Source organism: Marinococcus luteus, assembly GCF_034497705.1.
Classification (GTDB): domain Bacteria; phylum Bacillota; class Bacilli; order Bacillales; family Marinococcaceae; genus Marinococcus; species Marinococcus luteus_A.
Map to the genome: position 1 here is coordinate 517275 of NZ_JAXRUV010000001.1, position 55952 is coordinate 573226.

Genomic DNA, 55952 nt, shown 5'->3' on the forward strand with positions numbered 1-55952 from the left:
TAATAATTCAGATAAATGCCATTATCGTACGTCGCATTTTCCCCTTCGTGCACTGTGTACGAAGGAACCTCTGCTTCAGGAGCCCCGCCGGTCTGTTCCTTTTCATAAGCCGTGAATTCATCATTCATGTCTTCGGACAGCACTGCGCAGGGTACGCCGTCGTTATTGGCATCAAGACTGCCGGGATCATTTTCAGAGCTGTATTCGTGCTCCGTCCAGTAGTCATACAGCTGTTGATCGTCTTCGAAATCACTGCAGCTTTTTAACGCTGCTTCTTCATCAGCCGTTTCTGTCTCTGCAGCAGCTTTTTCTTCACGGAGGTTTTCTTCCGTGTTACTTGCCGATTTTCCCCCTAATACAGCGGCGATGACTCCAGCAATAAGAAGCACGTAAACCAGAGAGGCCGTCGCAAGCTTCCATCTCGTGCCTGTCCGGAACCCGGGAAGGTGCCGCCATTTTCTTTTTTTCTGCATGAAACTCCCCCTGGATATACTGCTTATCTCAATTTCCCTATACGCGGTTCGTCTGTTTAATCGTTTTTAGGAAATGTTCTTCTTTCGATTTGAATTCAAGCTCACTGACTTTGCTTAAAATAAAATGGTATTTAGAGATTTCGCCGCTGATTTTTAATCCCTTTAAAAAGGCATCCGCCGCCTGTCTGATTTCTGCTGTCCCCCGGGAGCTTTCAAACACGATGACGTTCCGGGTAACCTGTCTAGCTTTGCCGTTTGCGGCCAGGTGCGTAATTAAATCGAGCAGATTGTCGTAGTTGCTGGTTTTCGTATTGTTGATTAAATCGACACTAATCAGAAAAACGCCCACCAAGCATCCCCCCTCGAAAGAATGAGCAGGCACATCTATGCCATTTTTTGTGCCAGCCCGCAGAAAACCCCGTTTTTCCTCCCGCGGGGTCAGTCCTGCTTTGCCTGTTGGTTTTTCGCATACGCTGTCCAGCCAAGGTAAATAACAATTAAAGCGGCAATAATGGAAGCCATCGCGCCCCGCCTCCCGTCATTTGTTAAGCCTATTGTACCACAGGAAAATAGAGGTAGGGGTTGTCAAATACGCCTGCGGACTGCCTTTTGAACGTACAGCTGAAATGAAGAAGGCAAAGGGGCGGTTACTTTGAATTACGAACCAGGCACGCGCGTATTCAGCGAGGCAAGGCAACAGTGGGGCGTGATGATGCTTCAAAATCACCACCAGGGACCGGAGTGGTACTATATTAAATTTACGCCGGTCCGCTCGGGGTGGCATCATGAAAGCGATCTGTGGGAGGCAGGGGAGGTGTTCGCCTGGAGCTGGGAGCGTCACCGGGCCGGACAAATCTGATTGCGGTGGCGTCATTTTTTCTTAATTGGTGGTCGTTTTCCCCGATTAAATGTAAAATGGATGACGGTATTAAAATTTTGGGAGGGATCGTTATGTACACATCTATTATCTTTTTCATCGAAGACGGGGACCGGCTGATTGTGCCGAAGTCCAACGAGACCCCGAGCGTGGATGAAATTATTGAAAAGCTGAAAAAAGGCAAAAAGCAGGATCTGAAAATGTCCGAAGTATTCAGTGAATGGTTCAACACCGAAGTGGAATGCAAAAAAGTAACAAGCGTCAGCGTCAACTTTATTTGAGAGCGAGCATCTGCCTGCGGGCGGATGCTTTTTTTCAATTGATTAAAAAATTTTTGGCGGATGGTTGTAAAAAAGGCCATCCGGACTCCTTTACTGTATAGGACGGCAAAAAGCCGGCACCTACTCGCTTCAGGAAAGGATGATGAGCATTGGCACAAACATTAGGGCATCAGCTGATTACGTACGGGGAGGATCACCTCGGCACGCCGTATGAATTCGGCGGCGATGGCACGGACACCTTTGACTGCAGCGGCTTTGTCCGCTACGTGATTGAGTACGTCACCGGCGAGAGTATTCCGCGAACCGCAGCCAGCCAGTCGGAGACAGGCACGCCAATTTCAGACGAAGATCTGCGAACGGGAGATCTGCTGTTCTGGAAGGACACCCGCTCGGAGGACCTGAACCATAACGACGTGACCCACGTCGGCTTCTATGTGGACGGAGAGACATTTTTAGGGGCGCAGGAGTCCACCGGGGTGGCATTCGCCGACTCCACGCGGGACTACTGGCAGTCCCGCTACGTCGGGGCCCGCCGTGTCGTCGACAGCACAGCAGGGCCGCTCACCAACGTAGGCGGAAAGGGAGACCTGCTCCGGGTGGTCGCGAGCCAGGTGAATTATCGCAGCGAACCGTCCTGGGATAGCGGGGCTGTTGCGGGTAAAGCTAACGAAGGAGAAGCATTCACGATCGAGCGCCGTGTACCGATGGAGGAACGGTCGGATCTGTTTGAACTACTGTCCGGCACGTATATTACGACGCATGAAAACTATGTGGAAGTAGTACCGCAGAATTAAGGAGTCCGCTCCCGCAAATAGAAAGCAGGCCCTGGCAGCGTATGCTGGGCCTGCTTTCTATTTTTATCCTATTACGTTTCACAGCCGACGCCGTCCCCGTCACGATCCAGGTGGCCGCCGTAGCCCGGGTCGTCTTCGCGGACCGGGTCAGCTCCTGCGTCGCGGGCAGCGTCACAGTTTTCATAATACACGTCTTCAGAGGATTCCCCGCTGTCGGAGGAGCCGGACTCGCCGGGGGAATCCTGTGATTCGTCGTCCTGCTCCTCGTAGCCGTCGTCAGTCACATAATCCTCGAGCGACCAGATACCGATGCCGGCCGACCGGGCTTCCTCCTCCGCGGCTTCAAATTCGTCGAGATATTCCGTGTTTGGCGGATAGACGGCTACCCGGGCGAGACCTTCCTCAATCAGCTGCTGGTTGAAGTTTTCGCCATCAACGAATACGTAGGCAAGCAGCCGGCCGTAGTAGTCCCGTTCTTCGACGCCGAGCTCAAGCCGCACGTCTTCACCTTCCAGCACGCTTGTCGTAAATTCTGTAGCTTCCGGGCCGAATGGCTGTACGTCCATCTGTGGATGCTTGGTCTCCGGCGTGTCGACGAGAATGAGACGAATGCGCTCCTCGCCTCCTTCGTAGTCTACATCGATAGTATCTCCATCGACAATGTTGGTTACTGTCGCGTTCGTGTCTTCTGCATCAGAGTCGGACTGGGCGTCTGCCGATGCTTCCTCATCGGTGCTTTCGCTGTCTTCAGAGGAATTACCGTTAGATGCTTCTTCGGTGTTGCTGGCGTCCTCCGGCTGTTGTTCTTCTGTCGTTTCGTCATTTTCACTGCCGGAAGCGGCCTCGTCATCCGCACTCTCGTTATTTTCTTCTGTCTGCTCTTCGGTGTCTGCAGTACTTTCCTCTTCGGATGTTTGTTCATTCGTCTGTTCTTCCGCGGTGTCACTGCCGCTCTCCTCACCGGACTCTTCGCTGCATGCAGTTAGAAAGAGCGTCAGCGCCAGAGTGGAGGACAAAAGCCTGACTGGTTTTTTCAATAGAATCACCCCGCTGCATAATTGGTTAGCCCATAGATAGGTAATAGATGGACGTAATCTGCGTAAAAAGTCTCGGTTCTCATAGTTAATAATAGTGTACAAGAAAGCATGTGAAAAGAAAATAACTAATCCAGCAGTGCTTGTCGCTGAAAGTATGCAACAGCATAGAACTGCCATAAAAAGTACACGTTTTACAAGGGGGAGGGGCAATTCCCCCTAAGGCTGGAAGTGAACAAAAAAAACCCTGCGCCTCTGCAGCGCAGGGTCTGTACCCCCAAATTATTTCGGCAGGTAGTCGTTTCGCACAATCAGCACATCGCAGGCGGCTCGCCGTACGAGACTCTCTGAGACGCTCCCGAGAAACAGGCGCTCAGCTCGTCCCATCCCGGAGGAGCCGGCAACAATCAGGTCCGCTTCGAATTTTTTGGCGGCCTCGGTTGGAATCACTACCTTCGGTGCTCCGTATTCGACGGAAAAATCAATCGCCGAAATGTCTTCTGCGGCACTTAAATTCCGGTATTCCTCGAGCAGCTCTTTTCCGCGTTCCCTGTACATCTGAACAATATCCTCGGTATGGTATTCGGCCGAAGAAATAAACGGCGTATTCAGCACGTATATAACCTGCACGCGGCTTTTCTCCCGTTTGGCAATGTCGAGTCCGGCATATAAAGCGCTTGTCGAGACCTCGGAGCCGTCGACAGCAATCAGAACAGAGCTGTACGGCTTTGGCGGCTCTTCGTTTTTGACAATCCAGACGTCGCACGAGGCGTGGCGGACGATGCTTGCGGCCACGCTTCCAAAAACCCTTTTTTCAAACGTACCGGCTCCCGAGCCCCCGGAAAGAATCAGGTCGGCTCCGAACTCATGGGCTATTTCGCCGGGAATTAACGCTTTGGGAGGCCCTTCCTTCATAAATGTCAGGACGTTTTTCACGCCCTGATCCTCGGCGCTTTTTTTAGCACGGTCCAGAATGTCGCTGCCAATACGTTCCGACGCGCTTAACAGATCCGGGGACTCCTGGCGGAGCTCGCGGATATTGTGGTAATCGATAATATAGCAGAACGCGAGAGCGCTTCCATAGGTGAGGGCAGTTTCAATCCCTTTTTGAAGCGCGTATTCTGATTCCTCCGAACCGTCGAGAGCGACGAGGATTCGTTCATAGTGCAATGCCATTGCAATCAGTCCCTTCTGGCTTTTAGTGGTATGTCTATAGTTTAGCTCATTTTTTTCTTCCTGCGTGTGAGGAACCTCACATCCGCCTGGGACTTTCCTATTTATACTGAGTTCATAAACAGTTAAAAGTGAAAACTATTACAGCCTGAAGGGGCTTTGAAAATACAGCACAAAGGAGTTTCGGTATAATGGATGGATTAAAGCAGATTGTCTGGAAGGAAATGCTGAAGGAATGCGGTGGGGCCATTCCGCAAACCCTGCCGGAATTAAACGGTTTAGCGGAGCGAAACCAGGAAATTGCCTGCCTCCTTCCGTTTTATGTGTACTATTTTCATACGTATGAATGGCAGGAATATTCGTTAATGACAGAGCATGCGCTTCCCGGAGCGCTGAACCACGCTGCCTTTATAGCGATCGACACGCCGTCGCTGCAGGCCTCGGCGCAGATGAAGCGGTACTTTTACGGGCTGTCGTTTATCAGCAGGCTTCCGGAGGAGGGGGAGACGGCGTTTACCCTGGAGGAATGGACGCTGCATGTATTCAGGAAATACTATTCCTTAACGACAAAAGCAGCCCTTCCTGTGGGGGACGCGACTGTAAAACAGAGGCGGGCCGGCATGTGGACCTTCCGGGTCATGTAGGCACTCGAACAGAAGAACGTTTGCGAAGCGTACAAGTAATAAAGGAGGACTGCTTGAATATGCAGAAGCAATACTACGGATATGCGGGGGCAATCACGGCAGAAGTGAGAGAAGAGGAGTATATACGGTTTGTGTATATTTTTGACGAGCCGGATCGGCGGGAGGAAGTGCTCTATATCGGTACGAGGGAAAACGTTCGAAAGTGTGCCCGGGGGATGGAGTTTTTAAATATCGAACTGGAGCTTGCGGACGCTGTCACGGTGGGAAGCCGGACGTTTAAAATTATCGGAATTGAACGGGTGCCTCCGTATGAAACGGTGGAGCGCACGTTCCAGGGTGGCATGGTGACGTATTATTTTTCGGAAGCGAATCTGCCGTTGTCCTGAAGGCTGAAAACATAACAGAAAATAAACATACAAAGGAGATGCGATATGTATAAAACAATTCTTGCTGCTGTGGATCCATCCGAGGAAGCGAAACGGGCCGCCCGGACGGCTATGCTGCTTGCCGGCAGGTTTGAGGCCACGCTTGTTTTCGCGCATGTGGTTAATGAACGGGATTTCAGTGCGTTTCAGTATTACGTGCCATCAGCATGGGACGAGACGAAAAAAAAGAACGAGGCGTTGCTACAGCAGTTCACAGCCGAAGCCGAAAGCGCGGGAGTGACGAAGGTGGAGACGGTGCTTCGCTCCGGCGCCCCCAAGTCGACGGTGGCGAAAGAGCTTGTTCCAGAGTTTGGGGCTGAACTGATCGTTACCGGAGCTTCAGGGATGGGCACGGTGGAAAAATTAGTGATGGGGAGCGTGTCGAGCGGTATTCTCCGCAGAGCCAGGGAGGATGTGCTTATCGTCCGGCGGGAAAGCGAAGGCGGACATAAAAAAATTCTGATAGCCGTGGACGGCTCCGAGGAGGCAGGGCTGGCATTTGAAAAGGGCGTCCAACTTGCACTGCAGACGGAGGCGGATCTGTTTATCGTGCACGTGTTTAACTCGCATATGCTGTATTCCACCTCTTTGAACGCCCATATTTTAAAAACGATGGAGGACGATGACCGGAAAATGCTGGAGGGTTATAAAGCAGAAGCAGAGCGTCTCGGCGTCGCTAACGTAACAACGTCGCTGCTCTACGGGGCGGCCAAACTCATTATTCCACAGGAATATGCCGTGCAACACGAAATTGACCTGATCGTGAGCGGCGCGTCCGGAAGGAACAGGACGGAGCGATTGCTGCTCGGAAGTGTGGCGGAGGGCATTGCCCACCGGGCGATCTGTGATGTGCTGGTGGTTCGGCAGCCGCTCGAGCATAGAGAGCAGTAAGATTATTTTCTAGAATGAATCAGCCCGGTTTGATAGGCGTACTCCACGAGTTCCTTCCGGGTTTTCATTGCGAGCTTTTCCATCAGATTGGTACGGTGAGCCTCCACGGTTTTCACGCTGATCACGAGCGTCTCGGCAATTTCTTTATTGGCGTAGCCAAGCGTTATATAGTAAAGCACCTCCCATTCCCTCGGGGAGAGCCGCCTTGGGGTGCGGCCGGGAGGAGGGACACTTTGGGCCTGCATCAGGGCCTGGAAGGAAGCAGAGGCGTAGCGGTTATGCCGGGCGGCCGCCCGGATGGCCCCGTATAAATCGTCCAGGGAATCGGTATGCAAAAGGCACCCGGTGGAGGCGCGTTCGTACACCTGCTGCAGGAAAGCAGACGTCTCCTCCCCGGCGACTAGAAATACGGCCGGAAGCAGTGGGCGTTCGAAGATGGCCGCTTCCGGTGAAAGCGTGCCCGCATCAATGACATAGACGGGCTTCCGGCCTCGGGATGATAAAGTCTCTGAAGGTGACCATCCGGCTGTTTCCTTAATAACGGTACAGTCAGAAGCTTCTTCGAGCAGTATTTTTAACGCTTTCTGATAGATCGGACGTCTGCTTACTAAAACGATTGAAATCATGCTGTCACCCTCTTATGCACTGGTTAGACGTTCATGTATGGAAAACTTTCGAGAATACGTGCCTATAGCATTAACCATCAATTGTTAAAAAAACAGGAAAAAATAATTAAGGGTTTTCCCTTATATTTTTTAGAAAACTCCTTTGATAGTATCATGGTAACACTATCAAAGGAGATGGAAATAATGAGCAGGCCCCTTCAAAATCTTTCTTTGCACGAAAAACCGAGCGGATCTTTTGCAAGTATGCTGTCTCCTGAAGAGTTTGAACGTTTTCAGGAGCGCACGCAGCTGGCGCACAAACGGGCCGGGACGTATCTGTATTTAGAAGGAGACCCTTCTGATTATTTCTATTTTCTCTATGAAGGAACCGTGAAAATTCAAAAAAGCACGAGCGACGGAAAAGAATTAACAATTTCGCTGCTAGGAAGCGGAGACCTGGCCGGTGAATATGGCAATCTGAATGCGGTGCGCCATGATTTTTCGGCGCGGGTCTCAGTCGCCAGTACGGTAGGCGTAATTAAAAAAACAGACATTGATGCATTGATTAAAGCATCCGGCACCTTTTCCCTGAAAATGATGCAATGGATGGGCAGCAACTCGTTAAAGGAGCAGTCAAAATTCCGGGATCTGCTGCTGTACGGGAAAAATGGCGCCCTGGCCTCAACCCTGATCCGCCTCAGCACAACGCACGGATCGGATAGGGGGAGCGGCACTGTCCTGCAGCTGAAGCTTACCAACACCGAGCTTGGGGAATACATCGGCTTATCCCGGGAAGGCGTGAACCGCTGCCTGAACGAATGGAAAAAGGCCGGCGTTATTTCCTATGAGAACGGCCGTATTGTTATTCATAACATGCTCTATCTGCGCAGGCTGTGCAACTGCCCGCTTGATAACCTTTGCTCCAGTGAAATATGCCGTCTGTAGTAACGCCTAATGTAATAAAACCAGGATCCCCCGGTGCCTCTTCCAGGCACCGGGTTTTTGGTGTTTTTTGGATTAAAGTCGTACGACCATGACGCTGCAGTCGGCGTTTTTTGTAATGTGCTCGGATACGCTGCCAAGAAAAATCTTCTCGACGGCATTTAAGCCAGTCGCACCTGTGACAATTAAATCGACGTTGTATTTTGGTACAAGATCGCGTGGGATAGCTGTTTTTGGTGATCCATATTCGATATCAGCCACTACATCCGTGATACCGAATTCCTCCGCCTGCTTTTTATATTTATTAAGCAGCTGGCGCGCTTCATCCTCCACATTGCCGATGACGGTGGAGTCGTAATTGCTCATCGGCCGGTAGGCGTTGCGGTTGATCACCTGAGTGATCACAAGCTGCGATCCCTGGGCTTTAGCAATTGGAAGAGCAGTTTCAAACGCGTAATCTGCTTCCTCTGAACCGTCCACAGCAACTAAAATAACGTCCATTGTATGCATAATATGCCTCCTAAAGAAATTATTGTGTTTCCACTGCGTACTTCTAGTTCGTAAGCATATTTTCCTGTTAACGAACGCAAAAATTGTCCTCTGACCGATTAAAAGAGGGAAATGCCGGGAATTAAAACAAATAAAAGCTCGCAGGAGGTGCTTTAACGTGCTGACCGTTACCTCGATGGAAACAGACCATATGATCGAGATCGAAATCAGCGGAAAGCTGACAGAAGAAGATTACGAAACGTTTCAGAAATCGTTTGATGCCGTGAAGCAGAACGACACCCCGATCAATCTGCTTGTGATGGTGACCGACTGGAAAGGAATGACGCCCCAGGCAGTCATAGAGGACCTGAAATGGCTGAAAAGCATAAAGGAATTTCAGAAAATAGCGCTAGTCAGTGATGAAAAAGGCATAAAAGCAGCGGAAGCCTTCGGCAAGCTTCTTCCTGGAGTGGAAACCAAGCACTTCGGACAGACAGAAAAGGGGCAGGCTCGGGAATGGCTGATGAAATAAAAATTGCGAACCCAAAAGAAAGGAGCTGGCAACATGAGTGAAGCAACCGTGAAACTAGCTGTCCAGGGGGAAAACGACATCAGAAAAGAACAGACAACAAGCTTCATCCCCCGCATTGGTGAAACCATTGCTCTGGAACCGGACGAAAAATTCAGAGTGGTTGATATAGAGTATACAATGTTTGGGGAAAACGCTGCGACTACAGAAGTGGTGGCGCTAGTGGAAAGACTGTAAAAGATCGCGGTGTCTCTTTGAAGAGGCGCTTGTTGATTAATATATAATATAATTATGTTAACTGATAACTGTTTAACAAAATATCTTTCAGGCGGCGCAGAAAAAGGATTACCCTGGCAGTAAAAGCGGGTAAAAGTGACTAATGGCTATGCTACGTACTTCAAAGGAGGGAGCACCGTGAATAAAAAGCAGAAAAAACAGCTGGATAATTTGATTATCGAATATTTGGAGGACAGAGGAAAATCCCACGAAATGAAGGTGGCAGACGAGCTGTCGGAGCGATTTGAAGGAAAGCTTCATGCTGCTACAGTACTTGTGAGAATCGACAGAATGAAAAAAAGCAACGAACTGCGTCATGAGGCCAAGGCTGTCCATGACACGATCGTCTGGGCAAAAAAACTGTAGTTTCATTCACAAAAACGAGGATCCCGGTTTTTAACCCGACCACAACAGGGAAAGACGGGAATAGAAAGAATGGCAGACGAAAGCTTTGCTGCCTCACAGCATATGGAGGAGGACAATAGGAATGGAAAAACTGGAATTTCAATTTATAACGTGTGATAAACGGGGCGAAATCCCGATAGAAAGCGGTATATTGACGATCGAAGACGACAATACATGGCAGGCGGAATTGATTAATTTCACCGGAGGCATGGATTTGTTTTCGGATCAGGGCAATGAATTCCGCATTAAGGATAACAGCCTGGTGGAGTATGAAGGTAAAGGCAGGGCATCAAAAACAGGCGATGAAGAAGCAGAAGGAAATATTGTTATCAAAGGCCAGGGGAAAATTAGCAAGTACTAATAAAGCATCCCGCCCGGGGTGCTTTTTCCATGAATATGCCGGCCGCAGAGGAGGAATTTTTATGGACACGTATTATAACCATCCTGAATACCGCCCGTTTTTCCCGAACGCCCTAAACGCCTCGCATTCCATAGAAATAATGGATTTTGACGGGCTCGCCCTGCTTATTCAGATGACCGACGGGGCAGTAGAGTCACCGCACCGCCCGGACAAAGCGGACCTGCTGCACTGGCTGTGGGATACCGGAATCGATTATTTGGAGAAAAATGATCCCGGCGACCGCCAGCGGATGGTAATTACAGAAAAAGATCTGGATAACGGCAAATTGATTACTCCTTATGAAGATCTTCTAAAAGAATTCGAAGCTTACGGATACTGACCAGCAGCTTTAAAAATTCCCCAGGAGGTAAATATGTCATTTCGAAATTCAATAGGAAAAAATGTTAGAATCGCCCTCGCAGATATAGCAAAAGAAGATAAGGTGCTGCAATTGATTCTTGCGCCTAAAACGATGGAAAAGTTTATAATCGTCAAAATCGATTCCATCGATGAGATGGGCATATGGATCGAACATGAAATCGAAGCCGAGCTCGATGAAGATGAAGACGGGGAAAAGCTGCTGCAGTCGCAGCGCGAGAGAAAGCTTGTCCGGTCAAAATTCTTAATCAAGTGGCACTATATCGAAGGGGCCTACGCGCCGCTCGACGACGACGTGAACAGTAAAATGAAGTTTCTGCGCTAAAAGGAGGAGTCTTACATGGACGATTGGATTCATCAGTTATCAAGCACGGCTCGTCAGAATAAAAAACAGGTGTCCACCGTGGAGGAAGAAAAACAGATGGAAAGCATACGTGCCTGCTCTGAGGAGCTGACAGGCATGTTCGATGAGTTAATGGGAACCATTAACGGCCGGTCGGATTTAAAAGTAGAAAAAGTAAAAAGCAACAAGCATGTAAAATACTTTTACGGCGTTTCCGAGCTTATTATTGAGAACGGCGAGGTTTTCACCCGTAAAGGCTTTCTGGAAATAAGCTTCAAAATCCGTATTAATGACTCTGCCTACAACGTCAGTGACGTCCGGCCCCGCAGTGCTTACCTGAAGGACTTAAACACATGCAGATGGGAAACGGAAACAGGTACTGTATTTAATGAAGAACAGGCATCGATGTTATTTAAGCAGGCACTGCTTCCTTATATCGAAGAATAAAAACAACAGTTTCAGTCCGGAGACACTTCGGGCTGTTTTTTGTATTGTATTTGGATTGTTGTATCTTTAATAAAACATTAAAGTATATACAAATAAAACATATTGTAGTAATACATAAAGCGATGGAATATATACAACGCTGAAAAGAACTGAATCAGGTTAGAAAGGACCAGGAAATAAATTCAGTAATTTTAAAAAATAATAGTACTTTATTACTTAAATTTGAAGTATTATAAAGGAGAGGGGGATAAACGATGGCTACCGTGTATGTCAACCGTCATGTCCGTTATGTGCAGGTACTGTTAAGCGATGAGGGGAGCCTTTTGCACTGTTTAACCTGGGAGACCGACGACGGGTTTGTCTTTGACATCCATGCGCTTGATGACAGCTCGTTTTCCCCGAAGTATGACAGGATTTATATGCCATTTGACCAGGGAACAATGACGCTTCACGGAAATACGTATATTTTGTATTAACCATATGGCTGCTGATAATAAAGGAAAGGATATCTGATGTTGCCTTAATTATTATTTGTGTTTTAAATTATACAATATATGACGTTGCGAAATAGAATCATCAGTAGTGATTCAGCTGTTATCAAAAAGTGTTTTTTTGTTTCTTTTTATATACATTATCGTCAAAACAGAGCCTCTGTAATTTCAATAGGATACTGAATGTACGTTGCGTTAATACCATTTATTTCCTATGCAATAGAAAGAAGGAGTGTTATGCTTTGGGCGGAACAGAAGTTGAAAGGAGCATGCGCTATCTCTCAATTTTCTTACGTGATCGATGAAGAAGGAAATGAAGTGTTCGTAGGGACCAAAGAAGACATTAAGGAAAAATTCCCGGCTAAAGAAAAGCATATTTTTAACACTGAAGAGGAATTGCTGAACGGCATACGGGATTTTCGGGAAAATGAACGAATCATATCTGTTGTAAGTGATCTGCCTGTTTTAAATGAACAGTGGAAACAGAAGGACAATATGTAACACGATTCGTTTAGGCCGGCACTGGACCGGGAACTTTTTGTTTATTACTCAGAGGTGGGCCGGACTTTTTCCAGAAAGTCCGGTTTTTTTATTAGGTGGGGGAACTATTAAAAGCACTGGCGTAGTATAATAAACAAAGTACCTCCCAGTCTTTGTCAGAGAGGAAGATGATGATGAACAAAAAAAGAAATACCGCCTGGCTGCTGGTTCCGCTGCTTTTGCTTCAGGCCTGGTGGCTTTACCGGGAAGCCGAAAAGCAGGGAAAAGCCAAATGGAAGTGGGGCCTGTGGGGATTAACACAGTTTCCAACCCCGGCAGTGGCTTTTTACGTCATTCATAAATGGAAGAAGTAAGCCCAGCTGCTGCTCTTCCGAGGTTTCAAACCGGCGCCCAGGTGTAATAGCATAAAAAGAAGCCGGAGATTCTGCCGGTATGCGCAGCACCTATTAGAGTGAAGGGGCGACAAAAATGAAACAGGAAACTCAGGAAATTAACGAAATTGTACTCGACGAATCGGAGCTGCGATTTGAGTCTGCGTACTTGTATCTTGAAACGTCCGATCCGGACAGGATCGGAGAAAGCGCCTGGACGCTGGCCATTTATAATGCAGAACAGGAATTTTCCGAAGAGTTTACCAATCGAAACAGCATCAGCATCCGGTTCAAAACCGAAGAAGCAGAGTATCAGGGGCTTGTTCAGTTTAAAAACATTGAAGGCGGGGGGAAGAAGCATTGCCACCTCGATGGTCTCGATGAACTGGTGCAGATATAAAGCAGGTATAAAAACGGGTGACAGCGAAAGCTGGCGCCTGTTTTTTATATGCACCCCAGTCTGAAACCAGGGGAACGTTTAATACGCGCGAATTCGGGGATTATAGGTGTGAAAAGATGCTCAAAGATTGGAAAGGAGAGAAAGCCATGAGTCCGAGAAAAGAAGCGATGGCCCAGCTGGCCGGAAGAGTCGAACGGGGGGAAATCGGTGCCGAATGGTCGCCAGTGGATGAAATCGAGCAGGATCGTTTTCAGGAGCTTGCGGAGCACGGATACGTGACGTATGACGACGCGTCCGGAGAAAAAGACCAGGCGGTTTACAGCGGTATTAAAATCACAAAAGAAGGCCGCGAGCTTTATGAAGAATATAAACGGCAGGTAGATGAATAGAAATTAACGCATTCCGCGGGCGGTATTATACAAGCCGCCTTTTTAAAAGAATGAAACTCAGGAGGACGCGATGCCGACACTAGCACTTGAAGCTGTTAAAACAGTTTCCACAAATGAAGTTATTCACGTAAAGGAAGGACAGCTGCAGGCAGGCGGCGGGCCACTTGAACGCTGGACCGTTTCCATTACAGACTGCGACAACGAGGAATTTTTCCACCAGGCATTCGACAGTACTTCTCCTGCGTTGGATTTATATTTTTACACCCGGGAAGGCTTTCAGTTTGGCGGACAGGCCTACATCACCCGTTCGGATCAGAAAAGTATTGAGCTTGAAGGAAGCAGTGCGCTTCAGGAACAGTCGTAATTGGATAAAAGGAGGATGACGATGACACAGGAACCGGATTTTTTCGAGGAAGGGCTGAAAGGCTACCGCGTACGTCCACTCCATTTTGCCGGGGAATCAGTCGAAGTGTATCAGGACGAAGAGCTCGTGCTGCTCGTTCAGGTGACCACTTCGGCGATGGCAGCCGAAGCTAGTTTAAAGGAAGAAAACGTACCCGACTGGCTGTGGAGCATCGGCCTGGATTATCTGAAACAGGAAGAGCCGACGGAAAAAAAGCGTCTTGTCATTACCGTGCAGGACGTGACAGACGGAGAAATAAACAAAGCTTATGACAATTTATTGAGAGATTTCGAAGCGCCCTCGAGCTGAGAGGGTGCTTTTTGTTTTTATTTATATAGAAGAAACAGGCACACTGTTCTTTTGATGTCAGAATTCTTTAGAAACGGTTTTCACTGACTCGGGAAGGAAATTCTTTCTGAAAAAAACGGCCGGGTGTCTTCTCGAACCGAAAAAACTGTGGTATAAATAAGTGGAGGGGGTGGATGACAGTGGCTTTAGTGGAATTCAAATGCAGAACGCAGCCGCAGGTGACCTATAGCAGTGACGGTCATGAAATTCATTACAAGGTGATTGAATACGCCGATGGCTACGAGGTGGTGCTTCATTCGATGGGTGATTTTCAGCCGGCCGATGAAAAACTGTTATTTCATCAGGGAAGTCAGGTCATTCACGCCAAAGAGCATACTTACGTATTAGATACCTGTGACTGTGTGTACAGCGGTGAATCCGATGAAACTATCGATCATTCGATCTGTCACAAACCGTATTCTAAATCCATGTAAACAAACGCTAAGCGGAGCTTTCCTTCCCGGGAGGCTCTTTTTTGTGGCGGACGCAGGTGTAAAAAACATTCCGGAAAATAGAAAGGAGCATACAAATGCTGCATTTTGAAAAGAAGGACCTTCACAATTTAAACCACGCGGAGGCGCCGTATGTATCCATTTACCAATACGGGAAAACAGATATCAGCAGCCATCCATCTGACAGCAGCCGGGTGGGGCTGTCCAAGCAGGGCATGATGAAGCTGGTGAATTACTGGATTGAGGAAGGCAACCTTGATGATAACGACAAGCAGCAGATTAAAGAGTGGCTCGACCAATAACCCTTCAGGAGACGTGGAAGAAATTCGGGTTTAGCAGGAGAGGTGCAGGGAAAAGGAATCACAATTCACCAATAGAAAAACGAACTTCAGGCACGTATCTGCGCCGAAGTCGTTAAAGGGGGAATCGTGATGGCACGCCTGCTTGACTTTTACCACGGACCGTATGAAGGCAGCCCGGGGGAGTCTGAACATTTTAATGGACCGGTGCTTCATATCTTTGAGCGCGAACAGCTGCTGCTGTCGATGCAGATCACGGCCGAAGCACTCCGGAAAGATGAACTGAACGTAGACATGACCACGGTGTATGAATGGCTCTGGCACCGGGGGCTCGAATTTATCGAACAGGAAAATATTACGTCAGCCACGGTGATAGTGATTACCGATAGAGATATTGAAGGAAATAAAATTGTTACTTCCTATCGGACGCTTGCTTGCCGGGCATAATATAAACGGGGCCGTCTGCTTCATCAAAGCAGACGGCCCCGTTTATATGATTAAAAGATGGTGCGGAAAACGCCGGTGACTCTGCCGAGTATCGTACAGTTTTCTAAAATGATCGGGTCCATGGTGGCATTTTCAGGCTGCAGGCGGATAAAGTTTTCTTCTTTGTAAAACCGTTTAACCGTCGCTTCCATTTCGTCGGTCATAGCAACAATAATATCGCCGTTATCAGCGGTCTGCTGCTTTTGGACGACAACAAGATCCCCGTCAAAAATGCCGGCCTCTATCATGCTGTCTCCCTGAATGGTAAGCATGTATACCTGTTCTTCATCGGTCACCATGCGCTCCGGAAGAGGGATGTATTCTTCTACATTTTCCACCGCAGTGATAGGCTCCCCGGCCGTAACTTTACCGATCACCGGCACATATACAGCTTTGCTTTCGTGAATCGGCTCGCTGCCCTGGTCTTCAAGTTCAAGCACTTCAATTGCCCGCGGCTTAGTCGGGTCGCGGCGGATTAAATTTTTGTTTTCAAGGCGGGCGAGGTGCCCGTGCACCGTTGAACTCGAGGCGAGCCCCACGGCTTCTCCGATCTCCCGGACCGAAGGCGGATAGCCTTTTTCTTTTACTTCTTCTTTTATATAATCAAGAATTTGCTGCTGGCGCTTGGATAGCTTCATCTCCGCACCTCCTTTTGAGGAATTTTTCTGAGTAAAGTATAGCATGAGGGGAACAAAAACGCAAACACCCGTTCTAATATTTCTGTTGACGGGAACAGGTATTCTGGTATACTGAATGAATATAAGAACATACATTCTCATTCAGGGGGAACATGCATATGAATAAACTCAAAACTTTCACTTCAACGGACTGGACAATGCTTGCCTTATTTGCATTCGCGCTTTTATTTTTGGTATATTCAGCGGACGCTTCGATCACTCCGGACACGCTGGGCGGCACGGAAGCAGACCGTTCGGCAGAAATCGTCTATGAACAGGAGCATCCGGTTTTAAAGGACAGGACGGGGTATCAGGAACAGCCGTGGGAACGAACAGTTTCGTTTGACGCTGCCGAACAGTAAAACACGAACGGAAAGGAACGCAGACAAATGAAAACATGCATCATTTACGCCCGGGTAAGTACGGAAAAAGAAGAACAGCAGTCCTCGCTTGCCAGGCAGCAGGAGGAGCTGGAAGCTATTGCTGCAGCGAATGGCTGGACGGTGCAGCAGACAGTGACAGAACAGGAAAGCAGCTATTCCGTGGAACGGGATGGACTTCTTCGTGTGTTCGAGCTCCTCGATGACACACGGGCGGATACACTGCTAATTACCGATGACACGCGGCTTGGACGTGGAAATGCTAAAATTGCCGTGCTCCATGAACTGCAGAAAAGGGGCACGTCCATCTATACAGTGAAAGATGACGGGGAGCTCGAAATTGCGGATACCGATCATATGATTATGGAAATTTTGTCCATTGTGGAAGAGCATCAGCGCCGGCTGCATAATTTTAAAATTAAGCGGGGGATGCAGCGGGCGGTGGAAAACGGATATCATCCTGAAGAAAACTTCGGATTAAACCGCAGCGGCGGCCGGAAAAAAATAGAGGTGCCCATTGAAGAAATTGTTAAGTTGAAACAGCGGGAGCTGACGTTTAAGGATATCGCTCTGACGCTCCGGGGTCTTGGCTATGATATTTCCAAAGCGACGGTGCACCGTCGTTATAAAGAATATGAACAGCAGCGAGCAGATTAGAACCGTAGTGATTTGTTTGCGGTACGGCGCTGTTTTTAATATAATAAAAAAGGAACGCCATTTTAAGGGAGGCAACTTATGCTTTCGAAAGAAAAAATTGACCGGATTAATGAGTTAGCCAAACGCCAAAAATCGTCGGGGCTGACAGCTGAAGAAGAAGAAGAACAGCATGCGCTGCGTCAGGAATATTTAAGCAAATTCCGTTCCTCATTTAAAAACCAGCTTGAAAACGTAAAAGTGGTGGATGAAGAAGGTACGGATGTAACCCCAAGCAAGCTTGAGCGTGTCAAACGACGGAACCGCAGCTTCCGGCATTAAGATAAAAGAGAGGCCTGATCTTAACAAAGAGCAGGCCTTTTGATTTTCTTCTTTCTCTGTTAACACGCTTGTGTAATCGTTTTAAAACCTTTATCATAAAAGCGTACAAGAACACGGAAATTCCCGCGGGGTCAACTCACAAGTGCGGGTTTCCACCCAAAAATACATACAGTGGAGGGAAATATGCATGGCAATTAGCACAGAACAGTTAGCAATTAACACGATCCGGACGCTGTCCATCGAAAGTATTGAAAAAGCCCAGTCGGGGCACCCGGGGCTTCCGATGGGAGCGGCGCCGATGGCGTACGCGCTCTGGACCAAATCTATGAACCACAACCCGGCCAACCCGGAATGGTTTAACCGCGACCGCTTCGTGCTGTCCGCCGGCCACGGATCGATGCTCCTATACAGCATGCTGCACCTGAGCGGCTACGACCTTTCGCTCGAGGAACTGAAAAACTTCCGCCAGTGGGGAAGCCAGACGCCGGGCCACCCGGAATACGGGCACACCGCCGGCGTGGAAGCCACCACCGGCCCGCTCGGCCAGGGGCTGGCCATGGGCACCGGGATGGCGATGGCCGAACGCCATCTGGCCGCCAAATACAACACGGACGATCACGCCGTGGTCGACCATTTCACGTATGTGCTCTGCGGCGACGGCGACCTGATGGAAGGCGTGGCTTCGGAATCGGCGTCCCTCGCCGGCCACCTGAAGCTCGGCAACCTGGTCGTGCTGTATGACTCCAACGACGTGTCGCTCGACGGCGCGCTTCACCAGTCGTTTTCCGAAAACGTGCTGCAGCGCTATGAAGCCTACGGCTGGCACACGGTCTTTATCGAGGACGGCAACGACGTCGATGCGATTGAGGCGGCGATCGAAGAAGCGAAGCAGTCCCCGAAACCATCCATGATCGAAGTAAAAACCGTCATTGGCTACGGCGCACCGAACAAAGGCGGCACGAACGCGGCCCACGGCGCACCGATCGGCGACGAGGAGTACAACCTGGTGAAGGAAGCCTACCAGTGGGACTACGACGCGTTTCACATTCCGCCGGAAGTGACCGAGTTGTTTGACGAAGTCAAGCAGGCCGGCGCGGAGGCCGAACAGGAATGGAACGAGCTTTTTGACGCCTACAAGCAGGCAAACCCGGAACTCGCCGACGAGCTCGAACAGGCGATGGCCGGCAAACTGCCGGAAGGCTGGGATGCGAAGCTGCCGGTCTTTACGGATGAAAAAGTAGCGACCCGTGCCGCTTCCGGTGATGTGCTGCAGGAAGTAGCGGCCGCCGTGCCGTCCTTGTTTGGCGGATCGGCCGACCTGGCTGGGTCCAACAAGACGCTGATCAAAGCGGAGAATGATTTCAGCCGCAACGACTACACCGGCCGCAACATCTGGTTTGGTGTGCGCGAATTCGCCATGGCGGCAGCTGTCAACGGTATTCAACTGCACGGCGGCCTGAAGCCGTTTGGATCGACGTTCCTGGTCTTTTCCGATTATCTGCGCCCGGCACTGCGCCTGAGTGCGTTGATGGGGCTGCCGCTTACGCAGGTATTTACGCACGACAGCATCGCGGTCGGCGAAGACGGTCCGACGCACGAGCCGGTTGAACAGCTGGCGGCGCTCCGGGCGATTCCGAACCTGAACGTCATCCGCCCGGCGGACGGCAACGAAACAGTTGCTGCCTGGCGCGTAGCGATGGAAAGTGAACACACGCCAACGGCGCTCGTGCTGACCCGTCAGGGCGTACCGACGCTCGAAGACACGAAGGAAAAAGCGGTGGAAGGCGTACGCAAAGGAGCCTACGTGATTGGCGAACAGGCCGAAAATCCGGACCTGCTTCTCGTCGCTGCCGGCTCGGAAGTGTCCCTCGCCGTGGACGCGAAAGCCCAGCTGCAGAGCGACGGCCTGACCGTCAATGTCGTCAGCATGCCGAACTTCCATGCGTTCGACCATCAGTCCGCGGACTACCGCCGGTCGGTGCTCCCGGACGGTGTACCGGCCATGGCCGTGGAAATGGGATCATCCTTTGGCTGGTACAAGTACGTCGGCGCCCACGGCTCCGTGTACGGCATTGACCGCTTCGGTGCTTCCGCACCAGGCGGAGAAGTCGTCGAAAAGTACGGCTTCACGCCGGAAAAAGTCGCTGAAGCAGCCAAACAGCTGATCAAATAATTATGCGTTGGGGAAAAAGCAGCCCGCCGGCTGCTTTTTCTTATTTTTATCCGAGTGAAAATTAAGCAACGGTGCTGAATCTTTCGAATCGGTGCTTTCTTTACATAAAAGAATGCGTTATAATAAACAAGGTCTGTTTAGAGACGCTAACAACACCCACATATATGTTAGGTATTCGGGAAAGGGGTAAGACACATGGGCTGGCTATGGTTAACAATTATCGGCATTGTCATTTTACTAGTTGGTATAGCCATCGGTTTCTTTATCGCAAGAAAAACGATGATGAACTATTTGAAAAAGAATCCTCCTATTAATGAACAAATGCTGCGCGTTATGATGATGCAGATGGGGCAGAACCCGTCCCAGAAGAAGATCAACCAAATGATGAGAGCAATGCAGCGACAACAAGATAAGAAATAACGGTCAGCACCCTTCTAGCTTCTAGAGGGTGCTTTTTTATCCATAGAGAGGATGAGACGGATGCGCGCTTTTTGGGACTTGCGCTGGTTTTTCTGGCAGGAGCGGTTCAAGTACAGCTTCGGGATTCTTCTGCTCATTATTGTGGCCCTGCTTTCCCTTCTACCGCCGTATGTGGTAGGGGTGGTGGTCGATGCGATCGAACAAAACCGCCTGTCGACCGGGATGCTTGCCGGCTGGATGGGAGCGATGATTGCGGCAGGGATATGCATGTACGTGCTCCGGTACGTCTGGCGTATTATGATTTTTGGTTCCTCGCTTCATCTCGGCCGTACGCTCCGCTACAATCTGTATCAGCACTTCACGCGGATGAGCAGCGATTTTTTCGGACGGAAACGAACCGGGGATCTGATGGCGCACGCCACCAACGATATTACTGCGGTGCAGATGATGGCCGGCCAGGGGGTTTTAACGATTGTGGATTCGCTCGTCATGGGAGGATTCGTCGTTTTAGCGATGGCAATCGGGATCAGCTGGCAGCTGACGCTGATTACGCTGTTGCCGATGCCGCTGATGGCTCTCTTAACAAGCTGGTACGGCCACCTGCTTCATAAGCGGTTTGGCGCTGCCCAGCAGTCCTTTTCTCAGCTGAACAACCGGACGCAGGAAAGCATTTCCGGCGTGAAGGTAACAAAAACGTTCGGGTACGAACGCGAAGACATCGAAGCGTTTGAAGCACAGTCCCGGGACGTTGTGGACAAAAACGAGCGGGTCGCCCGCATTGATGCCCTGTTTGATCCGACAATCACCCTTATCATCGGCGTCTGCTATCTGCTCGCGATTGGCTTTGGTGCCGGATATGTGAACGACGGAACGATTACTATCGGGCAGTTAACGACGTTCAGTGTCTATCTGGGCATGCTGATCTGGCCGATGCTTGCGTTTGGGTGGTTTTTTAACATTATTGAACGCGGGCATGCGTCGTATGACCGCATTCGTAACCTGATGGCCGAGCGGACTGACATTACCGACCAGAAAGCCGGAGTGGAGGACGTGCCGGCCGGGGCGGTGGAAATAGACATAGATAAATTTTATTACCCACGGTCGGAAACGAGCGCGCTGCACGATATTCACGCGTCGGTGCAGCCGGGACAGACCGTCGGGATCGTCGGGCGGACCGGCAGCGGGAAAACGACGCTTTTGCGGCTGCTTCTCCGGGAGCTGAAAAGCGGGGACGGAGCCATTACGATTGGCGGGACGCCGGCGGAAACCTATTATCTTGATACGTACCGTCTGGCATTCGGAAATGTGCCGCAGGAGCATTTCTTGTTTTCGATGACGCTTGCGGACAATATCGCCTTTTCCAACCCGGAAGCCACCCAGCAGGAGATTCAGCGTGCGGCCGGACTCGCAGCCATTCATGACGATATTGTGGCGCTTCCCTACGGATACGCCACGGCTGTCGGTGAGCGCGGGGTCACTCTCTCCGGAGGCCAGAAGCAGCGTATTTCGATTGCGCGGGCGCTTCTGCAGAATCCGGAAATTCTCATCCTGGATGACGCGCTTTCCGCGGTGGACGCAAACACCGAGCAGCAGATTCTCGAAGCGCTGAAGCAGGAGCGACGGGGGAAAACGACCTTTATCGTTACGCACCGCATGAGCACGGTAAAAGAAGCGGATGCGGTATGGGTGATGGAGCACGGCACGATCGTTGAAAACGGCTCCCACCGTGCATTAATGGAAGCCGGGGGCATCTATGCAGAAATGGTGAAGCGCGAAGAGCTGAAGGCCCAGGTGGAAAGGGGGGACCGCTGATGCTGCACGAAGATAAGGTGTTAACCAAACAGGAGCAGCGGGCGATTGTGAAGCGGCTGTTAAAGTATGCAGGTGTTCACAAACGGCTGCTGGCGTTTGCCTGTACGTTTCTTGTGATCGGCGTCGGCGCGGAGCTTCTCAGTCCGTACCTTGTAAAGGTCTTTATTGACAGCTATGTGACGCCGGGAGTATTCCCGGCAGATGAATTGACGTGGCTCGCGGCCATTTTCGCAGCGGCCACTGTTCTTTCCGCGGTGATGGTATATTTTCACACGTACTGGTTTCAGCGGATTGCGCTGAAAAGCATTCAGCAGATCCGCGTCGATGTGTTTTCGAGCGTCGAAGGGGCATCGATGCGTTTTTACGATCAAACGCCGTCCGGAGCGCTTGTGAGCCGGATAACCAATGACACTGAACGGATCCGGGAGCTGTACATGGAAGTGCTCTCGACCTTTATCCAGAACGGGGTGTTTCTGGTTGGGGTGCTTATCGCCATGTTCTTTCTGGATGTCCGTCTCGCCGCCGCAGCAATACTGATTATGCCGCTTTTGCTTATGCTGATGATGCTCTACCGCCGATACAGCTCGAGGTACTACGGGGAGATGAGCGGGAAGCTGAGCCGGCTGAATACGAAAATTAATGAAAGCCTGCAGGGCATGTCGGTGATTCAGCTGTTCCGGCAGGAGAGCCGGATGAAGCAGGAATTTTCCGGGATTAATGATGCCCATTATGAAGCCGGCCTGAAAAGCATGAAAATCGACGGCCTGCTGCTTCGCCCGGCGATCGACCTCGTGTCGGTGCTTGCTCTCGTCGGCGTGCTGTCGTATTTTGGCATTTTATCGATGGAAGGGGCCGTACAGGTCGGAGTGATTTATGCCTTCGTCAACTATTTTGAGCGCTTCTTTGAACCGGTTAATGAAATCATGCAGCAGATGTCGCTGTATCAGCAGTCGATTGTCTCCGCCGGCCGGGTATTTCATTTAATGGATGTGACCGGCCAGGAGGCAGCAGTGACGAGGGGGCGGCAGACCGGGGATGCCTCACGGAGCGGAGAGATTGAATTTGATCACGTGACGTTCAGCTATGACGGCGAGCATCCGGTCCTCCGAGACATTAACCTGTCGGTAAAAGAAGGCGAGACCATTGCGATTGTCGGCCATACTGGCAGCGGTAAAAGCTCCATCATTAACCTGCTGCTCCGGTTTTACGAACACGATGCCGGAACAATTTTCCTTGGAGGAAAGGACCTGCAGCGCTGGCCGGAAGAGGCGCTGCGCCGGCACGTTGGACTTGTGCTGCAGGATCCGTTTTTGTTTACGGGAACGGTCAGGGAAAATATTGCGATGCACAACCACCGGCTGAGCGACGAGGAGGTGCGGCAGGCGGCTGCTTTTGTCGGGGCGGATCAGTTTATCGAAGCACTGCCGAAGCAGTACGACGAACAGGTAGGCGAACGGGGGAGCTCGTTTTCGAACGGGGAAAAACAGCTGATCACGTTTGCCCGGACCGTCGCCCATGATCCGAAGGTGCTCGTGCTCGATGAGGCAACGGCAAATATCGACAGCGAAAGTGAAGCGGTTATCCAGCAGGCGCTTGCAAACCTCGTGGAAAACCGGACGACCATCATGATTGCCCACCGGCTGTCCACGATCCGGCACGCCGACCAGATTATCGTGCTTCATCAGGGGGAAATTGCCGAACGCGGGACGCACCAGGAGCTGCTTGCCTCCGGGGGGCTATATGAAAAAATGTACCGGCTGCAGCATGAAAATGAAGAGGTGCTTTAAAAGAGGGAACAATTGCGGGCCGCCGCTTCGGGGTGTATCATAGAGGCAGGAAAGCCTTCATATGATACATCCTATTTTTATAGAAAGGAAGGCGGCCGAAGTGAGTACACTGCTGATTATTACGACCCTCACGGCCTTTTTTATGGCTTCTGTCGTGATCGTCATCCGCATGAAAGCCATTAAGCAGCCGGCGACCTTCAAAAAAATCGTGCTGCCGCCGTTTTTCATGGCGACGGGAGCGCTGATGTTTGTTTACCCGCCGGCCCGTCCGACTGGGCTCGAAGTCGGCGAGGCGCTTCTCGTCGGGTTTGTTTTCTCTTTTCTACTGATGGCCACCACGTCTTTTGAAATACGTGAACGCCGGATTTTTGTTCGCCGGTCCAAAGCTTTTTCATTCATTCTGGTCGGCCTTTTAATTGTTCGGACAATCATCAAGCTGATCATCGGCGATGCGATTGAGCCGGCAGTGCTTGCCGGAATGTTCTTTCTGCTGGGCTTTGCCATGCTTGTGCCGTGGCGCGTCTACATGGCCGTGAAATACAAACAGCTCGAAAAAATTCTTCAGCGGGAGCCGGAGCCCGACAACTCCGTGCCTTCCCGCCATTCATCCTAATGAAAGGGAGAAGTGCCCATGTCTAACGATGTAAACGAACACCTTCAAAATGAAATACACGGAAAGAAACTGCCGAATGAAGCGGAGCGGCGTCTGTATCTTGATACGTACCGCGAACGCGTCATCCTTGCACTGACGAAAAAACAAGTGATGGAAAAAGGCATACGCCAGGAAGTGCTGAATGCGATGCACGACCGTAAGGCAAAAGAAGTACTCGTTGACGGCCACCTGAGCCTCGAGGCGCTGCGGCCGTACCGGAAAGCAGCTGAAACCCGGCGCGTTCCGTACCGGCGCGTCACGCACGACAATCCGGAGGGCACGTACGGACTGGTCGTTACGTCCGACACCGCGATTAATCGCGAAGACGTGTTTGCTGAGGATGAACCGGAAGCAGATGCCGGAACTCCGGACGCGGAAGAGAAAAAACCGTGGTGGAAAAAGCTGCTTGGCGGTTGAGGGAAGAAAAAAGAAGCAAGCGTTTTCCGAATTTTTGTCTGAAAATATTTATCTTTGAGGAAAGTTTTGCTATTCTATGAAAGTGGGTCGAGAAACAGATTAAGAAAGGCAGGCGGCAAAGGAATACAGCTGTGGGCCTTTCTGCTTATCCTCATCTACTTTTTCGACAACGTTACTGGATTGTTGTATAATAGATCAAGAAGGAGGGGTACATATGGCTCAAAATCAAGACGTATTCAATGCTCGCAAGGCTTTTGAATCGAATGGCAAAACGTATTATTATTACGACATTAAAGCTATTCAGGATGCAGGAGTCGGCGATGTGTCGAAGCTGCCATATTCCATTCGTGTGCTGCTCGAATCTGTACTAAGACAGTTGGACGGACACGTAATTAAACAAGAACACGTAGAAAGCTTAGCAAAATGGGGATCGGAAGAAGGCTCCAAGTATGATGTGCCATTCAAACCATCCCGCGTTATTCTCCAGGACTTTACCGGGGTTCCGGCAGTCGTGGACCTTGCATCGCTTCGGAAAGCAATGAATGATTTCGGGGGAGACCCGGATGTCATTGACCCGGCGATTCCGGTTGACCTCGTTGTGGACCACTCGGTACAGGTGGACCGTTACGGTACTGATGACTCGTTAAACCAGAACATGAACTTTGAATTTTCGAGAAACGAAGAACGCTACAAGCTCCTCAGCTGGGCAACCAAAGCGTTTAACAACTATAGTGCTGTACCGCCGGCTACAGGTATCGTTCACCAGGTGAACCTCGAGTACCTTGCTTCCGTCGTACACACGAAAGAAACAGAAAACGGCGAAGTGGACACGTATCCGGATACACTCGTTGGTACGGACTCCCACACGACTATGATCAACGGCCTTGGCGTCCTTGGCTGGGGCGTTGGCGGTATCGAAGCGGAAGCGGGCATGCTGCAGCAGCCGTCCTACTTCCCGGCACCGGAAGTGGTCGGCGTTCGTCTTGTGAACTCCTTGCCGAACGGTTCGACAGCGACAGACCTAGCGCTGCGCGTTACCCAGCGGCTCCGGGAAACGAATGTTGTCGGCAAATTCGTGGAATTCTTCGGCGAAGGCCTGGCGGAAATGCCGCTTGCTGACCGCGCAACGATTTCCAACATGGCACCGGAATACGGCGCAACCTGTGGGTTCTTCCCGGTTGACGAAGAAGCGCTCAACTATCTGCGCCTGACCGGCCGCGATGAAGAGCATGTGCAGCTTGTAAAAGACTACTGCAAGCACAACCACATCTTCTTTGATCCATCCGAAAAAGAACCGCAGTTCACTCAGGTGATTGAAATCGACCTGGCGGATATTGAGCCAAGCCTGAGCGGACCGAAGCGCCCGCAGGACCTGATTACTTTATCCGACATGAAAAAACAGTTCAATGAGGCGCTTACGGCTCCAGCCGGCAACCAGGGATTCGGCCTGTCTCCGGAGGAGATCGACAACGAAGCGACTATCGAACATCCAAACGGCAAAACTTCGAAGATGAAAACCGGGGCGCTTGCCATCGCAGCTATCACAAGCTGTACGAACACGTCCAATCCATACGTGATGATCGGTGCTGGCCTTGTCGCCCGTAACGCGGTGGAGAAAGGGCTTGAAGTACCGGAATACGTTAAAACGTCGCTCGCTCCAGGTTCCAAAGTGGTTACCCGCTATCTTGACGACTCCGGCTTGATGCCGTATCTGAACGATCTCGGGTTTAACCTGGTCGGCTACGGCTGCACGACGTGTATCGGCAACAGCGGCCCGTTGCTCGAAGAGATCGAAAAAGGGATCACAGACAGCGATCTCCTCGTTTCCTCTGTATTGAGCGGTAACCGTAACTTTGAAGGACGGATCCACCCACTCGTTAAAGCCAACTACCTGGCATCGCCGCCGCTCGTTGTAGCGTACGCGCTGGCCGGCACAGTTGACTTTGATATGTACCGCGATTCGTTCGGCAAGGATAAAGACGGCAACGACGTATACTTTAACGACCTGTGGCCGTCCGCGACCGAAATCAAAGACTTTATCACGCAAAACGTGTCTCCGGACCTCTTTAAAGAAGAGTACGAGAATGTCTTTGACAACAACGAGCGCTGGAACGAGCTGCAGTCGGATGAAAATGCGCAGTTGTACGACTTTGACGATGATTCCACGTACATTCAGAATCCGCCGTTCTTTGAAGAAATGTCCAAGGAGCCGGAAGACATTAAACCGTTGACTGCTCTGCGGGCTGTGGCGAAATTCGGGGACTCGGTTACGACCGACCACATTTCCCCGGCAGGGTCCATCGCGAAGGACAGCCCGGCCGGCCGCTACCTGATGGAAAAAGGCCTCAAGCCGGCGCAATTTAACTCGTACGGTTCCCGCCGCGGTAACCACGAAGTGATGATGCGCGGAACATTCGCCAACATCCGGATTAAAAACCAGCTGGCGCCTGGCACAGAGGGCGGATATACGACCTACTGGCCAAACGGTGAAGTGCTGTCCATCTATGATGCAGCGATGAAATATAAAGAGGAAAACACTGGCCTGCTTGTAATGGCCGGCAAAGATTACGGCATGGGAAGCTCTCGTGACTGGGCAGCGAAAGGGACGAACCTGCTCGGCATTAAGACCGTTATTGCGGAAAGCTTCGAGCGTATTCACCGCAGTAACCTTGTGCTGATGGGTGTGCTCCCGCTGCAGTTCCAGGAAGGCGAAAGCGCTGATTCTCTCGGCCTGACCGGAGAAGAGCAATTCGATGTAAAAATTGATAATACCGTAAAGCCGCATGACATGATAGACGTTGTTGCTACTGATCAGGACGGCAACACGACTACCTTCCAGGTAGTTGCCCGTTTCGACAGTGACGTCGAGATGGATTACTATCGTCACGGTGGTATTTTGCAGATGGTTCTCCGCAACAACCTTGAAGCGGCAGAAGCAAAACGCAGCCAGTAATTGTTAAAGGAAGGCCCCCGGTCCGCCGGGGCCTTCAATTTTCTCATATCTAAAATTTCACATACCGTAATGATAAAATTTGTCACACCTTCATCAACCTCTTATAATAAAAATAAGGACTAATGCGTGTTCAACCAGGGAATACGATAAAAATGACTACTCATTTTCGTCCTTTTCCCGATAGGGGGTGCCTTTATTGCAAATTAACGAGCAAAATAACATTTACGATATAATCGATAGATGGGAAAAAGAAGAAAATAATATTACAGTCAAACGGGCCTACGAGTGCATCCGGACGTTGGAGGAAAACGAACAGGCTTCCGGCTGCGCGCGTGTTTACGCGCTCATGGCCAGAGACCGGTGGAAGCATCAGCGCCGGTTTGACCCGATGATCCGCAACTGGCTGCAAAAGGCAGAGGAGCTTGACGATTCGGTGCCGCTTCTGCAGCAGCTTCGGCCGATGGAGCGGATCGACAGCATACAGGAAAATATTATGGATACGCAGCTGACCCCGCTCCGCGAAACGGATCCGGCCGCGGCCCGCTACCGCGTGGCTGAACAGCTGCGCGAGCAGTGCCGTCAGATGATTCAGTATCTGGATGATACGCTGGATACGTGGAATCCGGAAGAATTGACCGTGGACTTTTTGAATGTGGTAGAGAACGAACACCTGCGCGAGCTTCCGTTTCTGCTTGAAAACATCAAGCAGGCGTGCGAACGGCTGGCGTCGAGCACCCAGGCTTATATGGATACAGCATCGGGCTCGTTTTATTCGCCCGAAGCCGTGCGCGAAATTAAAGAAGCGATCAGCCATGTGGAGCAGCTGAAGGAAAAGTGGAACGAAGCGTCGAGCTCGCTCACGAAGGTGGGAGAGGAGTACGCCGACCCGCTTGAAGAGCTGAATGACATGATTGGCCTGCACAGTGTGAAGGCTCGCGTGCATAACATGTATCATTATCTGCAGTACCAGAAGAGGCGGAAGGAGCAGGGGTACCAGTGGAAGGATGAACGAAGCCTTCATATGATACTGACAGGCAACCCCGGCACGGGCAAAACGATGCTCGCCCGCCTGCTGGCTAAAATTTATCACCAGCTCGGCCTGCTGCAGCGTGATGAAGTGCTTGAAACCGACCGTTCCCGCCTCGTCGGCTCGTACGTCGGCCAGACCGAGGAAAAAACCATGGCGCTGATCAAGGAAGCGGTCGGCGGCGTGCTGTTCATTGATGAGGCCTACAGCTTAAAACGCGAAGGCATGGCCGGAAACGACTTTGGTCAGACGGCGATTGATACCCTTGTCTCGGCGATGACGAGCGGGGAGTACGCCGGTACGTTTGCCGTTATTCTGGCCGGCTACCCGGAAGAAATGCGGCAGTTTCTGCACGCCAACCCGGGTCTTCGCAGCCGGTTTCCGGAAAGCAACCATATCCACCTGCCCGATTACAGCATGGATGAGTTGATGGAAATTGGGGAAAAGGTAGCAATGGAAAACGATTTTTTCCTGAGCGAGGAGAGCAAACGGGTGCTCGAAGAACGGATCGAAAAGGAACAGGTGGATGAAACGTTCGGCAACGGCCGCACCGTTAAAAACATTGTGCTCGACAGCATTTTCCAAAAAGGGGCGGCAATCGGCAACCAGGACTATATCGGTATTGATGACTTTTCGCTGTTAACAGCAGAGGATATTCAAGAGCCTGAAGGCGAACAGCCGAAGGACAAACGCTCCGCCGTCCAGCAGCTCGATGATTTTATCGGCCTTGATCACGTGAAGCAGGAAATGAAAAAGCTTGCCTCCTTTATCCGCGTGCAGCAGCAGCGCCGCGAAGAGGGGGCGCCGACCGTGCCGATTCAGCTGCACACCGTCTTTTCCGGACCACCGGGCACGGGCAAGACGACGCTCGCCCAGGTGTATGCCGGCATCCTGAAGGAATACGGGTTTTTAAAGCGCGGCCATTGCATCGTCGCCGGCCGCAGCGACCTCGTCGCCGAGTACGTCGGCCAGACAGCCGCGAAAACGAAGCGGAAGGTCCGCGAAGCCCTCGGTGGAGTCCTGTTTATTGATGAAGCGTATGCCCTGATGTCGAGCTCGCGGAGCGACTTCGGCCGGGAAGCGATGGATACGCTCGTCGAAGAAATGACCAAGCACGATGAAAATCTGGTGGTTGTGCTTTCCGGCTATCCGGAGCCGATGCAGCAGCTGCTTGAAATGAATCCGGGGCTTGAATCCCGCTTCAAAAAAACCTTTTACTTCCCGCCGTATACGCCGGAGGATCTGGCCGAGATTACAGAGCGCTCGGTCGAGCGATTCGGCTATCATTTTGAGCCAGAAGCGCGCGAGCTGCTTGAAAGCAGGTACGCTGTATCCAACACGGACGGCAACGCCCGGCTCGCCGAAGACGTGGCTGAAGAAATCTTTCAGCAGCAGGCCTTCCGGCTGTTCCAGTCAGAGCAGAACGATGAAAATCTGCACGAGCTGACGGCCGAAGACGTGAAGCATGCGCTTGAAGTACGGGTGAAATCCGAAGGAGAAGAAGGACATGAAGAGCGTTCATACACCAATTGAAGTACGATATGCTGAGACAGACCAAATGGGCATCGTCCATCACGGCTCCTATGTGGTCTGGTGCGAAATTGGGCGCACGCATCATATGAAGGAGATGGGCTTTCACTATCCGGATATTGAAAAAGCCGGCTATTTGTTCCCTGTGCTTCATATTGATATCGATTACGAAACGCCGGCTGTCTACGGCGAGGACGTGGAAATTGAAACGTGGATTGATTCTTATGACGGAGTGCGTGTAAAATATGGGTATATTGTGACTAACGCTAAAGGAGATACGTGCATCAGGGCGTTTTCGAGCCACGTGTGCGTCCGTAAAGAAACGTTTAAGCCGGTGGCCATACGTAAGGCTCTGCCGGACTGGCATGAGGCCTACAAACGGCTGGCGGAATCCACTGCCGCTGGAGCTGCCAAAGGTGGTGGGGACGATGGCGTTTGGCATTAAAGCCAATGAGCTAAGAGCCTGGAAACGAAAGGCTGCGGCGGGAGAAGTGGCCCTGCTGACGCATTACTGGTACGATCCGCGTTTTCCCGACTGTGATACGGTCACAAAAGCCTCCTGTCGGGACGTGGAAACACTTGCGCGCTGGGGCAGACAGTACGGGTTGAAGGCCGGATGGATCCATTACCGCGAAGACTATCCGCACTTTGACCTGCTGGGGGACTACGAGGCTCACATTCTGTCCAAGGAAAAGCAGTGGAGGCAGATGGAGCGATTTGGTATCCAGGCTCCCCGTTCAAACAAATAATTTAATCTGGAGGCAGGAACTATGAATGCAACACAGAATGAAATTATTGAAGCACTGCAGACGACGCCGGAGATTGATCCGAAGCAGGAAATCGAGCGCCGGGTGCACTTTTTAAAAGAATACGCGAAGCAGGCCGGTGCCAAAGGCTTCGTACTCGGTATTTCCGGCGGCCAGGATTCGACGCTCGCCGGCAAGCTCGCCCAGATGGCTGTGGATGAGCTTGAAACCGAGCAGGCCGTGCCGTTTAAATTCGTCGCGCTCCGTCTTCCTTACGGCAAGCAGCATGATGAAGACGATGCATCGAAAGCACTCGAATATATCGAGCCACAGGAAACGTATACGATTGACGTGCAGCCGGGCGTGGACGCATCAGTGCAGGCGTTTGAGCAGGCCCTCGGAACGACCATGTCCGACTTTATCAAAGGCAACACGAAGGCCCGGGAGCGGATGAAGGCGCAGTACGATGTCGCCGGGGCCGAAGGGCTCCTTGTGCTCGGCACCGACCATGCGGCAGAGGCGGTCACCGGCTTTTATACGAAGCACGGGGACGGCGCCTGCGATGTGGCACCGCTATTTGGCCTGAACAAGCGCCAGGGCAAAATGCTTTTGCGCGAGCTTGAAGCACCGGCATCGACGTTTGAAAAAGTACCGACCGCCGATCTTGAAAGCGACCGGCCGGGCCTACCGGACGAGGAAGCGCTCGGGCTGACATACGATCAGATTGACGACTTTCTCGAAGGCCGCAGCATCGATTCCAAAGCCCATGACCGGCTGGTGGATATGTATAACAAAACGGCGCATAAACGGGAATTGCCGGCAACGTTATACGATACGTGGTGGAAAGAATAACAAGCGTCTGCGGATGGTCCCTTGCGGCCATCCGTTTTTACCAATATGGAAAGACTGGACGCCGGCCGCGATGTTTGATATACAGATAACAGAAAGAAAAGGAGAGAACACCGAAATACGCTAAAGGAGTACGATAGTGCATGCCTATTAAAGTGCCTGACTATTTACCGGCCAAAAATACGCTGGAAAAAGAAAATATTTTCATCATGAACGAAAGCCGGGCCTACCTGCAGGATATCCGCCCGCTGAAAATCGTCATCCTGAACCTGATGCCCTTGAAGGAACGCACAGAGACCCAGATTCTGCGGATGCTCAGTAATACGCCGCTGCAGGTGGACGTATCCTTTCTGCACCCGGACACCCACCGCTCCAAAAATACGCCGCGCGAGCATCTGTCGTCGTTCTATAAAACGATTGATGAAGTGCGGAGCAGAAAATTCGACGGTATGATTATCACCGGAGCACCGCTTGAAAAAATTCCATTTGAAGAAGTGGACTACTGGGAAGAGCTGCAGAGTATTCTCGAATGGAGCGACCAGAACGTCACGAACACGCTGCACATCTGCTGGGGCGCCCAGGCCGGCCTGTACCACCACCACGGCATCGATAAATATCCGCTCCCGAAAAAGCAGTTCGGCGTGTACCCGCACTATATTAACGGTGGTAATGAAAAGCTTCTGAGCGGGTTCGACGATCAGTTTTATGTGCCGCATTCCCGGTACACGAAAACGAGACGGGAGGATGTGGAGGCCTGTCCGGACCTTGATATTCTGTCGGAATCCGACGAAGCCGGGCTGTATATCGTAGCGACGAAGGACCGCAAGCGGATTTATGTGACCGGCCACAGCGAATACGATGCAGAAACCCTGCGCGATGAATTTGAGCGCGATATGCGGCGCGGGCTCGGTACAGAGGTGCCGGAAAACTATTTTCCGGAGGACAACCACCTGTATTCCCCGCTGAAAATGTGGCGCGCCCACGCGACGCTGCTGTTTACGAACTGGCTGAACTACTATGTCTATCAGGAAACGCCGTTCGATTTTGCCTAAAACTGTTTCCAATTTTGGAAACAGTTTTTTCAGTTGGCGGAAAAAAGATGATATAATAGACGCGTGTGCGAACAGTAAGAAATGACAAACTGGCAGAGCCGCCGAAGACTGAGAGCGGAAGATTGGGTGATGGAGTTGGATGCGCTAGACGTATTGATGAACAAAGAACGGATCATGGTATACTTTCAGCCGATACTGAGTGCAGATAAGCTCGAAATTTCTGCGTATGAAGTACTCGGCCGTTTCCAGAACGATAACGGAGGCGTCGAAACGCTTGAGAACTGCTTTCGGGACCCGAACGTGCCGTGGGAGTATAAGCAGGAAATCGACCGTGCCGTGCACCAGGCTGCCCTGGAAACATTTGTGGCTGAAGAACGGGCGGATATGATCTTTTTGAACGTAGATGCGGCCACCATTCTGGGGGACGGGGGAGACGGGCTGGTCGAATTTCTGCTCGGGTACGAAGAAAGAGGCATAGCACCAACCTCGATCTGCCTGGAGCTGAAAGCAACGGATTTCCAGCAGGATCTGTCCCGCCTGAAGCATTTTATGCAATACGCCCAGAGCGCCGGGCTGTCGATTGCGATTGACAATCTCGGCAAGGAAGCGATTCATCTGGAGCAGATTGCCTATTTAAAGCCCAATGTGCTGAAGGTGGACGTGACGTTTTCTGAAAATTTCGCCGTTCCGAGCATTTACCGGGACGTGCTGCATTCGTTATCGACGCTGTCGAGAAAGATTGGGGCTTCGCTTTTATTTGAAAAAATCGAGTCGTTTAATCAGCTGAACTACGCCTGGCGCAACGGTGCCCGGTACTACCAGGGGTTTTATCTCGACAAGCCGAAAGAAACGTTCATTGAGAAGGATCAGTTTCAGGAACGGATGAAAAAAGACATCCACCATTTCATTGATGTGGAACGCAAAAAAATTGAAGCCCAGATCCAGCTTACTGCCGAACTAAACAAGCGGCTGAATGCCCGGCTCAAGCATGCGGATGTGATGGAAGACATTGACGGATGGACGCTGAAAACCGCAGAGTCGCTCGAGGAGATGAGCTTCCGGGTGTATGTGTGTGACCGGGAAGGGTATCAGCTTTCGGGAAACGCCTCGCGCCAGAACGGCGAAGCGTGGGAATACCGGATAGAGGAGCGCAACCGCAACTGGAGCTGGCGCCCGTATTTTCTCGAAAACATTGTACGTATGAATTTTGAACAGCGGGGGATTCTTTCCGATATGTATACGGATTTTCACAGCGATGAAATGATCCGGACGTATTCCCACCCGATTACGGAGGATCTGTACGTGTTCGTGGACATTCCCTACGCGTTCTTGTATGAAAAAGATTATCTGCTGTAAACAGTGCCGGCTTCTCCTGCTACGGGGGAGCGGCGTTTTTACATAAAAAGGAGCGCGGTAACAGTGCAGCGGCCAAGTCTTGACATGTATCAATGGAACAACGACACGGTCCGGAGCTTTTTCTCCCGGCATACGTTTTCCCAGGCAGCAGTCACCGGCGCCTTAGAAGAGGTGCGGGCCATGCCGGCGCTTGGCGAAGATGAGCAAAAGGACCTTAAGCGGCTGAAGGCGAAAAATAACGCCTCGGCATACCATGTCCTCGTCTGCGGTCATTTTTCTGCTGGCAAAAGCACGCTGATCAATCAGCTGCTGGACGGGGAATGGCTGCCGGCCCACCCAGTGCCGACGAGTGCAAATATCGTTTCATTTACAACCGGCAGCACAGTTTCCTATGAGGTTACCACCGGCGGACAGACAGTGGCCGTACCGCCGGAGGACTGGACAAACGACTGGATGATGGCCGGAGAGACCGAGCGGGTAGAGGTGCAGCACCCAGATCTTCCGCTGCCGCCGGGAGTGACGCTTTTTGACACGCCGGGGATCGATTCCACCGAAGCCGCTCATCAACGGGCGGCGGAGTCGGAATGGATGATAGCGGATGGACTGTTTTATGTCACCGACTACCAGCAGGTGGAGTCGGAAGAAAATTTTTTATTTCTGCAGCAGCTGAACGAGCAGTACGTCCGCCCGTCTCTGGTTGTCAACCAGGTGGATAAGCATGAAGAGGAGGAGCTTTCCTTTCAGGCGTACCAGGACCGGATCCGGCAAAGCCTGGACCGGAGGCAGATCGAATACGAAAACATTTTCTTTGTGTCTGCTCTTTATCCGGAACGGACCGCTGATTCCTGGAAAGCCCTGCGGGAAAAAATGCTGCCTGAAGATTCCGGGGGGCGGAAGGATCGCATCCGCCAGACATGCGCCTCGAGGGCTTATTACATTACTGTGTCCCATTTGCGAGGTCGTCTTGCTGCCGCGGAGCCGGACGGGGAGATGCAGCACATCTGGGAGGCGTTTTCCACGCCGGGAGCCCTTTATGATGCACTTGAGGCCGATCAGGAAGCTGCCGGGCAGTTCAGGCACTGGGAAACGAAGGCGGAAAAAGCGATGCGCCGGACAATTTACGACGGCTTTGCCCGGGCCAAGCTGATGCCTTATCATACCCGGGCAGCCGTGCATGCGTACCTGGAGTCCCGTCTTGTCACCTTTCGTGTGAAAAGCTGGCTGGGGACGCAAAAAACAGCCAGGGTGCGTAAGGAACGCGAAGCACGGGTGATGGAAGAGCTGAATGAAAACATTAAAAATGAACTCGAAAATCATTTAAAACGTGATATGAAGCAGACCGCCGAACGTTACGCTGGCAGAGATCCGGAAGTAGAAGCCGCCATTGAGACGATGGAGGTGCGCGCAGACGCCGCTATGCTCGAGGAAGCGGAAAACAAAGGGGCACGTCTCACCGAGGCCTATGCGAGAACCTATTGCCGCACGCTGGAGGAAAAAATGCAGACGGCCTACCGCCGGCAGCTAGCTGACTGGATGCCGCTGTTTTTGGAAAAGGTCCGTGCCCATAAGGAAACGGAAGCTCATCGGGAGGAAACAAAGGCGGCAGCCCATCGAAAGGCCTGGGAGGCTTATGAAGCGTGGCGAAGGGAATTTTACCAGGTGAAGGAACTGCTGGAGGCCGCGCAGCAACGGCGGACCCAGGAGGCCGTTCCGCTGGCGCAGCCGGCAGAGCGTGAGCCAGTTACGCAGGCCGTGGCTCCTTCGACGGGCGAAGAAGTCTATTCGGTGCAGGAATGGTACCGGGACTATCTGGACAGTGCAGGCTGGGAGCGGGAAACCCGCCCGGACCCGGAGGAGGCGGCAGATAAGTGGCAGAAGCTGGCCCGGCTCATACAGCCGTATGCACCGCTTGAAGGCTTTGCCCGACGGCTCGAGGCCCGGGCCCAGCGGCTTCGGGAGCAGGCGTTCCGCGTTTCCTTTTTTGGCGGGTTCAGCGCCGGAAAGTCCACTGTGGCCAATGCCATGGCCGGAGAAACAGTACTGCCGGTATCGGCAAATCCGACGACAGCGGCCATCACTCATATCAAAGCGCCGGACGACCGGCACCCGGACCGGAGCGCAGTGATTTATTATAAACAGCAGGCCGATGTCCTGCAGGACATGAATGACCTGCTCGCTCCGTTCGAGGTGCGCCTTTCGCATGTGACGGAATGGAGCAGCCGGTACGCCGCCTATGAAGAAGAACTGCAGGAGCGTTCGGAGAAAGCAGAAAAGCAGAAACGAACGGAACTCGAGCAGCAGCATCTGGAGCCGCTTGCGTTTGACGCCATGCGGGAGGAAGAAAAAAGGATGCTTGATCAGTACGTCTCGTCCTATGAAAAGCAGGAGAGCAGTGCCGGCCGCTCGGAAACAGTTTCCCTCGAAGCTTTTCAGCAGGCCGCGGGTGCTGAAGAAGCCGCGATGATGATCGAGCGGGCGGATGTTTATCTTTCTACGAGGTGGACCGGCAGAGGGATGGAGGTCGTCGATACGCCCGGCATACATTCTGTGTATCAGCGGCATGCGGACATTTCGTTTCAGGAAATGAAGCGGGCGGACGCTATTTTGTTTTTATCGTATTACAACCATGCGTTTTCCCGCGGGGACAAAGCGTTTTTGGAACAGCTGGCTGCGGTGAACCAGACCTTTTCCTATGATAAGCTCATTTTTTTAGTCAATGCAGCGGATCTGGCCGCCGGGAGGCGGGAGCTCGAGGAGGTTCTCCGGTACGTCCGGGAGGAACTGGCCGCAATTGGTATTCATGACCCACTCGTTTTGCCCATTTCCGGAAAAGTATCGCTTCAGGACAAAACAGCCGGCGGCCTGGAAGGATTCGAGGCCGTATTTGAGCAGTTTCTTTCCGCTACGCTGGAGACGACTGTCATGAAGGAGGGCTGCCGGGAAGCTGCGGAGGTCCTGGACTACGTGGAACGGACACGGGCGGATGCGGGACGGACGGATGCCGAACAGGAACGGGAAAGGCAAAACGAGATCGCGCAGCTGGAGCAGTTCATCACGGAGGACAAATGGACGGAATCATGGAAGCGCATCGAAAAGCGGCTTTCGGAGGAAACGGAGGAGTTGTTTTTTTACGTGCGCCAACGGTTGTTTTATTATTACCGGGAGGAATTTCAGTTCTGGTTTTCGCGGGCGTACTTTCACGATCAGTCGTCGTTTCGCTCCCAGCTTCGACGGAAAACGACGGAGGCGGTCCAGCAGGTGCTGCAGCGCTTCATGCAGGAAACAAGGATTACCTCCGCCCGGATTGAGCAGTGGATGCACCGTACCATGAACGAAGAAGAGCAGTACTGGAGAAAGCAGCTTCCGGACTATTTGCGTTACGTATTTTCGGTAGAGCAGGCGGCTTTTCCGCCAATAGAATCCCCCCCGCCGGAGGTGCCGGCGATCGCAGAAGCAGTCGAAGGCGAGTGGAAGACGCTGACCCACTATGATTTTTTCATGAAGGGACAGAACAAGGTATACCGTGAAGTGCTGGAGCAACAGCTGCGTCCCGTCGTGGAACAAGAGCTTCAGACCGTGAAAAAGGACGTCTATGCATGGGCAGAGGCGGCCGCACGGGACCGGTGGAAGCAGCGCACGGCTGAGTGGGAGTCGGCTTCCCGCCGGCAGGCGGAGTGGCTCAGGCAGGAAAAAACGGGAGAAACCGAACGGGAATGGGCCCAGCTTGAAGCAGAGGTCAGGAGGCTGGTTGGACAGACAGAGTAAGTGTGTTATACTACAATTACTCTGTAAGATAAAGGATGGGGACATGAACGGAACAAATATTTTTTTAGACGACGTCCGACAGTCTCCGGATAATCACGTATTAGTGAAAACAGCTGAAGAATGTATGCGATTACTGCAAAACACGGCTGATGTCAGCCATCTGTCGCTTGACCACGATTTGGGAACAAAGTATTTTAATGGTTTTTCCGTCGTGCTGTATTTACTTGAAAAACAAATCATACCTTCAAAGATTACTATACACTCAGCCAATGCAGTCGGCGGTAAACGGATGTACCGGAGACTGATGGAAGCAAGAAAGTCCGGAGAACTTCCTGAACGAGTGAAGATTCTGCACCGGCCGCTTCCATTGAATGCCTAAAAAGGAGCCTTTCAGGGCTTCTTTTTTTATACTGGGAAAAGCTTTGCTATAATGGAAAGCATCAAAGGAGGCACAAGTTATGCAGATAAACGTCACAGACCGGGCGGCAGAAGCGATCCGCCGTCTCGGTGAGAACCAGACAATTACGATTGCCTATGAATTCACGGGCGGGTGCCAGGGGCTTCAGGAATTCCAGCTGCACGCCTCACCTGGGACCTCGCCGGAAGTCCGGGCGGCCGATGAAGATACTATGCATCTGATCGAGCCGTCGCCGGTGCTCGACTATCATCCCACGCTTAAGTGGATGCTGAAAAACAAAAATCAGACAATCGCAAACAATATTCATTTGTATGAACACACCGAAGCGTAAGGAGGTCAGACAATGGAGCGTTTAGTGGAAATGAAAAATGTGAGCATACGGACCAATGGCCGTGTCAGGCTTGACGACGTCTCGTTTATGGTCAATCAAGGCGAGCACCGGGCGCTTCTCGGCCTGAACGGCTCCGGCAAAACCACGCTCCTGCAGGCAATTTTAGGGCAGGTGTGGGCCACTGAAGGAGAAGTGCACACCTGGTTTGGCCGTCACGGCAGGGTGAACATGCAGGACCTCCGCCGGGAAATCGGCATCGTCAGCAACGCCCTGGACGATCAGTACCAGCACCGCGCGGGTGAAACCGCCTTTAATGTAGCATTAAGCGGTTATTTTGCGAGCATCGGTATTTATGAGCAGGCACCGGAGGAGATCACAGCACGTGCAGAGAATGCGCTGCACACGTTTGGGGTGTCGCAGTACCGGGACGTGCCATATGCAGCGCTCTCACAGGGAGAAAAGCGCCGGGTGATGCTTGCGCGAGCCTGGACAACAGGAGCGAAGCTGCTGCTTCTTGATGAACCATGTACCGGGCTTGATGTAAAGGGAAGGGAAGAGCTGATCGAAGGGCTTGAAGCGTCGCTGCAGTCTCCCGATTCGCCGACCGTGCTGTATGTAACCCATCACCTCGAAGAACTCCCGGGAGCTGTGGAGGCTGCGACGATTATGAAAAACGGACGGGTGCAGGCGGATGGAAAGAAACAGGAAGTCCTGACGGATCAGGAAATATCAACTGCGTTTGACGTAAACGGAAGCATTCAATGGCATGAGCAGCGGCCATGGTTTATTACCGGGGGAGCGACGATACGCCGGTGACCGAACATAGCTGTTCGGTTAATAATAAAAATTTCAATTACCGTAAATATCAGATAAATAAAAGTTAAAATTATAAAAGAGAACACATCACATAAAAAAAAAGACCCTTCCTGATAAAGGAAAGGGCCCTAAAACAAGTTATGCCTCGAACGATGCTACGATTTTTCCGCGAGTGTGACCGTCCTGCATGTCTTTTAACGCCTCCGGGATGTCACTGAAGCCGATAGTACGGCTCACGGAAGGCTTCACTTTTCCCTGGGAGGCCAGTTCTCCCAATTCCCGGGCAATGAACCCGAGATCTTTAATCTGTGCTTCATCATCGGAGCGGTAGACAAAGCCGAGTGCCACTTCATGAATGGAAGGGGCTAGCGTTTTCGCTACGTAGTGAGAAAGATCCGGCCACTCCACCACAGCAATCAAATGGCCGTTGAAGGCTAGATAATCCAGCGCTTCGGTGGCTGTCTGCTGTCCGACCAGATCAAGAACCACATCAACGCCGCGCCCGTCCGTCCATTTGTGTACTTCCTCCACCACATTCTCACTGCGGTAGTCCACCACATGATCGGCACCCAGGTCTTTGACATAGTCCGCATTTTCGCTCGAGCAGGTTGAAATGACCTTGAGACCGAGATGCTTGGCGAGCTGGACCGCAAAGCTTCCAACACCGCCGGCTCCCGCCTGAATCATAATCGTCTGTCCGGGACGAAGCGGAGCCTTCCGGTACAGCGACTGGTAGGCCGTAAAGCCGGCCGTCGGCATCGACGCGGCTTCCGCATGCGTCAATCCTTTCGGCACAGATGAGACCACATCCGCCCGGGTGGTGGTAAATTCCGCAAAACCGCCGTCTTCCGTCATGTTGCCGTGATAATACACTTCATCGCCGACCGACCAATCGGTTACGTCCGCGCCGACTTCATCGACCACCCCGGATACGTCCAGACCCGAAACGTGAGGGAAGGACCATTCGGGGAGAGGGGACGCCATTAATTTATAATCGACCGGGTTTAATCCTACGGCGTGTACTTTAATGCGGAGCTCATGAGCTTCCGGCTCCGGCAGGGCAATGTCCTCTTCCTTTAACTGGCCGGGGTCTCCGGCTTTATTTAGTACAAGTGCTTTCATTCTATCAACCTCCTGTCCTCCCTATACCTTCCACCTGCAAACCAAAAACATCCAAAAAATAAAAACTCCTGCCTGAATGCCTTTAACACCTGCCCGCCGGGACCGATATATGAAGTAAAGAGACCAGGAGGGAAACGGAATGTCCTTAGCTAGCGAAAAAAACATTTTATTAGAATCCGGGACGAATGAGCTCGAAATCGTTCTTTTTTCCGTCGGAAGCAGTCAGTTTGGCATCAATGTGTTAAAGGTACGAGAAATCATTCATCAGGTGGAGGTGACTCCCGTCCCCAATCACCATGAGCATGTCAAAGGGATTGTCCGGCTGCGCAATGAAGTGATTCCGGTGATCGACTTAAAAAAAGTGCTTCACCACGACGGGGTAGATGACGCCCGGCATGACAAATACATTATCGCAGAGCTCAATCAGGTGAAGGTAGCGTTTCATGTCGAAGAAGTATCTCGTATTCACCGCATCAACTGGGAGGATATTGAAAAGCCTAACGCCCTGTCCCAGGGGCTCGAAGCACGCTCCATCGGTATTGTGAAAATGGAGCATGCCATGGTCTTTCTGCTTGATTACGAAAAAATCATTAGCGACATTTCCCCGGACACCCTGTTTGACCAGCACCTGCCGACGTACAGGCCGGACCGGGAAAACACGACCGTGTTAATTGCGGAGGATTCGCCGGTGCTCAAGCATCTGATTGTCGATACACTCGCAGAAGCCGGCTACAAGCAGCACCGCTCCTTTGAAAACGGCCGGGAAGCGTACGAGTATCTCGAGGAATTACTCGCAGACGACGCCGCGGCCAGCCTGCCGGATCTCGTCATTACAGACATTGAAATGCCGCAGATGGACGGCCATCATCTGACGAAAAAAATCAAGGACCATGAAAGCCTCCGCAGTCTTCCGGTCATTATTTTTTCCTCTCTGATTACCGCGGATTTGTTTCACAAAGGAGAAAAAGTCGGGGCCGATGCCCAGGTGAGCAAGCCCGAAATTAATACACTGGTAAAAACAATCGACAGCTGCATCCGCGCTGCTGCCGGCCGCTGAACCACCGATGGAGCCTCTCTGCGAGCAAGCAGAGGGGCTTTTTTTATAAAAAATTCGAAAAAATTGAGAAATAACCGTTGACTGTATTATAACAACGGTATATAATTTGAATTACATTATAACAACATTAACGAAAAGGAGCGATTTTAGGATGCGTCATTTCACAAGATCGAAAGAAGACCGTTACACCCCGGAAGAGGAAAATCAGACGATTCTCGACATGATTAATGACTATCACACCAACACTAAATAACGCTCACGTCTCGAAAAGGCTTCCCGCAACGGTATGCGGGAAGCCTTTTCTGTGTTATAACAACAAAAACAGCCGGGATAGAAAAACAAACATACATTCGCTATAATGGGAATATGCTGAGGTGAGCAACCATGAAAAAACAATCCTTACAGGAATTAATGCAGTGGATGAAAACTGACACGTCCATTGCGCCCAATATAGAATTCTGGCATACCGTGGAGGCACGGCCGGCCAAAACAGCAGCCTTCCCGGAACAGCTGCATGAGCGCCTGCGCGCCGGTCTTGCCGCCCGCGGCATCGATTCGCTGTACACCCATCAGCATTCCGCGTTTGAAGAGGCTTACGGGCGGAAGGCCAATGTCGTCACCATCACGCCGACCGCCTCTGGGAAAACGCTATGCTACAACCTCCCGGTGCTGCAGACGATCATGGACGAGCCGGAGGCACGCGCTCTGTATCTGTTTCCGACGAAGGCCCTCGCCCAGGACCAGAAAAGCGAAATCAATGAATTTATCGAAGAGATCGGAGCCTCCATCAACAGCTATACGTATGACGGAGACACGCCGCCGACCATCCGGCAGTCAATCCGGCGCGCCGGCCATATCGTCATGACCAACCCAGACATGCTGCACTCGGCCATTCTTCCGCACCATACCAAATGGGTGTCGCTGTTTGAGCACCTGCGCTATATCGTGATTGATGAAATTCATACGTACCGCGGGGTATTCGGGAGCCACGTGGCGAACGTCCTGCGCCGGCTGCTTCGCATTGCCCGCTACTACGGGGCCGAGCCGACCTTTATCACGACCTCCGCGACGATCGCCAACCCGCGTGAGCTCGCCGAAACCCTTACCGAACAGCCCTTTGAGCTCGTGGACAACAACGGGGCGCCGCAGGGGAAAAAGCATTTCGTATTTTACAACCCGCCGGTCATTAACGAAGCGATGAATATCCGAAAAGGGGTCCTTTCCGAAGTGAACCGGCTCGCCAATACGTTTCTCGAGCAGCACGTTCAGACCATTGTGTTTACGAAAAGTCGGGTAATGGTGGAGGTTATTTTAAGCCATCTGCAGCATTTGAACAGCAGGCAGACCGGCCAGCAGAGCCTCGTGACCGGCTACCGCGGCGGCTACCTTCCCAACCAGCGGCGGGCCATTGAGGAAGGGCTGCGTTCCGGCGATATTATGGGCGTGATTTCCACCAACGCTCTCGAGCTTGGCGTTGACATCGGGCAGCTGCAGGTATGCATCATGTCCGGCTATCCGGGCTCGATTGCAAGCGCCTGGCAGCAGGCCGGGCGTGCGGGACGGCGCCAGTCGGAGTCGCTGATCGTCATGATCGCAAGCTCCAACCCGATTGACCAGTACATGATCCAACATTCCGATTACTTTCTGGAGAAAAACCCGGAAACCGCGCGCATCCATCCCGATAACCTGATCATTCTTGTGGACCATGTGAAATGTGCCGCCTTTGAACTGCCATTCCGGGACAACGACACGTTCGGCGGCGTTGATGTAAACGACGTGCTCGAGTACCTGTCGGAGGAAAACGTCGTGCACCACCGGGGCTCCAAATGGTACTGGATGAGCGATGCGTTTCCGGCGCACGGCATCAGCCTGCGCTCGGCCTCGCAGGAAAACGTCGTCATCATCGACCAGACGGTGCCGTCCGCCTCCAAGGTGATCGGGCAGATGGACCGGTTCAGCGCGATGACCCTGCTGCATGACGAAGCCATTTACATTCACCAGGGCGTGCAGTACCAGGTCATTTATCTGGACTGGGACGAGAAAAAAGCGTATGTGGAGGAGGTGCGGGTCGACTACTACACTGATGCCAACATGGCCGTCGAGCTGAAGGTACTCGAAGAGGATAAAACGTCCGACTATCCGTCTTACCACGCCGGCTTTGGGGATGTGATGGTGCACGCCAAGGTGACCATCTTTAAAAAAATCAAACTGACGACGTTTGAAAACATCGGCTCCGGAACCGTGCATCTGCCGGAGGAGGAGCTGCATACGAATGCCTGCTGGCTTCATTTCCCCGAAGAGACCGTTCGGGAGTTTGGGCGCGACACGCTGGAGCAGGCAATGATGGGGCTTGCGAATGTGCTCCGGCACACGGCGCCCGTCCGGGTCATGTGCGATCCGTCCGACATCCACGTCGTGCCGCAGATGAAGGCGACCCATTCCGAGCAGCCGACCATCTTTTTATACGACCGCTATCCGGGCGGCGTCGGGCTGTCCTCTACTATTTTCACCGACCTGCCCGAGGTGCTTGGCGACTGCGCCTCGTTGATTGAGGCCTGTCCGTGTCACGACGGCTGCCCTTCCTGCATCGGGTCGGATATTATGCTGAGCGGAAACACGAAGGCGACCGTGCTCGCATTCATTCACCGGCTTCAGGCCGAACAGGAGGTGAGTACCGACCGTGAGCATGAAAAATAAACTCAAACGAATGAAAACGCATCTGCAGGAGGAAGCCCCTTCTGCTCCCGCTCCTCCCGAAGAAAATAGGGAGGAGGCAGGGATTTTGCACCTCGACGAATGGGAAGCCTTTGGCGCGGTGCCGAAGCATTACGACGGGGAAACGATTTTAAAACGGACCGTGACGTATCCGCTTGACTACACTCACGGCAGCGCCTCGTTTGGCGAACTGTTCACCGTGTTTGACCGATGGAAGAAGGAGCCCGCGTTTCATCCGCTGCATCCGGAGGGCCGGCGGCCGGAGGACCTGCTGTTTTTTGATACCGAGACGACCGGGCTGAAAGGAGGGACCGGCACCACCATCTTTCTGCTTGGCGGGGCCCGGGTTTACAGCGACCGCGTCGAGGTGTCGCAGTACTTTCTCCCCGGCCCGGAGCATGAAGTGGCGCTTTATCATTATTTTCTGACCGAATGCTATTCGGCGGAAAACCTGGTCACCTATAACGGGAAGTCGTTTGACTGGCCCCAGGTGCAGACCCGGCATACGCTTGTGCGTAATCAGGTGCCAAAGCTTCCGGCCTTCGGCCACTTTGATCTTCTGCACGCGAGCCGGCGCCTGTTTGCCGATCGGCTGGAATCGTGCCGGCTGAGCGTGGTGGAACGGGATATTCTCGGATTTGTCCGCCACGACGACACCCCGGGCTACCTCGCGCCGATGCTGTACTTTGACTACGTGAACGAAGGGCTTCCCGAATTTGTCACCGGGATTATGGAGCATAACGAGCAGGATATTTTGTCACTGATCACGCTTTACATTGATATTTCCAAACGAATTCTTGCGGACGGCACAGGCGAAAAACAGTCGCTTGCCGTCGCCAAGTGGTTTGATCAGCAGAAGGAATGGACGAAAAGCGCCCAGCACTACACCGCAATGGTCGAAAGCGGGGACGAGGACAGCGAAACGATGCACCGTTACGGCGTCAATTTAAAAAAACAGCACCGATACGCCGAAGCCATCCCCTGGTTTGAAAAGGTGTGGGAGCGAAACGAGAATTCGCGTTATACGCTTGAGGCCGGCGTGGAGCTCGCCAAATGGGAAGAGCACCAGGCGAAAAACCCCGAGCGGGCGCTGTTGTACGCCGCAGGGGTCCAGACCAAGGCCGAACGCGCAGGAATCATGCTTCCGGCCGGGCAACAGGCGGACCTGCACAAACGGCTTGAGCGGCTGATGAGCAAACGGGGGCGGACGTCTTGAGGCGGCTCGCAGCGACCGGCTATAAGCCGGCAGAGCTCGGCATCTTCAAAGACGACGCCCCGGAAATTGCCTACATCCGAAAAACACTCGAAAAGCGGCTGCGGGCGCTGATTGAAGAAGGAAGCGAATGGCTGATTATTTCCGGGCAGCCCGGCGTGGAATGGTGGGCGGCTGAAGCATGGAACGCGCTGCGGGAGGAGTATGACCATATCCAGCTCGCTGTGCTTGAGCCATTTCTCGAACAGGACTCCATCTGGCCGGAGCACGTCCGCACCGCTTACGCGGAGCTGAAGCAGAGCGCAGACTACGTGGACGCGATTTCCAAGCGCCCGTACGTCAATCCGTCGCAGCTGAAGGCCAAAAACGACTTTATTATTTCTCATACGGACGCCCTTTTGATTCTGTATGACGAGGAGCAGGAGGGCGTGCCCAGGTATATGCTAGCCTCCGCCGAAAGACGCCAGGAGAGTGACCATTATCCGGTCTATACCATTGTGCCGGAGGACCTCGAGGAAACCGTGCGCGAGGAAACCGAACGGGAATGGGACGGATAGATGCGGGAAGGAAATTGACTTTTTTTATGTATTCTGAAAGAATATAAGCAGATAAATGCGTGGTCGTCCGCCCGGCAGGCGCCGGCGGCTGCGAATGTATCATACAAATAAAGCAGAGGTGGTCCTTGCTGATGGAACAGACACAGTTATCTGCCAAAGACATTTTAGACAAAGATTTTAAAAACAGTGTCAAAGGCTACAACAAAGACGAAGTCGACCAATTTTTGGACATTATTATTCAGGACTATGAACGGTTCGAACAGAAAGTGCGTGAGCTCGAAGACCAGCTGAACCGCTCGCCGGAGCAGCGGACAGCCGCATCGCCGGAAGGAGATTCCCGCTATCAGCGCACCGTGACCTCGTCGACCTCCACCCGGTCCGAAAGCAGCGCCGGCAGTACGGACACCGCTTCGAACACCACCGCAGCCGAACCGGTCGCCGGGACAACCAATTACGATATTTTAAAAAGGCTCTCAAACCTCGAAAAAGAAGTATTCGGCAAGAAATTATACGATTAAAGGCGGGGACGCGGGCATATGCGTACGATTCATATTGACGGAGCGAGCGCTGGCCAGCCCGGTCCTTCCGGTATCGGCATATTTGTGAAGCACGATGACGGGAGCGTGGAGGAATTTTCCCGACCGCTCGGCTGCCTGACCAACAATGAAGCGGAATTTGAAGCGTGCGTGCAGGCGTATGAGCTCTGCCGCGAGCGCGGCTGGCATTCGGCCTCGATCCGGACCGATTCGCAGCTAGTAAATGCGTCGGTGGAAAAACGGTTTGTGAAACGAAAGCTCTATCAGCCGTATTTAACCAAAATCCTGCGTGCCGAAGAGGAACTGCCCCTTTGTTTTCTCAAATGGGTGCCCTCCCGGGACAACCGCGCGGCCGACCGGCTGGCCAGGCAGGCCGTGCTCGCTTCGGGCACGGGCGATCGGTGCTGATCCCCAGTTTCTTTGCTTGCTTCTTGCGCCTGGAACCGATATAATAGCACCTGGCCATAAAGAGCCGGGACCGTTCAGGTAATCGCTGTATGTACCCATACAGAGGAAAGTCCATGCTCGCACAGCCTGAGACGGCTGTAGTGTTCGTGTCTGACGAAACCATAAGTCAGAGCAGCTTCGTTTCGGAGCTGACGGCGGGGAAACAGCCTGTGTCCTGCCGGATATGGCTGGAGTACCCTGAACAGTGCCACAGTGACGTAGTCCGGCTGGAAACGGCCGGAGTGGAACGCGGTAAACCCCTCGAGCGAGAAACCCAAAATTAGGTAGGGGCGCCTTTCGGAAGAAATTCAACGGAACGAAAGGGCAGAACGTTTTCTGCAGATAGATGATTACCACCCGAGTGCAAGGTGAACAGCCGCTGGCAGCACAAGGGAACAGAACATGGCTTACACGAACGGTCCCGGCTTCTTGAAGCAAAACCCCTGGAGTATAATTCAGGGGTTTTTTTAGTAGATATGAACGGACATTGACGTCCAAGGAGGAACCTATGACCCAACCAACATACACATTAATCGCCACGGCGACGATGGGCCTTGAAGCCCTGGTTGCCAAAGAAATCAAAGCGCTCGGCTACCGGCACCTGCGTACCGAAAACGGCCGGGTGGAATTTGAAGCTCCCGCCGAAGGCATTGCCCGGGCCAACCTGTGGCTCCGCACCGCCGGACGCGTGAAAATCAAGATTGGAGCTTTTACCGCCGAGACATTTGACGAGCTGTTCGAACAGACGAAGGCCCTTCCGTGGGAGCAATTCCTGCCCGAAAATGCCGAATTCCCTGTCAGCGGCCGATCGGTCAAATCCACGTTGTTCAGCGTGTCGGACTGCCAGGCGATCGTCAAAAAAGCCGTCGTGGAACGGCTGAAGCAGTCCTACCAGAGTGAATGGTTCCCGGAAAACGGATCGCTTTTTAAGCTCGAGGTGGCGCTGCATAAGGACGAAGCCGTGCTGTCGCTCGATACGTCCGGGGCCGGGCTGAACCAGCGTGGCTACCGGGAGACGCACGCCCAGGCACCGCTCAAGGAAACGCTGGCGGCAGCAATGGTTATGCTTGCCAACTGGCATCCGGACCGCCCGCTCGTCGATTTATTCTGCGGCTCGGGCACGATTCCCATCGAAGCGGCCATGATCGGCCAGAACATGGCCCCCGGCGTGAACCGCTCGTTTGTGAGCGAAACGTGGCCATGGGCCGAAACCATGCAGTGGCAGGCGGCGCGCCAGGAAGCCGAAGACCTCATCCGCGATGACCAGCCGCTCATGATTACCGGTACCGATCTGAATCCGAAGGCCATCGAAGTCGCGGAGGAAAACGCCAAAGAAGCCGGCATGTACGGCCTGATCACATTCAAGCAGATGGCGGCGCGGGACTTTAAGCCAAAGGGTGAGTACGGCGCCGTTATCAGCAATCCGCCGTACGGGGAACGAATCGGGGAAATGGAAGAGGTGGAGGAAATGTACCGGGCGCTTGGCCGCATCGCCCGGGATACACCGACCTGGTCCTACTATGTGCTGACGTCCCATGAACGGTTTGAATCCCTGTTCGGCCGGCAGGCGACCAAACGGCGCAAGCTCTATAACGGCAACATCAAAACGGATTATTACCAGTACTGGGGGCCGAGACCGCCCCGCCCGTCCTAATTGTTCGGGTGATCGGTGTCCCCGAGCCGGGGATTGTCAAAATGAAGGTAGTCGATGGCCGGATGATAGCTGATTGTCATGCCATCGAGGTACCACTGGTCCTGCGGTTCCACAAAAAAACGCAGACCGCCCGCTTCCGTCCGGTAACTGGTGCCGGACGGGTCCCCGGGCTCCACCCCGATCGAAAATCCGCCGGAACCCACGCCGCCGATACGGACAAACAGGCGTACAGCCGCCCCGTCGGCGAGGTCCATTTCCTGTTTGTAGTGGCGGCCTGCTTCTTCAGTAATCGTCATTTGCATACGTATCTTTCGCTCCCTTCCACTCTTTGTTATATCATGAAGGAGAGAGTCACACCAAACAGAGTTCATAACAAGGAGGAATCACTATGCCGGATTATGCACAGATCGAACGGGATTTTTTGACCGAACAGCGCAGCCTGGATGCTTACAATCAGGCGCTCAGCCTGCTCGGATGGGACGCACGGACTGGAGCACCCAAAAAAGGAGTGGAGGAACGCTCCGAAGTAGTGGGGGCGCTTGCGACCGAACTGTTTGCCCGGAAAACCTCCGGACGTCTGAAGGAAATGAGCCAGTATCTGCTCGAGCCGGAGGCAGCAGAGCAGGTGTCTGCGGTCGCCCGGAGAGCCGCGGAAGAAACGCTCACCGAGGTAAAACGAATGGAGCGTCTGCCCCGCGACGAGTATCAGGCGTTTACGACACTTACATCCAAAACGGAATCGTACTGGGAAGAGGCGAAAGCGTCCGGGGACTTCGAAGGGTTCCGCCCGTACCTCGAAGAAATCGTCGCCTACCAGCGCCGGTTCGCGGATTATCTCGGCTACGACGGGCACCCGTACAATGCGCTTTTGCATGACTTTGAGCCTGGCATGACCGTCTCGACTCTGGACACGACCTTTTCCAGGCTCCGCGACGGCCTGATGCCGCTTGTGGAAAATGTAAAAGCAGCGTCGGTACGGCCGGACACCTCGTTTCTGCATGCCCATTTTCCAAAGGACCGGCAGCGCGCCTTCAGCGAGCATGTGCTCCGGCAAATGACGTACGATTTTGATGCCGGACGGCTTGATGAAACCGTGCATCCGTTTGCGGTCGGCCTGAACCAAAACGACGTGCGGGTTACCACCAAATACGACGAATCCGACTTCCGCACCGCCGTGTTCGGCACGATCCACGAAGGCGGCCATGCGCTGTATGAGCAAAACCTTGGCGCAGATCTCGCCGGAACGATTCTGGCGGACGGCGCATCGATGGGCATCCATGAATCGCAGTCGCTGTTCTGGGAAAATTTCGTGGCGCGGACCCGCTCGTTCTGGGAAAACAACTACGGCAGGCTCCAGGAGCTCAGCGGCGGCCAGTTTCAGCACGTGGCCCTCGACGATTTCTACTTTGCCGTCAATAGCGTCGAACCGTCCCTGATCCGGATTGAAGCCGATGAAATGACCTATTCCCTGCATATCATTCTCCGCTACGAGCTGGAAAAAGCCCTGATCGAAGGCAGCCTGCAGGTGAAGGATCTGCCGGAAGCTTGGAACGAAAAAATGAAGCAGTACCTCGGCGTCATGCCGGCGAACCACTCCGAAGGGGTACTGCAGGACGTGCACTGGGCGGGCGGCGCCTTTGGCTACTTCCCGTCCTATGCGCTCGGCTATATCTATGCGGCCCAGCTCCAGCAGGCGATGGTGCGTGACCTGCCGGCGTTCGATGATCTGATCACAAGCGGTGACCTCGCACCAATCCGGCACTGGTTGACCGAACACGTGCACCAGCACGGACGGATGAAACGGCCGGCCGACATCATTGCAGCCGCGACCGGGGAAGGGACCAACCCGGAACCGCTGCTTGCCCACCTGTCCCATAAATACCAGAGCCTGTACCGCTGGTCCTGATCCCGCTGCCCTATGCAGCGGGGGTTCCGCCCCGGGACGTTTGAAGGATGCACTTTTGTGAAATAAAGTAGAGACTCTAATAATTTAGATGTCCCTTGCAACAGAACCATAATAGGGGGATTGGCATGATTACATTCACTGACATTGCAAAGACGTTTCCCGGTGCCGACGACCCGGCCGTGCAAAACTTTAACGCCACGGTCGAGCAGGGGGAATTTTTCGTCTTGATCGGCCCGAGCGGGTGCGGCAAGACGACCACGCTGAAAATGATCAACCGGCTGATTGAACCAAGCACCGGCACGATCCGGATCCAGGACAAGGACATCCGGGACTGGGACCGCCATGAACTGCGGTGGAACGTCGGGTACGTGCTGCAGCAGATTGCGCTGTTTCCGACGATGACCATTGCCGAAAACATTGCGGTCGTTCCGGAAATGCGGCGCTGGAAGAAAAACGAGATCAAGGAACGCGTCGATGAACTGCTGCAGATGGTCGGCCTCGACCCGGATACATACCGCAATCGGAAGCCGTCGGAGCTCTCCGGCGGCCAGCAGCAGCGGATCGGGGTGATACGGGCACTCGCCGCAGACCCGGATATTATCCTGATGGATGAGCCGTTCAGTGCCCTGGACCCGCTGAGCCGGGAACAGCTGCAGGAGGACATCCGCGCCCTGCAGCAGAACATCCAAAAAACGATTGTTTTCGTCACCCACGACATGGACGAGGCACTCGCCCTTGGCGACCGGATCTGCCTCATGAAAGACGGCGACATCGTCCAGGTCGGCACGCCGCGCGAGCTGAAAAATGAGCCGGCCAATGACTTTGTTCGAGACTTTATCGGAGACCGCCGGGACGAATGGGACACCCCGGTCCGTTCAGTCATGAGCGGGCGCGACAGCCAGTACATCGCAAGTGTCCATGACATGCCCGAAATGCCGCTGTACCCGGCTCCTCTGTATATTTTTGACCATAATGACACGTTTCTCGGCCGCCGGGACGGCGACTCCATTGCGTCCCAAAAAACCGTGATTTCCCCGGATCATGTGCTGTATGACGCTCTTAAGACCTTTAACGACACTGACGCCGAAGCGCTCCCGGTGCTCGAAGAAGGGCGGCTCGTCGGGGCGCTCAGCTACAAGGACGTAATGCAGTTTCTGCAAAAAGCGAAACTCGCATCCGCAGGAGGTGACACGGAGGCATGAATTTACTCGAAAACACGTATCAGCTGTTCACTGATGAGCAGGGGCAGTTCTGGACCCTCGTGTGGGAGCACGTAAACATGAGTCTGATCTCGCTTCTGTGCGCATCCTTTATTGCGGTTCCGGTCGGCGTGCTTCTGACCCGGCGCCGGTCGATTGCCGAGCCGATCATCGGCATCGCCGCTGTGCTGCAGACGATTCCAAGTCTGGCCCTGCTCGGATTCATGATTCTCATTCTTAATCAGATCGGCACCGTTCCGGCAGTGGTCGCGCTGACCGCCTACGCGCTGCTTCCGATTCTACGCAACACCTACACTGGCATTGCCGGTGTAGATCCGGCCCTTGTGGAAGCGGCCACCGGCATGGGAATGAATTCCTTCCGGCGCCTGCGCAAAATTGAGCTGCCGATGGCCATGCCGGTCATCATGGCCGGTATCCGGACGTCCATGGTGCTGATTGTCGGAACCGCTACTCTGGCGGCTTTGATCAGTGCAGGAGGCCTCGGTGATTTCATCATGACGGGCATCGACCGGGCGAACAATGCCTACATTCTGCTCGGCGCCATTCCGGCAGCACTTCTGGCTCTGTTTTTTGACCTAGTGCTGCGTATAACGGAGCGCACGTCCCAGGGCAAAGCACTTGCCCCGGTTGCAATTGTTCTCGGGGTCGCCCTTTTGATCGTCATCACCCCGGCGCTTGCCTCCACTCAGGAGGAAGAGCTCGTGATTGGCGGAAAGGAAGGGGCTGAACCTGAAATTCTCGCCAACATGTATTCACTGTTAATTGAGGAAAACACCGATATCGAAACCAGCGTTGACACCGGTCTCGGTAGCACGAGCATCGCGTTTAACGCCCTGGAGTCCGACGATATTGATATTTATCCGGAGTTTACCGGTACTGTCACCGCCAACCTGTATGACCAGGGCGTACCGGCCGGCAGTTCGCGCGAAGAAGTGTACGAGGAGGCGCGCAGCCTGCTGGCTGATGATGACCTGGCCTACCTGGAACCGATGGCATTCAACAATACGTACGCGCTGGCGCTTCGCGAAGAAGAAGCTGATGACCTGGGCATTGAGACCATTTCCGATCTCGAGCCGCATACTGATGAACTCGTCCCCGGGTTTACCTTTGAATTTGCCGACCGGCAGACCGATGGCTATCCGGCGATTGTGGACGAGTACGGGTTTGAGTTTGACGAAGTGGAAACTCTCGACGCCGGTCTGCGTTCGAACGCACTGCAGGAAGGCCAGGTCGATTTGATTGACGCCTACTCCACAGAGGCGTATATCATAGAGTACGGACTTACCGTGCTTGAAGACGACGAAAATGTGTTTCCGCCGTACCAGGGCGCTCCGCTGTTAAAGCAGGAAACCCTGGATGATAACCCTGGTCTCGAAGAAGCGTTAAACCGTCTCGGCGGCGAGATTACCGATGAAGAAATGCAGGAAATGAACTACGAGGTGGACTACGAAGACGCCGACCACCGGGAAGTGGCCCGGGACTACCTCGAAGAAAACAACCTGCTTGGCAGCAACTAACAGGCAGTACATTCGTATCTCAAGGAGGGACAACCAATGAAAAACCCTGAACGACAAGAAATACGGGCCATTCTCGACCGGAGCAAACGTATCGCGGTCGTCGGCCTGTCGGATAACCCGTACCGGACGTCCTACCAGATCAGCAAAGTCATGCTTGAAGCGGGCTACGAGATTATTCCGGTCAATCCGACCGTAGAAAAAGTTTTTGACATTCCGGCCGTCGACTCGCTGAAAGACATTGAGGGCCACATTGATATCGTGAATGTGTTCCGCCGCAGCGAGTTTCTCAAAGGCGTAGCCGAGGAAGCGGCCCAGGTGGACGCAGACGTGTTCTGGGCCCAGCTCGGCCTGGTGAGCGAGGAAGCGTACGATATTGCTGCCAATGCAGGCATGACAGTAATCATGGACCGTTGCATTAAAGTGGAGCATGCGATCGCGTAAGCACCGATTATACCGAACAGTATCCAACCTTGGCGGGGCTCTCCTGCCAAGGTTTTCCTGTCTGCAGAAGGGATGGCCGTGAAATCGAAACATATGTTCCCGTTCATTGACAAACTGTGTTAGTATGAAATATAACTAGAACGGAGAATGAAGAAGGGAGAGACAGGAGTGGCAGCAGATAAATCCTATCAATATAACGATGAATCCATTCAAGTACTGGAGGGGCTCGAAGCAGTCCGGAAACGCCCGGGCATGTATATCGGCAGCACGGACAGCCGAGGGCTTCACCATCTTGTTTTTGAAATTCTTGATAATTCGGTCGATGAAGCGATCGCCGGCTACGGCAGCGTGATCGAAGTGACGCTGCATAAAGACGGGAGCGTTTCTGTATCCGACCACGGCCGGGGCATGCCGACCGGCACCCACAGCTCTGGCAAGCCGACTCCGGAAGTGATTTTGACCGTGCTTCACGCCGGCGGGAAATTCGGCCAGGGCGGCTACGCTACAAGTGGCGGCCTGCACGGCGTCGGTGCCTCGGTGGTCAATGCCCTGTCGGAGTGGCTTGAAGTCACTATTTACCGGGACAACCAGATTTTCGAGCAGCGCTTTGAAAACGGCGGCCGTCCGGTGACGACCCTTGAGCAGAAGGGAAATACCAAAAAAACCGGGACAACGATCCGGTTCAAGCCGGACGCTTCCATGTTCAATGCGGTGCACTACCAGTTCGACGTGTTGGCTGAACGCCTGCGCGAAGCCGCGTTTCTGTTGAAGGGCACAAGCATCCGTCTGCATGATAAGCGCGACAAAGAACCGGTGACCGAAGAATTTCAGTTTGACACCGGCATTCAGGCGTTTGTGGAGTATTTAAACGAAGACAAGGAAACCCTTCATCCGGTCGTCTCCTTTGAGGGGAAGGCCCAGGATATCGAGGTGGACTTTGCGTTTCAGTTTACCGACGGCTATACGGAGAACATGCTCTCGTTTGTGAACAATGTCCGTACCCGCGACGGCGGCACGCATGAATCCGGCGCCCGTTCGGCGTTTACCCGGGTGCTCAACGAACACGCCCGCAAGCTCCAGCTGTTAAAGGAGAAGGATAAAAACCTCGACGGCAGTGACATCCGCGAAGGGCTGACCGCCGTGGTCTCGATCCGGATTCCGGAGCATCTCCTGCAGTTTGAAGGGCAGACGAAAAGCAAGCTCGGTACGCCGGAGGCCCGCTCCGCGGTGGATCAGTACATTACAGACCGCCTGACGTACTTTCTAGAGGAAAACTCGACGGTCAGCACGATGCTGATCAAAAAAGCCATCAAAGCCGCCCAGGTGCGGGAAGCCGCGCGCAAAGCCCGCGAAGAAGCACGGAACGGTAAAAAGAACCGGAAAAAAGACGCGCTTTTAAGCGGCAAGCTCACGCCGGCGCAGTCCAAAAACCCGGACCGCAATGAGCTGTACCTCGTCGAAGGGGATTCGGCTGGCGGCTCGGCCAAGCAAGGGCGCGACCGTAAATTTCAGGCTGTGCTCCCGCTGCGCGGCAAGGTCATTAACACGGAAAAAGCGAAGCTCGATGATATTATGAAAAATGAAGAAATCCGAACCATCATCTATGCTCTCGGCGCCGGTGTCGGCACGGACTTCACCCTCGAAGACCGAAATTACGATAAGGTCGTGATTATGACAGACGCCGATACCGACGGTGCTCACATTCAGGTGCTTTTGCTGACGTTTTTCTACCGCTACATGCGGGAGCTCGTGGAATCGGGGAAAGTCTATATCGCCCTGCCGCCGCTCTATAAGGTCAGCAAGGGAAGTGGCCCCAAGCAGAAATCCGAATATGCCTGGGAGGAGAACGGCCTTCAGCAAGCCATTGAGCGTATTGGTAAAGGTT

65 protein-coding genes and 1 other RNA gene (2 of these 66 cut by a window edge) are annotated in these 55952 nt (G+C 52.7%); 57 read left to right on the forward strand and 9 right to left on the reverse strand.

Annotated features, from left to right (window positions below):
- Positions 1-473, reverse strand: the 5' portion of a protein-coding gene (locus tag Q9M42_RS02660; RefSeq protein ID WP_322524984.1) for a hypothetical protein. 451 nt of this gene lie to the left of the window's left edge; 473 of the gene's 924 nt are visible here — the first part of the coding sequence; it begins with the start codon at positions 471-473; the stop codon falls past the left edge of the window.
- A gap of 37 nt (positions 474-510) precedes the next feature.
- A complete protein-coding gene (locus Q9M42_RS02665) occupies positions 511-822 on the reverse strand; it encodes a hypothetical protein (RefSeq protein ID WP_322524985.1) in 312 nt (103 codons plus the stop codon).
- A gap of 303 nt (positions 823-1125) precedes the next feature.
- On the opposite strand from Q9M42_RS02665, the gene Q9M42_RS02670 reads away from it, so the two are divergent.
- The 3 genes from Q9M42_RS02670 to Q9M42_RS02680 all read left to right on the forward strand — a co-directional run bounded on the left by Q9M42_RS02670 (position 1126) and on the right by Q9M42_RS02680 (position 2425).
- Complete coding sequence (locus tag Q9M42_RS02670; protein WP_322524986.1) at positions 1126-1332, forward strand: hypothetical protein; 207 nt, start codon at positions 1126-1128, stop codon at positions 1330-1332.
- Positions 1333-1424: 92 nt separating this feature from the next.
- Positions 1425-1631, forward strand: a complete 207-nt coding sequence (locus Q9M42_RS02675) for a hypothetical protein (RefSeq protein ID WP_022792098.1) — start codon at positions 1425-1427, stop codon at positions 1629-1631.
- Positions 1632-1780: 149 nt separating this feature from the next.
- Positions 1781-2425, forward strand: a complete 645-nt coding sequence (locus Q9M42_RS02680; RefSeq protein WP_322524987.1) for a C40 family peptidase — start codon at positions 1781-1783, stop codon at positions 2423-2425.
- Positions 2426-2496: 71 nt separating this feature from the next.
- On the opposite strand, the gene Q9M42_RS02685 is transcribed toward Q9M42_RS02680, so the two are convergent.
- A complete protein-coding gene (locus Q9M42_RS02685; protein WP_322524988.1) occupies positions 2497-3462 on the reverse strand; it encodes a thermonuclease family protein in 966 nt (321 codons plus the stop codon).
- Between the two features lie 279 nt (positions 3463-3741).
- Positions 3742-4635: a universal stress protein gene (locus Q9M42_RS02690; RefSeq protein WP_322524989.1), complete on the reverse strand. Its 894-nt coding sequence runs from the start codon at positions 4633-4635 to the stop codon at positions 3742-3744.
- A gap of 188 nt (positions 4636-4823) precedes the next feature.
- Here Q9M42_RS02690 and Q9M42_RS02695 point away from each other — a divergent pair, with 188 nt between their 5' ends.
- The 3 genes from Q9M42_RS02695 to Q9M42_RS02705 are packed head-to-tail and all read left to right on the forward strand — an operon-like array spanning position 4824 to position 6592.
- Entirely contained in the window at positions 4824-5276 is a 453-nt protein-coding gene (locus Q9M42_RS02695; RefSeq protein ID WP_322524990.1) for a hypothetical protein, read from the forward strand.
- A 59-nt stretch (positions 5277-5335) separates the two neighbouring features.
- Positions 5336-5662, forward strand: a complete 327-nt coding sequence (locus tag Q9M42_RS02700) for a hypothetical protein (protein WP_322524991.1) — start codon at positions 5336-5338, stop codon at positions 5660-5662.
- Between the two features lie 45 nt (positions 5663-5707).
- Complete coding sequence (locus tag Q9M42_RS02705) at positions 5708-6592, forward strand: universal stress protein (RefSeq protein ID WP_322524992.1); 885 nt, start codon at positions 5708-5710, stop codon at positions 6590-6592.
- A gap of 2 nt (positions 6593-6594) precedes the next feature.
- On the opposite strand, the gene Q9M42_RS02710 is transcribed toward Q9M42_RS02705, so the two are convergent.
- Positions 6595-7218: a response regulator transcription factor gene (locus Q9M42_RS02710; protein ID WP_322524993.1), complete on the reverse strand. Its 624-nt coding sequence runs from the start codon at positions 7216-7218 to the stop codon at positions 6595-6597.
- Positions 7219-7401: 183 nt separating this feature from the next.
- Here Q9M42_RS02710 and Q9M42_RS02715 point away from each other — a divergent pair, with 183 nt between their 5' ends.
- On the forward strand, positions 7402-8142 hold the full coding sequence (locus tag Q9M42_RS02715) for a Crp/Fnr family transcriptional regulator (protein ID WP_322524994.1): 741 nt from the start codon (positions 7402-7404) through the stop codon (positions 8140-8142).
- 72 nt (positions 8143-8214) lie between these two features.
- Here the strand turns inward: Q9M42_RS02715 and Q9M42_RS02720 are convergent, their stop codons facing one another.
- Entirely contained in the window at positions 8215-8649 is a 435-nt protein-coding gene (locus Q9M42_RS02720; RefSeq protein ID WP_322524995.1) for a universal stress protein, read from the reverse strand.
- 157 nt (positions 8650-8806) lie between these two features.
- Between Q9M42_RS02720 and Q9M42_RS02725 the strand changes: the two genes are divergently transcribed.
- From Q9M42_RS02725 to Q9M42_RS02805, 17 genes are all read left to right on the forward strand, one after another.
- Positions 8807-9160: an STAS/SEC14 domain-containing protein gene (locus tag Q9M42_RS02725; protein WP_322524996.1), complete on the forward strand. Its 354-nt coding sequence runs from the start codon at positions 8807-8809 to the stop codon at positions 9158-9160.
- A gap of 33 nt (positions 9161-9193) precedes the next feature.
- Entirely contained in the window at positions 9194-9394 is a 201-nt protein-coding gene (locus tag Q9M42_RS02730) for a hypothetical protein (protein WP_322524997.1), read from the forward strand.
- Between the two features lie 177 nt (positions 9395-9571).
- Complete coding sequence (locus tag Q9M42_RS02735) at positions 9572-9799, forward strand: hypothetical protein (RefSeq protein WP_322524998.1); 228 nt, start codon at positions 9572-9574, stop codon at positions 9797-9799.
- Positions 9800-9920: 121 nt separating this feature from the next.
- Positions 9921-10199, forward strand: a complete 279-nt coding sequence (locus tag Q9M42_RS02740; RefSeq protein WP_322524999.1) for a hypothetical protein — start codon at positions 9921-9923, stop codon at positions 10197-10199.
- A 61-nt stretch (positions 10200-10260) separates the two neighbouring features.
- The gene (locus Q9M42_RS02745) at positions 10261-10578 is read left to right on the forward strand and encodes a hypothetical protein (protein WP_322525000.1); all 318 of its coding nucleotides are present in this window, start codon (positions 10261-10263) and stop codon (positions 10576-10578) included.
- A gap of 33 nt (positions 10579-10611) precedes the next feature.
- Positions 10612-10941 (forward strand): hypothetical protein, encoded by a 330-nt coding sequence (locus Q9M42_RS02750; RefSeq protein WP_322525001.1) that lies wholly within the window; start codon positions 10612-10614, stop codon positions 10939-10941.
- A 15-nt stretch (positions 10942-10956) separates the two neighbouring features.
- Positions 10957-11406 (forward strand): hypothetical protein, encoded by a 450-nt coding sequence (locus Q9M42_RS02755; RefSeq protein WP_322525002.1) that lies wholly within the window; start codon positions 10957-10959, stop codon positions 11404-11406.
- 254 nt (positions 11407-11660) lie between these two features.
- Positions 11661-11882 carry a hypothetical protein gene (locus Q9M42_RS02760; RefSeq protein WP_322525003.1) on the forward strand — a complete coding sequence of 74 codons (222 nt, stop codon included), beginning with the start codon at positions 11661-11663 and terminating at the stop codon, positions 11880-11882.
- Between the two features lie 252 nt (positions 11883-12134).
- Complete coding sequence (locus tag Q9M42_RS02765; protein WP_322525004.1) at positions 12135-12398, forward strand: hypothetical protein; 264 nt, start codon at positions 12135-12137, stop codon at positions 12396-12398.
- Between the two features lie 173 nt (positions 12399-12571).
- Positions 12572-12751, forward strand: coding sequence for a hypothetical protein (locus Q9M42_RS02770; protein ID WP_322525005.1), 180 nt, complete (start codon positions 12572-12574; stop codon positions 12749-12751).
- A 115-nt stretch (positions 12752-12866) separates the two neighbouring features.
- Positions 12867-13169 carry a hypothetical protein gene (locus tag Q9M42_RS02775; protein WP_322525006.1) on the forward strand — a complete coding sequence of 101 codons (303 nt, stop codon included), beginning with the start codon at positions 12867-12869 and terminating at the stop codon, positions 13167-13169.
- A gap of 146 nt (positions 13170-13315) precedes the next feature.
- Entirely contained in the window at positions 13316-13558 is a 243-nt protein-coding gene (locus Q9M42_RS02780; protein WP_022792118.1) for a hypothetical protein, read from the forward strand.
- 70 nt (positions 13559-13628) lie between these two features.
- Positions 13629-13922: a hypothetical protein gene (locus Q9M42_RS02785; protein ID WP_322525007.1), complete on the forward strand. Its 294-nt coding sequence runs from the start codon at positions 13629-13631 to the stop codon at positions 13920-13922.
- Positions 13923-13943: 21 nt separating this feature from the next.
- Positions 13944-14270: a hypothetical protein gene (locus Q9M42_RS02790; RefSeq protein ID WP_322525008.1), complete on the forward strand. Its 327-nt coding sequence runs from the start codon at positions 13944-13946 to the stop codon at positions 14268-14270.
- Between the two features lie 173 nt (positions 14271-14443).
- The gene (locus tag Q9M42_RS02795; protein ID WP_322525009.1) at positions 14444-14743 is read left to right on the forward strand and encodes a hypothetical protein; all 300 of its coding nucleotides are present in this window, start codon (positions 14444-14446) and stop codon (positions 14741-14743) included.
- A 95-nt stretch (positions 14744-14838) separates the two neighbouring features.
- A complete protein-coding gene (locus Q9M42_RS02800; RefSeq protein WP_322525010.1) occupies positions 14839-15063 on the forward strand; it encodes a hypothetical protein in 225 nt (74 codons plus the stop codon).
- 129 nt (positions 15064-15192) lie between these two features.
- The gene (locus tag Q9M42_RS02805; RefSeq protein WP_322525011.1) at positions 15193-15507 is read left to right on the forward strand and encodes a hypothetical protein; all 315 of its coding nucleotides are present in this window, start codon (positions 15193-15195) and stop codon (positions 15505-15507) included.
- 50 nt (positions 15508-15557) lie between these two features.
- On the opposite strand, the gene lexA is transcribed toward Q9M42_RS02805, so the two are convergent.
- Positions 15558-16184, reverse strand: a complete 627-nt coding sequence (gene lexA, locus Q9M42_RS02810; RefSeq protein ID WP_022792125.1) for a transcriptional repressor LexA — start codon at positions 16182-16184, stop codon at positions 15558-15560.
- 158 nt (positions 16185-16342) lie between these two features.
- On the opposite strand from lexA, the gene Q9M42_RS02815 reads away from it, so the two are divergent.
- The 20 genes from Q9M42_RS02815 (at position 16343) to Q9M42_RS02910 (ending at position 39682) form a co-directional block, all read left to right on the forward strand.
- Positions 16343-16585: a hypothetical protein gene (locus Q9M42_RS02815; RefSeq protein WP_322525012.1), complete on the forward strand. Its 243-nt coding sequence runs from the start codon at positions 16343-16345 to the stop codon at positions 16583-16585.
- Positions 16586-16612: 27 nt separating this feature from the next.
- The gene (locus Q9M42_RS02820; protein WP_322525013.1) at positions 16613-17260 is read left to right on the forward strand and encodes a YneB family resolvase-like protein; all 648 of its coding nucleotides are present in this window, start codon (positions 16613-16615) and stop codon (positions 17258-17260) included.
- 78 nt (positions 17261-17338) lie between these two features.
- Positions 17339-17578, forward strand: a complete 240-nt coding sequence (locus Q9M42_RS02825; protein WP_322525014.1) for a DUF896 domain-containing protein — start codon at positions 17339-17341, stop codon at positions 17576-17578.
- 187 nt (positions 17579-17765) lie between these two features.
- The gene (tkt, locus tag Q9M42_RS02830) at positions 17766-19751 is read left to right on the forward strand and encodes a transketolase (protein ID WP_322525015.1); all 1986 of its coding nucleotides are present in this window, start codon (positions 17766-17768) and stop codon (positions 19749-19751) included.
- A 195-nt stretch (positions 19752-19946) separates the two neighbouring features.
- Entirely contained in the window at positions 19947-20171 is a 225-nt protein-coding gene (locus Q9M42_RS02835) for a YneF family protein (protein ID WP_322525016.1), read from the forward strand.
- A 60-nt stretch (positions 20172-20231) separates the two neighbouring features.
- Positions 20232-21983: an ABC transporter transmembrane domain-containing protein gene (locus tag Q9M42_RS02840; RefSeq protein ID WP_322525017.1), complete on the forward strand. Its 1752-nt coding sequence runs from the start codon at positions 20232-20234 to the stop codon at positions 21981-21983.
- Positions 21983-23770, forward strand: coding sequence for an ABC transporter ATP-binding protein (locus Q9M42_RS02845; RefSeq protein WP_322525018.1), 1788 nt, complete (start codon positions 21983-21985; stop codon positions 23768-23770). Before Q9M42_RS02840 ends, Q9M42_RS02845 begins: the two co-directional genes overlap by 1 nt.
- 100 nt (positions 23771-23870) lie before the next feature.
- On the forward strand, positions 23871-24383 hold the full coding sequence (locus Q9M42_RS02850; RefSeq protein ID WP_322525019.1) for a CcdC family protein: 513 nt from the start codon (positions 23871-23873) through the stop codon (positions 24381-24383).
- 18 nt (positions 24384-24401) lie between these two features.
- A complete protein-coding gene (locus Q9M42_RS02855) occupies positions 24402-24839 on the forward strand; it encodes a YueI family protein (protein ID WP_322525020.1) in 438 nt (145 codons plus the stop codon).
- Positions 24840-25053: 214 nt separating this feature from the next.
- A complete protein-coding gene (gene acnA / locus Q9M42_RS02860; RefSeq protein WP_322525021.1) occupies positions 25054-27792 on the forward strand; it encodes an aconitate hydratase AcnA in 2739 nt (912 codons plus the stop codon).
- A 196-nt stretch (positions 27793-27988) separates the two neighbouring features.
- Positions 27989-30352 carry an AAA family ATPase gene (locus tag Q9M42_RS02865; protein ID WP_322525022.1) on the forward strand — a complete coding sequence of 788 codons (2364 nt, stop codon included), beginning with the start codon at positions 27989-27991 and terminating at the stop codon, positions 30350-30352.
- A complete protein-coding gene (locus Q9M42_RS02870; protein WP_322525023.1) occupies positions 30327-30794 on the forward strand; it encodes an acyl-CoA thioesterase in 468 nt (155 codons plus the stop codon). Before Q9M42_RS02865 ends, Q9M42_RS02870 begins: the two co-directional genes overlap by 26 nt.
- Complete coding sequence (locus Q9M42_RS02875) at positions 30778-31098, forward strand: hypothetical protein (protein ID WP_322525024.1); 321 nt, start codon at positions 30778-30780, stop codon at positions 31096-31098. The genes Q9M42_RS02870 and Q9M42_RS02875 overlap by 17 nt, the downstream gene beginning before the upstream one ends.
- Before the next feature lie 21 nt (positions 31099-31119).
- A complete protein-coding gene (nadE, locus tag Q9M42_RS02880; RefSeq protein WP_322525025.1) occupies positions 31120-31947 on the forward strand; it encodes an ammonia-dependent NAD(+) synthetase in 828 nt (275 codons plus the stop codon).
- A gap of 140 nt (positions 31948-32087) precedes the next feature.
- A complete protein-coding gene (gene metA, locus Q9M42_RS02885; RefSeq protein WP_322525026.1) occupies positions 32088-32996 on the forward strand; it encodes a homoserine O-acetyltransferase MetA in 909 nt (302 codons plus the stop codon).
- A gap of 81 nt (positions 32997-33077) precedes the next feature.
- On the forward strand, positions 33078-34352 hold the full coding sequence (locus Q9M42_RS02890) for an EAL domain-containing protein (RefSeq protein WP_322525027.1): 1275 nt from the start codon (positions 33078-33080) through the stop codon (positions 34350-34352).
- Between the two features lie 63 nt (positions 34353-34415).
- Positions 34416-38117, forward strand: coding sequence for a dynamin family protein (locus Q9M42_RS02895; protein ID WP_322525028.1), 3702 nt, complete (start codon positions 34416-34418; stop codon positions 38115-38117).
- 43 nt (positions 38118-38160) lie between these two features.
- Complete coding sequence (locus Q9M42_RS02900) at positions 38161-38496, forward strand: cyclic-phosphate processing receiver domain-containing protein (protein ID WP_079476470.1); 336 nt, start codon at positions 38161-38163, stop codon at positions 38494-38496.
- Positions 38497-38575: 79 nt separating this feature from the next.
- Complete coding sequence (locus Q9M42_RS02905) at positions 38576-38866, forward strand: hypothetical protein (RefSeq protein ID WP_322525029.1); 291 nt, start codon at positions 38576-38578, stop codon at positions 38864-38866.
- Positions 38867-38878: 12 nt separating this feature from the next.
- The gene (locus Q9M42_RS02910) at positions 38879-39682 is read left to right on the forward strand and encodes an ABC transporter ATP-binding protein (protein ID WP_322525030.1); all 804 of its coding nucleotides are present in this window, start codon (positions 38879-38881) and stop codon (positions 39680-39682) included.
- A 138-nt stretch (positions 39683-39820) separates the two neighbouring features.
- On the opposite strand, the gene Q9M42_RS02915 is transcribed toward Q9M42_RS02910, so the two are convergent.
- Positions 39821-40804: a zinc-binding dehydrogenase gene (locus Q9M42_RS02915; protein WP_322525031.1), complete on the reverse strand. Its 984-nt coding sequence runs from the start codon at positions 40802-40804 to the stop codon at positions 39821-39823.
- 139 nt (positions 40805-40943) lie between these two features.
- Here Q9M42_RS02915 and Q9M42_RS02920 point away from each other — a divergent pair, with 139 nt between their 5' ends.
- The 8 genes from Q9M42_RS02920 (at position 40944) to Q9M42_RS02955 (ending at position 48983) form a co-directional block, all read left to right on the forward strand.
- Positions 40944-41861 carry a chemotaxis protein gene (locus tag Q9M42_RS02920; RefSeq protein ID WP_322525032.1) on the forward strand — a complete coding sequence of 306 codons (918 nt, stop codon included), beginning with the start codon at positions 40944-40946 and terminating at the stop codon, positions 41859-41861.
- A gap of 384 nt (positions 41862-42245) precedes the next feature.
- Complete coding sequence (locus Q9M42_RS02925) at positions 42246-44558, forward strand: DEAD/DEAH box helicase (RefSeq protein ID WP_322525033.1); 2313 nt, start codon at positions 42246-42248, stop codon at positions 44556-44558.
- On the forward strand, positions 44548-45792 hold the full coding sequence (locus Q9M42_RS02930; RefSeq protein ID WP_322525249.1) for a ribonuclease H-like domain-containing protein: 1245 nt from the start codon (positions 44548-44550) through the stop codon (positions 45790-45792). The genes Q9M42_RS02925 and Q9M42_RS02930 overlap by 11 nt, the downstream gene beginning before the upstream one ends.
- Positions 45789-46346, forward strand: a complete 558-nt coding sequence (locus tag Q9M42_RS02935) for a DUF1273 domain-containing protein (protein ID WP_322525034.1) — start codon at positions 45789-45791, stop codon at positions 46344-46346. Before Q9M42_RS02930 ends, Q9M42_RS02935 begins: the two co-directional genes overlap by 4 nt.
- Positions 46347-46471: 125 nt before the next feature.
- Positions 46472-46864: a cell division regulator GpsB gene (gene gpsB, locus Q9M42_RS02940; RefSeq protein WP_440972300.1), complete on the forward strand. Its 393-nt coding sequence runs from the start codon at positions 46472-46474 to the stop codon at positions 46862-46864.
- A gap of 18 nt (positions 46865-46882) precedes the next feature.
- Positions 46883-47290: a ribonuclease HI family protein gene (locus tag Q9M42_RS02945; protein WP_322525036.1), complete on the forward strand. Its 408-nt coding sequence runs from the start codon at positions 46883-46885 to the stop codon at positions 47288-47290.
- 71 nt (positions 47291-47361) lie between these two features.
- Positions 47362-47744, forward strand: an RNA gene (rnpB, locus tag Q9M42_RS02950) — RNase P RNA component class B.
- A gap of 93 nt (positions 47745-47837) precedes the next feature.
- Entirely contained in the window at positions 47838-48983 is a 1146-nt protein-coding gene (locus tag Q9M42_RS02955; RefSeq protein WP_322525037.1) for a THUMP domain-containing class I SAM-dependent RNA methyltransferase, read from the forward strand.
- Here Q9M42_RS02955 and Q9M42_RS02960 read toward each other — a convergent pair.
- Complete coding sequence (locus Q9M42_RS02960; protein ID WP_322525038.1) at positions 48980-49279, reverse strand: HesB/YadR/YfhF family protein; 300 nt, start codon at positions 49277-49279, stop codon at positions 48980-48982. The genes Q9M42_RS02955 and Q9M42_RS02960 overlap by 4 nt on opposite strands.
- A gap of 92 nt (positions 49280-49371) precedes the next feature.
- Between Q9M42_RS02960 and Q9M42_RS02965 the strand changes: the two genes are divergently transcribed.
- The 5 genes from Q9M42_RS02965 to parE all read left to right on the forward strand — a co-directional run.
- A complete protein-coding gene (locus tag Q9M42_RS02965) occupies positions 49372-50889 on the forward strand; it encodes a carboxypeptidase M32 (protein ID WP_322525039.1) in 1518 nt (505 codons plus the stop codon).
- A 125-nt stretch (positions 50890-51014) separates the two neighbouring features.
- Positions 51015-52091 (forward strand): ABC transporter ATP-binding protein, encoded by a 1077-nt coding sequence (locus Q9M42_RS02970; RefSeq protein ID WP_322525040.1) that lies wholly within the window; start codon positions 51015-51017, stop codon positions 52089-52091.
- Complete coding sequence (locus tag Q9M42_RS02975) at positions 52088-53626, forward strand: ABC transporter permease/substrate-binding protein (protein WP_322525041.1); 1539 nt, start codon at positions 52088-52090, stop codon at positions 53624-53626. The genes Q9M42_RS02970 and Q9M42_RS02975 overlap by 4 nt, the downstream gene beginning before the upstream one ends.
- Before the next feature lie 36 nt (positions 53627-53662).
- Complete coding sequence (locus Q9M42_RS02980; protein ID WP_322525042.1) at positions 53663-54067, forward strand: CoA-binding protein; 405 nt, start codon at positions 53663-53665, stop codon at positions 54065-54067.
- Positions 54068-54235: 168 nt separating this feature from the next.
- Positions 54236-55952, forward strand: the 5' portion of a protein-coding gene (parE, locus tag Q9M42_RS02985) for a DNA topoisomerase IV subunit B (protein ID WP_322525043.1). It continues 260 nt past the right edge of the window; only the first 1717 of its 1977 coding nucleotides appear in the window; it begins with the start codon at positions 54236-54238; the stop codon falls past the right edge of the window.

Coding starts and splice junctions, on each gene's coding strand:
- Q9M42_RS02675 (WP_022792098.1), top strand. CDS start 1,425: ATGTACACATCTATTATCTTTTTCATCGAAGACGGGGACCGGCTGATT.
- Q9M42_RS02690 (WP_322524989.1), bottom strand. CDS start 4,635: ATGGCATTGCACTATGAACGAATCCTCGTCGCTCTCGACGGTTCGGAG.
- Q9M42_RS02695 (WP_322524990.1), top strand. CDS start 4,824: ATGGATGGATTAAAGCAGATTGTCTGGAAGGAAATGCTGAAGGAATGC.
- Q9M42_RS02700 (WP_322524991.1), top strand. CDS start 5,336: ATGCAGAAGCAATACTACGGATATGCGGGGGCAATCACGGCAGAAGTG.
- Q9M42_RS02705 (WP_322524992.1), top strand. CDS start 5,708: ATGTATAAAACAATTCTTGCTGCTGTGGATCCATCCGAGGAAGCGAAA.
- Q9M42_RS02710 (WP_322524993.1), bottom strand. CDS start 7,218: ATGATTTCAATCGTTTTAGTAAGCAGACGTCCGATCTATCAGAAAGCG.
- Q9M42_RS02715 (WP_322524994.1), top strand. CDS start 7,402: ATGAGCAGGCCCCTTCAAAATCTTTCTTTGCACGAAAAACCGAGCGGA.
- Q9M42_RS02720 (WP_322524995.1), bottom strand. CDS start 8,649: ATGCATACAATGGACGTTATTTTAGTTGCTGTGGACGGTTCAGAGGAA.
- Q9M42_RS02730 (WP_322524997.1), top strand. CDS start 9,194: ATGAGTGAAGCAACCGTGAAACTAGCTGTCCAGGGGGAAAACGACATC.
- Q9M42_RS02740 (WP_322524999.1), top strand. CDS start 9,921: ATGGAAAAACTGGAATTTCAATTTATAACGTGTGATAAACGGGGCGAA.
- Q9M42_RS02745 (WP_322525000.1), top strand. CDS start 10,261: ATGGACACGTATTATAACCATCCTGAATACCGCCCGTTTTTCCCGAAC.
- Q9M42_RS02750 (WP_322525001.1), top strand. CDS start 10,612: ATGTCATTTCGAAATTCAATAGGAAAAAATGTTAGAATCGCCCTCGCA.
- Q9M42_RS02755 (WP_322525002.1), top strand. CDS start 10,957: ATGGACGATTGGATTCATCAGTTATCAAGCACGGCTCGTCAGAATAAA.
- Q9M42_RS02760 (WP_322525003.1), top strand. CDS start 11,661: ATGGCTACCGTGTATGTCAACCGTCATGTCCGTTATGTGCAGGTACTG.
- Q9M42_RS02765 (WP_322525004.1), top strand. CDS start 12,135: ATGCTTTGGGCGGAACAGAAGTTGAAAGGAGCATGCGCTATCTCTCAA.
- Q9M42_RS02770 (WP_322525005.1), top strand. CDS start 12,572: ATGAACAAAAAAAGAAATACCGCCTGGCTGCTGGTTCCGCTGCTTTTG.
- Q9M42_RS02775 (WP_322525006.1), top strand. CDS start 12,867: ATGAAACAGGAAACTCAGGAAATTAACGAAATTGTACTCGACGAATCG.
- Q9M42_RS02780 (WP_022792118.1), top strand. CDS start 13,316: ATGAGTCCGAGAAAAGAAGCGATGGCCCAGCTGGCCGGAAGAGTCGAA.
- Q9M42_RS02785 (WP_322525007.1), top strand. CDS start 13,629: ATGCCGACACTAGCACTTGAAGCTGTTAAAACAGTTTCCACAAATGAA.
- Q9M42_RS02790 (WP_322525008.1), top strand. CDS start 13,944: ATGACACAGGAACCGGATTTTTTCGAGGAAGGGCTGAAAGGCTACCGC.
- Q9M42_RS02795 (WP_322525009.1), top strand. CDS start 14,444: ATGACAGTGGCTTTAGTGGAATTCAAATGCAGAACGCAGCCGCAGGTG.
- Q9M42_RS02800 (WP_322525010.1), top strand. CDS start 14,839: ATGCTGCATTTTGAAAAGAAGGACCTTCACAATTTAAACCACGCGGAG.
- Q9M42_RS02805 (WP_322525011.1), top strand. CDS start 15,193: ATGGCACGCCTGCTTGACTTTTACCACGGACCGTATGAAGGCAGCCCG.
- lexA (WP_022792125.1), bottom strand. CDS start 16,184: ATGAAGCTATCCAAGCGCCAGCAGCAAATTCTTGATTATATAAAAGAA.
- Q9M42_RS02815 (WP_322525012.1), top strand. CDS start 16,343: ATGAATAAACTCAAAACTTTCACTTCAACGGACTGGACAATGCTTGCC.
- Q9M42_RS02820 (WP_322525013.1), top strand. CDS start 16,613: ATGAAAACATGCATCATTTACGCCCGGGTAAGTACGGAAAAAGAAGAA.
- Q9M42_RS02825 (WP_322525014.1), top strand. CDS start 17,339: ATGCTTTCGAAAGAAAAAATTGACCGGATTAATGAGTTAGCCAAACGC.
- tkt (WP_322525015.1), top strand. CDS start 17,766: ATGGCAATTAGCACAGAACAGTTAGCAATTAACACGATCCGGACGCTG.
- Q9M42_RS02835 (WP_322525016.1), top strand. CDS start 19,947: ATGGGCTGGCTATGGTTAACAATTATCGGCATTGTCATTTTACTAGTT.
- Q9M42_RS02840 (WP_322525017.1), top strand. CDS start 20,232: ATGCGCGCTTTTTGGGACTTGCGCTGGTTTTTCTGGCAGGAGCGGTTC.
- Q9M42_RS02845 (WP_322525018.1), top strand. CDS start 21,983: ATGCTGCACGAAGATAAGGTGTTAACCAAACAGGAGCAGCGGGCGATT.
- Q9M42_RS02855 (WP_322525020.1), top strand. CDS start 24,402: ATGTCTAACGATGTAAACGAACACCTTCAAAATGAAATACACGGAAAG.
- acnA (WP_322525021.1), top strand. CDS start 25,054: ATGGCTCAAAATCAAGACGTATTCAATGCTCGCAAGGCTTTTGAATCG.
- Q9M42_RS02870 (WP_322525023.1), top strand. CDS start 30,327: ATGAAGAGCGTTCATACACCAATTGAAGTACGATATGCTGAGACAGAC.
- Q9M42_RS02875 (WP_322525024.1), top strand. CDS start 30,778: ATGGCGTTTGGCATTAAAGCCAATGAGCTAAGAGCCTGGAAACGAAAG.
- nadE (WP_322525025.1), top strand. CDS start 31,120: ATGAATGCAACACAGAATGAAATTATTGAAGCACTGCAGACGACGCCG.
- metA (WP_322525026.1), top strand. CDS start 32,088: ATGCCTATTAAAGTGCCTGACTATTTACCGGCCAAAAATACGCTGGAA.
- Q9M42_RS02890 (WP_322525027.1), top strand. CDS start 33,078: ATGACAAACTGGCAGAGCCGCCGAAGACTGAGAGCGGAAGATTGGGTG.
- Q9M42_RS02900 (WP_079476470.1), top strand. CDS start 38,161: ATGAACGGAACAAATATTTTTTTAGACGACGTCCGACAGTCTCCGGAT.
- Q9M42_RS02905 (WP_322525029.1), top strand. CDS start 38,576: ATGCAGATAAACGTCACAGACCGGGCGGCAGAAGCGATCCGCCGTCTC.
- Q9M42_RS02910 (WP_322525030.1), top strand. CDS start 38,879: ATGGAGCGTTTAGTGGAAATGAAAAATGTGAGCATACGGACCAATGGC.
- Q9M42_RS02915 (WP_322525031.1), bottom strand. CDS start 40,804: ATGAAAGCACTTGTACTAAATAAAGCCGGAGACCCCGGCCAGTTAAAG.
- Q9M42_RS02920 (WP_322525032.1), top strand. CDS start 40,944: ATGTCCTTAGCTAGCGAAAAAAACATTTTATTAGAATCCGGGACGAAT.
- Q9M42_RS02925 (WP_322525033.1), top strand. CDS start 42,246: ATGAAAAAACAATCCTTACAGGAATTAATGCAGTGGATGAAAACTGAC.
- Q9M42_RS02930 (WP_322525249.1), top strand. CDS start 44,548: ATGAAAAATAAACTCAAACGAATGAAAACGCATCTGCAGGAGGAAGCC.
- Q9M42_RS02945 (WP_322525036.1), top strand. CDS start 46,883: ATGCGTACGATTCATATTGACGGAGCGAGCGCTGGCCAGCCCGGTCCT.
- Q9M42_RS02955 (WP_322525037.1), top strand. CDS start 47,838: ATGACCCAACCAACATACACATTAATCGCCACGGCGACGATGGGCCTT.
- Q9M42_RS02960 (WP_322525038.1), bottom strand. CDS start 49,279: ATGACGATTACTGAAGAAGCAGGCCGCCACTACAAACAGGAAATGGAC.
- Q9M42_RS02965 (WP_322525039.1), top strand. CDS start 49,372: ATGCCGGATTATGCACAGATCGAACGGGATTTTTTGACCGAACAGCGC.
- Q9M42_RS02970 (WP_322525040.1), top strand. CDS start 51,015: ATGATTACATTCACTGACATTGCAAAGACGTTTCCCGGTGCCGACGAC.
- Q9M42_RS02975 (WP_322525041.1), top strand. CDS start 52,088: ATGAATTTACTCGAAAACACGTATCAGCTGTTCACTGATGAGCAGGGG.
- Q9M42_RS02980 (WP_322525042.1), top strand. CDS start 53,663: ATGAAAAACCCTGAACGACAAGAAATACGGGCCATTCTCGACCGGAGC.